The organism is Isoptericola aurantiacus, assembly GCF_044769875.1.
Lineage (GTDB): Bacteria > Actinomycetota > Actinomycetes > Actinomycetales > Cellulomonadaceae > Isoptericola > Isoptericola aurantiacus.
The window spans coordinates 608,695-655,974 of the sequence record NZ_JBJBAE010000002.1 but is presented as its reverse complement, the minus strand read 5'-3'; the positions used below and the strand labels follow the sequence as shown (position 1 = coordinate 655,974).

47 protein-coding genes (1 of these 47 only partly in view) are annotated in these 47,280 nt (G+C 73.5%); 35 read left to right on the top strand and 12 right to left on the bottom strand.

Annotation, left to right across the window (positions count from 1 at the left end):
- The first annotated feature begins 421 nt into the window (after positions 1-421).
- The 12 genes from ACIQLL_RS10055 to ACIQLL_RS10000 all read left to right on the top strand — a co-directional run bounded on the left by ACIQLL_RS10055 (position 422) and on the right by ACIQLL_RS10000 (position 13,342).
- The gene (locus ACIQLL_RS10055; protein ID WP_402466240.1) at positions 422-1,225 is read left to right on the top strand and encodes a tetratricopeptide repeat protein; all 804 of its coding nucleotides are present in this window, start codon (positions 422-424) and stop codon (positions 1,223-1,225) included.
- Complete coding sequence (locus ACIQLL_RS10050) at positions 1,222-2,235, top strand: HAD-IIA family hydrolase (RefSeq protein WP_402466237.1); 1,014 nt, start codon at positions 1,222-1,224, stop codon at positions 2,233-2,235. Before ACIQLL_RS10055 ends, ACIQLL_RS10050 begins: the two co-directional genes overlap by 4 nt.
- An 80-nt stretch (positions 2,236-2,315) precedes the next feature.
- Positions 2,316-2,492: a hypothetical protein gene (locus ACIQLL_RS10045; RefSeq protein WP_402466235.1), complete on the top strand. Its 177-nt coding sequence runs from the start codon at positions 2,316-2,318 to the stop codon at positions 2,490-2,492.
- A complete protein-coding gene (locus ACIQLL_RS10040; protein WP_402466232.1) occupies positions 2,489-3,382 on the top strand; it encodes a TlyA family RNA methyltransferase in 894 nt (297 codons plus the stop codon). The genes ACIQLL_RS10045 and ACIQLL_RS10040 overlap by 4 nt, the downstream gene beginning before the upstream one ends.
- Complete coding sequence (locus tag ACIQLL_RS10035) at positions 3,379-4,326, top strand: NAD kinase (protein ID WP_402466231.1); 948 nt, start codon at positions 3,379-3,381, stop codon at positions 4,324-4,326. Before ACIQLL_RS10040 ends, ACIQLL_RS10035 begins: the two co-directional genes overlap by 4 nt.
- Before the next feature lie 2 nt (positions 4,327-4,328).
- Positions 4,329-6,047: a DNA repair protein RecN gene (recN, locus tag ACIQLL_RS10030; RefSeq protein ID WP_402466228.1), complete on the top strand. Its 1,719-nt coding sequence runs from the start codon at positions 4,329-4,331 to the stop codon at positions 6,045-6,047.
- A gap of 6 nt (positions 6,048-6,053) precedes the next feature.
- Positions 6,054-7,247, top strand: a complete 1,194-nt coding sequence (gene steA, locus ACIQLL_RS10025) for a putative cytokinetic ring protein SteA (RefSeq protein WP_402466226.1) — start codon at positions 6,054-6,056, stop codon at positions 7,245-7,247.
- A 39-nt stretch (positions 7,248-7,286) separates the two neighbouring features.
- Positions 7,287-8,306, top strand: a complete 1,020-nt coding sequence (locus tag ACIQLL_RS10020) for a copper transporter (RefSeq protein ID WP_402466224.1) — start codon at positions 7,287-7,289, stop codon at positions 8,304-8,306.
- On the top strand, positions 8,306-9,211 hold the full coding sequence (locus tag ACIQLL_RS10015; RefSeq protein ID WP_402466221.1) for a hypothetical protein: 906 nt from the start codon (positions 8,306-8,308) through the stop codon (positions 9,209-9,211). The genes ACIQLL_RS10020 and ACIQLL_RS10015 overlap by 1 nt, the downstream gene beginning before the upstream one ends.
- Positions 9,208-10,884 carry a murein biosynthesis integral membrane protein MurJ gene (murJ, locus tag ACIQLL_RS10010; RefSeq protein ID WP_402466218.1) on the top strand — a complete coding sequence of 559 codons (1,677 nt, stop codon included), beginning with the start codon at positions 9,208-9,210 and terminating at the stop codon, positions 10,882-10,884. Before ACIQLL_RS10015 ends, murJ begins: the two co-directional genes overlap by 4 nt.
- A gap of 113 nt (positions 10,885-10,997) precedes the next feature.
- Positions 10,998-12,686 carry a CTP synthase gene (locus ACIQLL_RS10005; RefSeq protein ID WP_402466215.1) on the top strand — a complete coding sequence of 563 codons (1,689 nt, stop codon included), beginning with the start codon at positions 10,998-11,000 and terminating at the stop codon, positions 12,684-12,686.
- Positions 12,683-13,342, top strand: coding sequence for an NUDIX domain-containing protein (locus ACIQLL_RS10000; RefSeq protein WP_402466213.1), 660 nt, complete (start codon positions 12,683-12,685; stop codon positions 13,340-13,342). Before ACIQLL_RS10005 ends, ACIQLL_RS10000 begins: the two co-directional genes overlap by 4 nt.
- A 42-nt stretch (positions 13,343-13,384) precedes the next feature.
- On the opposite strand, the gene ACIQLL_RS09995 is transcribed toward ACIQLL_RS10000, so the two are convergent.
- From ACIQLL_RS09995 to ACIQLL_RS09985, 3 genes are all read right to left on the bottom strand, one after another.
- The gene (locus tag ACIQLL_RS09995; protein WP_402466211.1) at positions 13,385-14,329 is read right to left on the bottom strand and encodes a COX15/CtaA family protein; all 945 of its coding nucleotides are present in this window, start codon (positions 14,327-14,329) and stop codon (positions 13,385-13,387) included.
- Between the two features lie 88 nt (positions 14,330-14,417).
- On the bottom strand, positions 14,418-15,209 hold the full coding sequence (locus tag ACIQLL_RS09990; protein WP_402466208.1) for an ABC transporter permease: 792 nt from the start codon (positions 15,207-15,209) through the stop codon (positions 14,418-14,420).
- Positions 15,206-16,168 carry an ABC transporter ATP-binding protein gene (locus ACIQLL_RS09985; protein ID WP_402466205.1) on the bottom strand — a complete coding sequence of 321 codons (963 nt, stop codon included), beginning with the start codon at positions 16,166-16,168 and terminating at the stop codon, positions 15,206-15,208. The genes ACIQLL_RS09990 and ACIQLL_RS09985 overlap by 4 nt, the downstream gene beginning before the upstream one ends.
- A gap of 53 nt (positions 16,169-16,221) precedes the next feature.
- Between ACIQLL_RS09985 and ACIQLL_RS09980 the strand changes: the two genes are divergently transcribed.
- The 9 genes from ACIQLL_RS09980 to ACIQLL_RS09940 all read left to right on the top strand — a co-directional run bounded on the left by ACIQLL_RS09980 (position 16,222) and on the right by ACIQLL_RS09940 (position 23,804).
- Positions 16,222-16,842, top strand: a complete 621-nt coding sequence (locus ACIQLL_RS09980; protein WP_402466202.1) for an HdeD family acid-resistance protein — start codon at positions 16,222-16,224, stop codon at positions 16,840-16,842.
- 186 nt (positions 16,843-17,028) lie between these two features.
- Positions 17,029-17,766 (top strand): helix-turn-helix transcriptional regulator, encoded by a 738-nt coding sequence (locus tag ACIQLL_RS09975; protein ID WP_402466199.1) that lies wholly within the window; start codon positions 17,029-17,031, stop codon positions 17,764-17,766.
- Complete coding sequence (gene sufB, locus ACIQLL_RS09970) at positions 17,763-19,229, top strand: Fe-S cluster assembly protein SufB (protein WP_402466197.1); 1,467 nt, start codon at positions 17,763-17,765, stop codon at positions 19,227-19,229. Before ACIQLL_RS09975 ends, sufB begins: the two co-directional genes overlap by 4 nt.
- Before the next feature lies 1 nt (position 19,230).
- Positions 19,231-20,451 (top strand): Fe-S cluster assembly protein SufD, encoded by a 1,221-nt coding sequence (gene sufD / locus ACIQLL_RS09965; RefSeq protein WP_402466194.1) that lies wholly within the window; start codon positions 19,231-19,233, stop codon positions 20,449-20,451.
- 7 nt (positions 20,452-20,458) lie between these two features.
- A complete protein-coding gene (locus tag ACIQLL_RS09960) occupies positions 20,459-20,806 on the top strand; it encodes a non-heme iron oxygenase ferredoxin subunit (protein WP_402466192.1) in 348 nt (115 codons plus the stop codon).
- A gap of 40 nt (positions 20,807-20,846) precedes the next feature.
- Positions 20,847-21,617: a Fe-S cluster assembly ATPase SufC gene (gene sufC / locus ACIQLL_RS09955; RefSeq protein ID WP_402466189.1), complete on the top strand. Its 771-nt coding sequence runs from the start codon at positions 20,847-20,849 to the stop codon at positions 21,615-21,617.
- Positions 21,618-21,627: 10 nt separating this feature from the next.
- Positions 21,628-22,938, top strand: a complete 1,311-nt coding sequence (locus ACIQLL_RS09950; RefSeq protein ID WP_402466186.1) for a cysteine desulfurase — start codon at positions 21,628-21,630, stop codon at positions 22,936-22,938.
- 10 nt (positions 22,939-22,948) lie between these two features.
- Positions 22,949-23,455 (top strand): Fe-S cluster assembly sulfur transfer protein SufU, encoded by a 507-nt coding sequence (gene sufU / locus ACIQLL_RS09945; RefSeq protein ID WP_402466183.1) that lies wholly within the window; start codon positions 22,949-22,951, stop codon positions 23,453-23,455.
- The gene (locus ACIQLL_RS09940; protein ID WP_402466181.1) at positions 23,445-23,804 is read left to right on the top strand and encodes a metal-sulfur cluster assembly factor; all 360 of its coding nucleotides are present in this window, start codon (positions 23,445-23,447) and stop codon (positions 23,802-23,804) included. Before sufU ends, ACIQLL_RS09940 begins: the two co-directional genes overlap by 11 nt.
- A gap of 14 nt (positions 23,805-23,818) precedes the next feature.
- On the opposite strand, the gene ACIQLL_RS09935 is transcribed toward ACIQLL_RS09940, so the two are convergent.
- The 3 genes from ACIQLL_RS09935 to ACIQLL_RS09925 are packed head-to-tail and all read right to left on the bottom strand — an operon-like array spanning position 23,819 to position 27,535.
- Positions 23,819-25,312: a DUF2809 domain-containing protein gene (locus ACIQLL_RS09935; protein ID WP_402466179.1), complete on the bottom strand. Its 1,494-nt coding sequence runs from the start codon at positions 25,310-25,312 to the stop codon at positions 23,819-23,821.
- 2 nt (positions 25,313-25,314) lie between these two features.
- Positions 25,315-26,130 carry an alpha/beta fold hydrolase gene (locus ACIQLL_RS09930; RefSeq protein ID WP_402466176.1) on the bottom strand — a complete coding sequence of 272 codons (816 nt, stop codon included), beginning with the start codon at positions 26,128-26,130 and terminating at the stop codon, positions 25,315-25,317.
- Between the two features lie 4 nt (positions 26,131-26,134).
- The gene (locus ACIQLL_RS09925) at positions 26,135-27,535 is read right to left on the bottom strand and encodes an FAD-binding oxidoreductase (RefSeq protein ID WP_402466173.1); all 1,401 of its coding nucleotides are present in this window, start codon (positions 27,533-27,535) and stop codon (positions 26,135-26,137) included.
- A gap of 144 nt (positions 27,536-27,679) precedes the next feature.
- Here ACIQLL_RS09925 and ACIQLL_RS09920 point away from each other — a divergent pair, with 144 nt between their 5' ends.
- Entirely contained in the window at positions 27,680-29,278 is a 1,599-nt protein-coding gene (locus ACIQLL_RS09920) for an ABC-F family ATP-binding cassette domain-containing protein (RefSeq protein ID WP_402466172.1), read from the top strand.
- On the opposite strand, the gene ACIQLL_RS09915 is transcribed toward ACIQLL_RS09920, so the two are convergent.
- The 3 genes from ACIQLL_RS09915 to ACIQLL_RS09905 are packed head-to-tail and all read right to left on the bottom strand — an operon-like array spanning position 29,251 to position 30,790.
- On the bottom strand, positions 29,251-30,144 hold the full coding sequence (locus ACIQLL_RS09915; protein WP_402466170.1) for an SURF1 family cytochrome oxidase biogenesis protein: 894 nt from the start codon (positions 30,142-30,144) through the stop codon (positions 29,251-29,253). The two genes, ACIQLL_RS09920 and ACIQLL_RS09915, sit on opposite strands and share 28 nt — an antisense overlap.
- On the bottom strand, positions 30,141-30,380 hold the full coding sequence (locus ACIQLL_RS09910) for a hypothetical protein (protein WP_402466167.1): 240 nt from the start codon (positions 30,378-30,380) through the stop codon (positions 30,141-30,143). Before ACIQLL_RS09910 ends, ACIQLL_RS09915 begins: the two co-directional genes overlap by 4 nt.
- Positions 30,380-30,790, bottom strand: a complete 411-nt coding sequence (locus tag ACIQLL_RS09905) for a DUF3099 domain-containing protein (protein ID WP_402466165.1) — start codon at positions 30,788-30,790, stop codon at positions 30,380-30,382. The genes ACIQLL_RS09910 and ACIQLL_RS09905 overlap by 1 nt, the downstream gene beginning before the upstream one ends.
- A gap of 180 nt (positions 30,791-30,970) precedes the next feature.
- Between ACIQLL_RS09905 and fabG the strand changes: the two genes are divergently transcribed.
- From fabG to ACIQLL_RS09890, 3 genes are read left to right on the top strand one after another with little or no spacing between them, the layout of a single operon-like run.
- A complete protein-coding gene (fabG, locus tag ACIQLL_RS09900; RefSeq protein WP_402466162.1) occupies positions 30,971-31,696 on the top strand; it encodes a 3-oxoacyl-ACP reductase FabG in 726 nt (241 codons plus the stop codon).
- A 60-nt stretch (positions 31,697-31,756) separates the two neighbouring features.
- Positions 31,757-32,524, top strand: a complete 768-nt coding sequence (gene fabI / locus ACIQLL_RS09895) for an enoyl-ACP reductase FabI (RefSeq protein ID WP_402466160.1) — start codon at positions 31,757-31,759, stop codon at positions 32,522-32,524.
- A gap of 10 nt (positions 32,525-32,534) precedes the next feature.
- Positions 32,535-33,089, top strand: a complete 555-nt coding sequence (locus tag ACIQLL_RS09890) for a SixA phosphatase family protein (protein WP_402466158.1) — start codon at positions 32,535-32,537, stop codon at positions 33,087-33,089.
- A 24-nt stretch (positions 33,090-33,113) separates the two neighbouring features.
- Here ACIQLL_RS09890 and serB read toward each other — a convergent pair whose 3' ends face one another.
- Both serB and ACIQLL_RS09880 read right to left on the bottom strand, forming a co-directional pair.
- Positions 33,114-33,809, bottom strand: coding sequence for a phosphoserine phosphatase SerB (serB, locus tag ACIQLL_RS09885; RefSeq protein ID WP_402466155.1), 696 nt, complete (start codon positions 33,807-33,809; stop codon positions 33,114-33,116).
- Entirely contained in the window at positions 33,802-35,046 is a 1,245-nt protein-coding gene (locus ACIQLL_RS09880; RefSeq protein ID WP_402466152.1) for a glucose-1-phosphate adenylyltransferase, read from the bottom strand. The genes serB and ACIQLL_RS09880 overlap by 8 nt, the downstream gene beginning before the upstream one ends.
- 67 nt (positions 35,047-35,113) lie before the next feature.
- Here ACIQLL_RS09880 and glgA point away from each other — a divergent pair, with 67 nt between their 5' ends.
- The 3 genes from glgA to ACIQLL_RS09865 all read left to right on the top strand — a co-directional run bounded on the left by glgA (position 35,114) and on the right by ACIQLL_RS09865 (position 38,320).
- Entirely contained in the window at positions 35,114-36,340 is a 1,227-nt protein-coding gene (glgA, locus tag ACIQLL_RS09875; RefSeq protein ID WP_402466150.1) for a glycogen synthase, read from the top strand.
- A 50-nt stretch (positions 36,341-36,390) separates the two neighbouring features.
- Positions 36,391-36,945 (top strand): hypothetical protein, encoded by a 555-nt coding sequence (locus ACIQLL_RS09870; protein ID WP_402466148.1) that lies wholly within the window; start codon positions 36,391-36,393, stop codon positions 36,943-36,945.
- 94 nt (positions 36,946-37,039) lie between these two features.
- On the top strand, positions 37,040-38,320 hold the full coding sequence (locus ACIQLL_RS09865) for a fibronectin type III domain-containing protein (RefSeq protein ID WP_402466146.1): 1,281 nt from the start codon (positions 37,040-37,042) through the stop codon (positions 38,318-38,320).
- Between the two features lie 29 nt (positions 38,321-38,349).
- On the opposite strand, the gene ACIQLL_RS09860 is transcribed toward ACIQLL_RS09865, so the two are convergent.
- Positions 38,350-39,114 (bottom strand): hypothetical protein, encoded by a 765-nt coding sequence (locus tag ACIQLL_RS09860; RefSeq protein WP_402466143.1) that lies wholly within the window; start codon positions 39,112-39,114, stop codon positions 38,350-38,352.
- Positions 39,115-39,228: 114 nt separating this feature from the next.
- Here ACIQLL_RS09860 and ACIQLL_RS09855 point away from each other — a divergent pair, with 114 nt between their 5' ends.
- The 7 genes from ACIQLL_RS09855 to ACIQLL_RS09825 all read left to right on the top strand — a co-directional run.
- Positions 39,229-40,026, top strand: a complete 798-nt coding sequence (locus tag ACIQLL_RS09855; protein WP_402466140.1) for an ABC transporter ATP-binding protein — start codon at positions 39,229-39,231, stop codon at positions 40,024-40,026.
- 91 nt (positions 40,027-40,117) lie between these two features.
- Positions 40,118-40,609 (top strand): NfeD family protein, encoded by a 492-nt coding sequence (locus ACIQLL_RS09850; RefSeq protein WP_402466138.1) that lies wholly within the window; start codon positions 40,118-40,120, stop codon positions 40,607-40,609.
- A 41-nt stretch (positions 40,610-40,650) separates the two neighbouring features.
- Positions 40,651-41,844 carry an SPFH domain-containing protein gene (locus ACIQLL_RS09845; RefSeq protein WP_402466135.1) on the top strand — a complete coding sequence of 398 codons (1,194 nt, stop codon included), beginning with the start codon at positions 40,651-40,653 and terminating at the stop codon, positions 41,842-41,844.
- Positions 41,845-41,963: 119 nt separating this feature from the next.
- Positions 41,964-42,623, top strand: a complete 660-nt coding sequence (locus ACIQLL_RS09840) for a TetR/AcrR family transcriptional regulator (protein WP_402466132.1) — start codon at positions 41,964-41,966, stop codon at positions 42,621-42,623.
- Entirely contained in the window at positions 42,623-44,374 is a 1,752-nt protein-coding gene (locus ACIQLL_RS09835) for an ABC transporter ATP-binding protein (protein WP_402466130.1), read from the top strand. The genes ACIQLL_RS09840 and ACIQLL_RS09835 overlap by 1 nt, the downstream gene beginning before the upstream one ends.
- Positions 44,371-46,416: an ABC transporter ATP-binding protein gene (locus ACIQLL_RS09830; RefSeq protein ID WP_402466127.1), complete on the top strand. Its 2,046-nt coding sequence runs from the start codon at positions 44,371-44,373 to the stop codon at positions 46,414-46,416. Before ACIQLL_RS09835 ends, ACIQLL_RS09830 begins: the two co-directional genes overlap by 4 nt.
- A 78-nt stretch (positions 46,417-46,494) precedes the next feature.
- Positions 46,495-47,280, top strand: the beginning of a protein-coding gene (locus ACIQLL_RS09825; RefSeq protein ID WP_402466124.1) for a hypothetical protein. It continues 2,277 nt past the right edge of the window; 786 of the gene's 3,063 nt are visible here — the first part of the coding sequence; the start codon lies at positions 46,495-46,497; its stop codon lies beyond the right edge, outside the window.

Here is a 47,280-nt window from a genome sequence, read left to right as displayed (position 1 = left end):
TAGGACGCCGCCGGACACCCTTCACAACAGGCCCCCCAACCACCGGTTGGGGGGCCTGTTGCACACCCCCACCCACCACCTCGCCGGCGCACCGCCGATCCCCGACCACCACGGCACCCGTTCGCGGCGGCCGCGCCGGTCGTGGGAGAATCGTGCGTCGATCCGCAGCGAGAGGACCACAGTGAACGACAGCCCGCGTCAGGACCGTCCGTCTTCGGGAGGTGGCCGTCCCCGCCGGTCACAGCGACCCGGCGGAGGCGGGAGCTCCTCCCGTGGTGGGGCCGGCCGGTCGTCAGGCTCGTCCTCCGGAGGGGGACGCGGCGGGGGCGAGGGCCGCCGTGAGACGGGCCGTCCGCACGGTGGTGACCGGGGGCGTCGTGACGAGCGGCACTCCGGAGAGCGTGGCGGTCCCGGCCGCCCGGTGCGGAGCCCGCGCCCTGCGCGTCCCGAGCGTCCGCGGGAGCCGGAGCTCGCCGAGGACGCCCACATCCGTGATCTGAGCAAGGACGCCCGGGGACGGCTGCGGGGCCTGAGCAAGGACAACGCCGAGCGGGTCGGTGCCCACCTCGTGATGGTGGGCCGCCTGCTCGACGACGATCCCGAGCTCGCCTACGAGCACGCGCAGGCAGCGGTGCGGCGCGCCGGGCGGATCGACATCGTGCGGGAGGCCGCCGGGCTGGCCGCCTACCGGACGGGCCGCTACGCCGAGGCCTTGCGGGAGCTGCGCACCGTACGCCGGCTCAACGGGTCCTCGGAGCACCTGCCGCTCATGGCGGACGCCGAACGAGGGTTGGGGCGTCCCGAACGGGCCGTCGCGCTGGGCCAGTCCGCGGAGGTGGAGACGTTGGACGCGGACGCCCGCACCGAGCTGGCCATCGTCGTCAGCGGAGCCCGCAGCGATCTCGGCGAGCACGAGGCGGCCCTCACCGTGCTGGACCGCATTCCGGCCTCGCAGCAGCGGGGGGACCAAGGGCTGCGCGTCCTGCAGGCCCGCGCGGTCGCCCTCGAGGCGGCCGGTCGTGCGCAGGAGGCGGCCGACCTGTTGGCCGGCGTGGACGCAGCGGCGCTCGCCCGGGCCACCGGCGCGGCCGACGCCGACGAGGACGTCGTCGTGTTCGACACGTTCGACGAGGACGCCACGGACGACGACGACGAGGACGGCGTGGGCGAGGCACCGACGGGTCCCGCACCGGACTCGGGGTCCCGCGCGGAAGGCACTGCGTGAGCGCGGGCCTTCTCGCCAGCGACGTCCCGCTCGCACAGGCCTACGACCTGGCGCTCGTCGATCTCGACGGGGTCGCCTACACCGGGCACCTGCCGATCGAGCACGCCGCGTCGAGCCTCGAGGCGGCGCGCGCCCGGGGCATGCGGCTGCTGTTCGTGACGAACAACGCCTCCCGGGAGCCGGAGGACGTGGCGGCACAGCTGTCCGGGCTGGACATCCCGGCGGGAGCCGAGGACGTCATGACCGCGGCGCAGGCCTGTGCCGCGTTGCTGCGGACGCGGCTGGCGGCGGGTGCCACGGTCCTGGTCATCGGGGGACACGGGCTGGTGACGGCGGTCGAGCAGGCCGGTCTCACCGTGGTGCCGTCTGCCGACGACGCCCCGGACGCGGTCGCCCAGGGCTACTCGCCCGACCTCGGCTGGAAGGATCTCGCCGAGGCCGCCTACGCCGTCGCCGGTGGAGCCTGGCACGTGGCGAGCAACCGTGACCTGTCGCTGCCGACGGCCCGGGGATTCGCCCCGGGCAACGGGGCGCTGGTCGCGGCGGTCGTCGCCGCCACGGGCGTGGAACCGGACAGCGCCGGCAAGCCGGAGCCGACGATGTACCGGCTCGCGGTCGAGCGGCACGGCGGAGAACGTCCTCTGGTGGTCGGGGACCGGCTCGACACCGATCTGGCGGGCGCGCGGTCCGGGGGGTATGCGGGCCTGCACGTCCTGACCGGGGTCTCCTCGGCACGCGACGCGGTGCTGGCCGGGCCGGGGCTGCGCCCGCACTTCCTCGGGGCGGACCTGCGGTCGCTGCTGGTGCCCCATCCGGCGCCCGTGGCCGCTGCCGAGGGGTGGTGGGAGTGCGGTGACCGGGCGGCGCGTGTCGTCGACGGCACGCTCGAGCTGGACCGCGAGGGCCCGGCAGGCATCGACGTGATCCGCGCCGCGTGTGCGGCGGCCTGGGACGCGGCCGACGGTGGCGCCGGCCCGGCCGCCTCGACGGTGCCCGAGCTGACGGCCTGAGGCACGTCCGTGCGGCGTCGGCGTCGTGGCGGACCCAGCAGGTAGCGTGGTGCCCGCCGTACCGGGAACGAGGAGGGGACATGTCGCAGGACTCCGTCGAGGCGGGTACCGCGTCGTCCCCGGACGACCCCCTGGCGCCGCTCGCCGGTCTGGACGAGCTGCCGGTCGCGGAGCACGTGGGCCGGTTCGAGGCGGTGCACGACCGGCTGCGTGCGCGGCTCGACCAGGACGACACCGACGGGGCGGGGGCCCGATGAGCGACCGCGCCGACGTCGAGCTGGTGCGGCGTGGCCTGGCCCGGTCCCGCAAGCACGCCGCGGCGCTCGTCGCTGCGGGCCGGGTCCGCACGGACGACGACGTCGTGGCCAAGCCCTCGCTCGCCGTCGCCCCGGGTGCCGTCCTGACGGTGGCGCCGGACCCCGACGACCCGGGTTACGCCTCCCGTGCGGGAGGCAAGCTGGCCGGCGCGCTGGACGCGTTGGCGGCCCATGCCCAGGGTCACGTCGTGACCGACGGTGTCCCGGGCGCGCGGTGCCTGGACCTGGGGGCCTCCACGGGCGGGTTCACGGACGTGCTCCTGCGCCGGGGTGCCGCGCGCGTCACGGCCCTCGACGTGGGGCACGGCCAGCTCACCGAGGAGCTGCGGGCCGACGCCCGCGTCCACGTCGTCGAGGGGTTCAACGTGCGGGCGCTGACGGCGGGTGACCTGCCGTGGCCGCCGGACCTCGTGGTCGGCGACCTGTCCTTCATCTCGTTGCGTCTCGTGGTGCCGCCGGTGGCCGCGGTCGTCGCGCCCGGTACCCCCGTGCTGCTCCTGGTCAAGCCGCAGTTCGAGGTCGGGCGCGAACGGCTCGGCAGCGGTGGCGTGGTGCGCGACCGGGCGCTGCACGTGCGGTCCGTGGTCGACGTCGCGACCGCCGCCGCCGCCGTCGGGCTCCGCGTGCGGGCCGTGGTGCCCAGCCCGCTGCCGGGCCCCAGCGGGAACCGCGAGTACTTCTGCTGGTTCGTCCGGGAGTCCCCGACCGGCGGTGAGCGGGTCGCCGACGGCGCGGTGGAGGACGCCGCACGGGCTGCGGCGACGTGGGAGCCGGACGGCTCGTCGCCCCCCGTGGTCGTCCCCGGGGTGTCGGGGGGTGGTGCCGCATGACGCGCCGGGTGCTGATCGTGACGCACGGCGGCCGGCCGGAGGCCGTCGCGGCGATGGCGGAGGCCGTGGCCGAGCTGGAGAGCGCAGGCTTCGAGGTGGCGCTGCACGACGACGACCTCGCGGAGTCCTTCGGCGACCAGATGTCCTCGGCCCGTCTGCGCGAGGGGGTGGCGGAGTCCGAGGTCGTGATGGTCCTCGGCGGTGACGGCACGATCCTGCGGGCGGCCGAGCTGACCCACGGGACCGAGGTGCCGCTGCTCGGCGTCAACCTCGGGCACGTCGGCTTCCTGGCCGAGTCCGAACGGGAGAACCTGCACGACGCCGTCCGGCGGGTCGCCGCACGCGACTACGTGGTCGAGGAGCGCGGCGTCGTGGACGTCGTGGTCGAGCGTCCGGGGGAGTCCGAGCCGGTGACCGGCTGGGCCGTCAACGAGGCCACGGTCGAGAAGTCCCGGCGTGAACGCATGATGGAGGTCGGGATCGAGGTCGACGGCCGTCCGCTGAGCTCCTTCGGGTGCGACGGCGTCGTGGTGTCGACCGCGACGGGCTCGACGGCGCACGCGTTCTCCGCGGGCGGGCCGGTCATGTGGCCCGACGTGGACGCGGTGCTCCTGGTACCGCTGTCCGCCCACGCCCTGTTCGCCCGGCCGCTCGTCATCGGGCCCGGCTCGCAGTACACCGTGGAGGTCCTCGAGCGCAGCCCGGTGCCGGGTGTGCTCGCCTGCGACGGCCGGCGCAGCATCGACCTGCCCGTCGGGTCCCGCGTGCACGTGCGCCGCGGTGCCGTCCCGCTACGCTTCGCCCGGTTGGCGTACGCACCGTTCACGGACCGGTTGGTGTCCAAGTTCAACCTGCCGGTGATCGGCTGGCGCGAGGCCGCCGCCGCCGGCGGTGCACGACGGCGTCCGGCCGGCTGGGCCGGCCACGACGAGAAGGAGGACTGAGGGTGCTCGAGGAGATCGCGATCGAGGACCTCGGGGTGATCCGTGCGGCTCGGGTGCCGCTCTCGGCGGGGCTGACGGTCATCACCGGTGAGACCGGCGCCGGCAAGACGATGGTGCTCACCGGACTCGGCCTGCTCATGGGCGGGAAGGCGGACCCGGCCGGGGTCCGGGTGGGTGCCGAACGTGCGGTCGTCGAGGGTCGACTCGACCTCACGAGGCACCCCGCTGCCGCCCGACGCGTCGACGACGCCGGGGGCACCGTCGACGACGACGGCACGGTCGTGGTGGTGCGCACCGTCGCAGGCGGACGGTCGCGTGCGCATCTCGGAGGCCGCGGCGTGCCCCAGGGGGTACTGGCGGAGATCGCCGACGAGCTGGTGACGGTGCACGGCCAGTCGGACCAGCTGCGGCTGCGGACCCCGGCCAAGCAGCGTGAGGCGCTGGACCGGTTCGCGGGCTCGAGCCACGCGGGGATCCTCGCGGAGCATCGCGCGGCGTGGTCGGAACGAGCCGGCCTGCAGGCCGAGATCGAGGACCTCACGGCCCGGGCCGCCGAGCGGGCCCGGGAGGCGGAGCTGCTGCGGCTCGGGATCGCCGAGGTCGAACGGGTCGACCCGCAGCCCGGGGAGGACACCGAGCTCAGCACGCTGGTGGGTCGGCTCGGCAACGCCGAACAGCTGCGCCAGGGCGCCCAGCGGGCGCACGACGCCATCGCCGGCGAGGACATGGAGGTCGAGGGTTCGGCCGTCCAGGCACTGGAGTCGGCACGGCGTGCGCTGGAGGCCGTGGCGGGCGACGACCCGGCGCTCGCCGAGCAGGAGACGCGGCTGAAGGAGGCCGGTTACGTCCTGGCCGACGTCGCCACCGAGCTGTCGTCCTACGTGGCGGACCTGCAGGCCGATCCCGCCGCACTGGAGACGGCGCACTCCCGGCTGGCCGACCTGGGGTCGCTGACCCGGAGCTACGGCGACACCATCGACGACGTGCTGCAGTGGGCCTCGGACGCCGGCCTGCGGCTGCTGGACCTGGACGACGGCGGTGAGCGCGTGGAGTCGATGCGCGCCCGGGTCGTCGAGCTCGACGACCGGGTCGCCGGTCTCGCGGAGCGGATCACGGCCGGGCGGACCGACGCGGCCGGACGCCTCGCGGAGGCGGTCACCGCCGAGCTGGCCGGGCTCGCGATGTCCGGCGCCCGGCTCGAGGTCGAGGTCGCGCCCGGCGAACCCGGTCCCACCGGGGCCGACCAGGTCACGTTCCTCCTGGTGCCCCACCCCGGGGCGCCGGCGCGGCCGCTCGGCAAGGGCGCCTCCGGCGGCGAGCTCTCGCGGGTCATGCTCGCGGTCGAGGTCGCCCTGGCGACCGCCGCGGACGGCACTGCCGGCACCGTGCTGCCGACGTTCGTCTTCGACGAGGTGGACGCCGGCGTCGGCGGACGCGCCGCGGTCGAGGTGGGTCGACGGCTCGCGGCGCTGGCCCGCAGCACCCAGGTGGTGGTGGTGACGCACCTGGCGCAGGTGGCCGCGTTCGCGGACACGCACCTGGTGGTGACCAAGTCGGCGGGCGAGCCGGAGGACGTCGGGGTGACGGTCACGGGGGTGCACGCGGTGGCGGCGGACGACCGGGTGCGCGAGCTCGCTCGCATGCTCTCGGGCCAGGACGACTCGGAGACGGCACGTCAGCACGCGCTCGAACTTCTCGAGTCGTCCACCGTGGGACGATAGGGCACGATGAGACTGAGCCTCCGCCGGGCCGACCGTGACCCGGACACCAGCGACGACGCCACCGACCTCGGCGGTCCGGCACGCGTCGGTGCGCGGACCAAGGATCTGACCAAGCGACTCAAGCCCGGCGACGTGGCGGTCATCGACCACGCCGACATCGACCGGGTCGCGGCCGAGGCGCTGGTCGCCGCAGGACCCGCGGTGGTGCTGAACGCGTCGGCGTCGACGACGGGCCGTTACCCGAACGCCGGGCCGGACATCCTGCTGCGCGCGGGCATCGTCCTGGTCGACGGCGTCGGTACGGAGATCATGTCCGTCCCCGAGGGGGCGCGGGTGCGGGTCGACGGCGGCGTCGTCCTGGTCGACGGGGAGACGTTCGCCACCGGGACGCGCCAGACCCCGGAGACGGTCGCCACGGCGCAGGCCGAGGCGCGCGAGGGTCTCTCCGACGAGATCGAGCGCTTCGCCGAGAACACCCTCACCTACCTGCGCCGCGAGCGCGACCTCCTGCTCGACGGCGTGGGCGTGCCCGACGTGCGCACGCGGTTCGCCGGCCGGCACGTGCTCATCGTCGTGCGCGGCTACCACTACCGCGAGGACCTGGCGATGCTGCGGTCCTACATCACGGAGAACCGTCCGGTGCTGGTCGGGGTCGACGGCGGCGCGGACGCCATCCTCGACGCCGGGTGGCGGCCGGACATGATCGTCGGCGACATGGACTCCGTGTCGGACAAGGCGTTGTCCGGCGGCGCCGAGATCGTGGTGCACGCCTATCGGGACGGCAGCGCGCCGGGACTGGAACGCTGCCAGGAGCTCGGCGTCGAACCGGTGCTCTTCCCGGCGACGGGCACCAGCGAGGACATCGCGATGCTGCTCGCCGACGACAAGGACGCCGAGCTCATCGTCGCGGTGGGCACCCACGCGACCCTGGTCGAGTTCCTGGACAAGGGTCGCGCCGGGATGGCGAGCACGTTCCTGACCCGGCTGCGCGTGGGGGGCAAGCTCGTCGACGCCAAGGGCGTCTCCCGGCTCTACCGCACGCGGATCTCCAACCTCCAGCTCACGCTGCTCTCGCTGGCGGGTGTGGCGGCGGTGCTCGTCGCGCTGTGGTCGACGGCGGCCGGCCAGACCGCCTTCGGGTTGGTGGGCGCGCAGATCGACGACATCGTCTCGTGGTTCGGTAGCCTCTTCGGCGGCTGACCGGCCCACGACCCCTGACCAAGGAGCCCCCAGAACCCCGTGATCGACTTCCGATACCACCTCGTCTCGCTGATCTCCGTCTTCCTGGCGCTCGCGGTCGGCATCATCCTCGGCGCCGGTCCGCTGCAGAACGCCATCGGCGACCAGCTCAACGAGCAGGTGGCCGCACTGCGCACCGAGCGCACCGACCTGCGCGACTCCCTCGGCCGGACCGAGGCGGAGCTGGCCGACCAGCACGCCTACGCCCTGGCCGCCGGCGCCGAGCTGGCGGCAGGGTCCCTGGAGGGTATGCAGGTGGCCGTCGTCGACGTCGACGGCCTCCCCGACACGGTCGAGATCGAGGTCGTCAACCAGCTCGAGGACGCGGGCGCCCGGGTGGTGGCGCAGTCGTCGCTCACGCCGGCATGGACCTCGGCGGAGGAGTCCGTGCTGCGCAGCACCGTCGCCGACGGGCAGCGCGGGAACCTGGGGGAGTCCGTCGCCGACGACGCCACGACGGCCCAGGTCCTGGGGACGGTGCTCGGTACGGCCCTGACGGAGTCGGACCCGCAGGTACCCGGCGTCCCGAGCCAGCGGTCGACGGACCTGTACGAGCTGCTCACCACCGTGGGGCTCGTCGAGTCCCGGTTCGCTCCGTCCGCGCCGGCGGACGCGGTGCTGCTGCTGGCCGACGGCGGCGAGGAGGCCGCGGCGTCGGAGTCGGCCGAGGCCTCCGAGACGCCCGAGGACGTGGACATGGTCAGCACGTCGATCGCCCTGGAGTCGGTGGCGGGAACCGTGGTGGTCGCCGCCCCGACCGTCGTGGACGGCGACCTGGTCGCCGAGATCCGCGCGGACGAGGACGCCGTGACCGTGCTGAGCACCGTCAGCGGGATCGAGCAGGACGTCATGCGCTTCGACGTGCCGCTGGCGATCGCCGCCCACTCCGCCGGTGAGATCGGCCAGTACGGGTTCGAGGAGGGGGCCACCGTGGTGCCGCCCGTGGTCGACCGGTCGGACGGTGGCGAGGACGAGGGCTCGGCGGCCGACGGCGGCGCGGCCGACGACGGGGATTCCTGATGGGTGCGGGCCGGTTCCTCGTCGCCGCGGGCGTGGCCGCGGGCGCGGTGGCCGGATCGCGTCGTGTCCTGGACGCCGTGTCGCCGGGCGGGGTCGAGCGGTGGACGCGGACCAACCATCGCGGTGAGCCGGTCTCCATGCTGGAGGGGCCGGCGCTCGCCGCCGGCCTGGTCGCCGGGACCGCGGTGTCGGGTGGGGACGCCCGGGTGCGTGTCGCGACGATGCTCGCCACCGCGGGGGCGGGTGCCTTCGGCGTCGTGGACGACCTCGCCGAGGACACCTCCACACGCACCAAGGGCCTGCGTGGCCATCTCGGTGCCCTGGCCCACGGCCGCGTCACCACCGGTGGCCTCAAGGTGCTGGGTATCGGGGCGACGTCGGTGCTCGCCGCCGCGCTCGGCACGACCCGGCGCAGCGGGCTCGTCCCGCACCTGGCCGACGTCGCCGTCAACGGCGCGCTGGTGGCCGGGTCGGCGAACCTCGTCAACCTCCTGGACCTGAGGCCCGGTCGCGCGCTGAAGGCCGGAGCCGCGCTGTCCGCACCGGTCGCGGGTGCGTGCGGCGGGGCCGGCACCGGTGTGCTGCTCGGAGCATCCGCGGCCGCGGCCCCGGGTGACCTCGCCGAGCGGGACATGCTCGGCGACGGCGGCGCCAACGCCCTGGGTGCCTTCGTGGGTGCGCGGTGGGCCTTCGGCGCCCCGCGTGCCGTCCGTGTCGCGGCGCTGGCCGGGGTCGTCGGGCTCACGCTGGCCTCGGAGCGGGTCAGCTTCTCCGCGGTCATCGACCGCACCCCGTGGTTGCGATCGGTGGACCGCCTCGGCCGCCGGCCCGCCGACGCACCGGCGGAGGAGGACGTGCGGTCCCGGAGGTCCGGCGACGGGTCGGGCGAGGACCCGACGGCGTGAGCACGCCCGGTGGCCGTCGCGCCGCCACGACCGTCGCGGGTGCCGCGGTACTGATCACCGTGGTCACCCTGGCCAGCCGTGTCGTCGGGTTCGGCCGCTGGCTCGCCCAGGCGCACTTCGTGGGTACCGGGGGCGTCGACGGGCCGCTGAACGCCGCGAACTTCCTGCCCAACGTCCTGTTCGAGGTGGCAGCCGGGGGCGCGCTCGCCGGAGCCGTCGTCCCGCTCCTGTCCGGCTTCCTGGTGCGGGGGGATGCGCAGAAGGCCTCCCGGACAGCGTCGGCGCTGCTCGGCTGGACGCTCGTGGTCCTGGTGCCGCTGGGAGGGCTCGTGGCCGTGCTGGCGGACCCGCTGGTCCGCCTGACCGGTCTGAGCGACCCCGCGAACGTCGCGGTCGCCGCCGACTTCCTGCGCGTCTTCGCCGTCCAGGTGCCGTTGTACGGGATCGCGGTGGTGCTGGGCGGCATGCTGCAGGCGCACAACCGGTTCTTCTGGCCGGCGTTCTCCCCGCTGGTCTCGAGCGTGGTCGTCATCGGTGTCTACTGGCGGTTCGGCGCGCTGGCCGACGGCAACCAGCAGGACGTCGCCGAGCTGTCCTCCCAGGCGCTGGGTTGGCTGGCCTGGGGGATGACGGCGGGCGTCGCCTTCCTCGCGCTGCCGCTCGTGGTGCCCGTGCTGCGCACCGGCCTGCGGCTGCGGCCGACCTTGCGCTTCCCCGCCGGCGAGGGCCGCCGGGCGGCGCGGCTGGCGTTCGCGGGGATCGGTGCGCTGGTCGCGCAGCAGCTCGCCCTGCTCGCCACCATGACGGCGGGCAACCGGGCCGGCGGCGACAGCACCTGGACCGTCTTCCTGTACGCCCAGAACGTGTACTTCCTGCCCTACGCCGTCCTCGCCTTCCCCATCGCCACCAGCGCCTTCCCGCGGTTCGCGGAGCTGGCCTCGCAGGCGCGCCGGGGCGACCTGGCGCGCCTGGTGTCGTCCACGACGCGCGTGCTGGTCGTCGTCTCCGTGGCCGGCGCGGCCGCGCTCGTCGCTGCGGCGCCGCTCGTGGAGAACGTGTTCGACGGCGTGGCCGACGGTGACGCCCACGGGCTCGCCGGCGCGCTGGCCTGGATGGCACCCGGCCTCCTGGGCTACGCCCTGATCCTGCAGCTCTCCCGTCTGCTGTACGCGGTCGGTGCCGCGCGTGCCGCCGTCGTGGCCACGGCCGCGGGCTGGTTGGTGGTGGCCGGCGGGGTGGCGCTGGCCGTCCCGGTGTTCGCCGGTGCTGCTGCGGACGACGTGACCCGGGCTCACGTGCTCGCCTGGCTGGGGGGAGCCACCACCGTCGGGATGACCGTGGCCGCCGTCGCCCTGCTGACGGCCGTGCGTCGCGCGGTCGGGGCGTCGGCGCTGGCAGGGGTGGTGCGCACCGCGGCGGTCGCGGTGCTCGCCGGCGCGGCGGGTGCGGCGCTCGGCCGCTGGTCGGTACCGGTCGCCGACCGTGCGGTGGTCGCGGCCGACGGCAAGCTCGCGGACACGCCCCTGGAGGCGACGGCGTTCGCGACGGACGTCGGGCTCGGACTCGTCGCGGGCCTGGTCGCGATGGCGGTCGTGATCGTCGTCGCCGGGCTCACCGACACGGCCGTGCGCACGCGGCTCACCGCCGTCGGACGGCGCATGCTGCGGCGCTGACCGCCGTCGGCGGGCGTGCCGCCCGACGGACCGGAAGGTCTGTGCGGCATCCCACCACCCGACGGGCGCGTCCCGCACGCCGCACCGTGCAGTCTCGGATAGCATGGAGTTCCGTGGCTGACACCGTGAACCGTACGTCCTCCCGCTCCTTCAGCCGCGCCGGTGCGACGCACCAGACGCGGCACATCTTCGTGACGGGAGGCGTGGCCTCCTCACTCGGCAAGGGGCTCACGGCCTCCTCCCTCGGCCGGTTGCTCCGCTCGCGCGGGCTGCGGGTCACGATGCAGAAGCTCGACCCGTACCTCAATGTGGACCCGGGCACGATGAACCCGTTCCAGCACGGCGAGGTCTTCGTCACCGAGGACGGCGCCGAGACCGACCTGGACATCGGTCACTACGAACGCTTCCTCGACGTCGAGTTGCCGGCCTCGTCCAACGTCACCACCGGGCAGGTGTACTCGCGGGTGATCGCCAAGGAGCGCCGCGGGGAGTACCTCGGTGACACCGTGCAGGTCATCCCGCACATCACCGACGAGATCAAGCTGCGGATGCGGGACCAGGCGGGCCCCGACGTCGACGTCATCATCACCGAGATCGGCGGCACCGTCGGCGACATCGAGTCGCAGCCGTTCCTCGAGGCGGCCCGCCAGGTGCGCCACGAGCTCGGCCGCGACGACTGCTTCTTCCTGCACGTCTCTCTCGTGCCCTACATCGGGCCGTCGGGCGAGCTGAAGACGAAGCCCACGCAGCACTCGGTCGCCGCGCTGCGGTCGATCGGCATCCAGCCCGACGCGATCGTGCTCCGTTCCGACCGGACCGTCCCGACCAGCATCAAGCACAAGATCGCGATGTCCTGCGACGTCGACGACGAGGCCGTCGTGAACGCCGCCGACGCCCCGAGCATCTACGACATCCCGCGGGTCGTGCACGCCGAGGGACTGGACGCCTACGTGGTGCGCCGCCTCGACCTGCCGTTCCACGACGTCGAGTGGGGCGGCTGGAAGCGGGTCCTGGAGCGGGTGCACGAGCCGGAGCACAACGTCGAGATCGCCCTGGTGGGCAAGTACATCGACCTGCCGGACGCCTACCTGTCGGTCACCGAGGCCCTGCGTGCCGGCGGCTTCGACAACGACACCCGGGTCGCGATCCGGTGGGTCGCCGCGGACGACTGCAGCACGCCGTCCGGGGCGCAGGAGGCGCTCGCCGGGGTCGACGCGATCCTGGTGCCCGGAGGCTTCGGCGTGCGCGGGATCGACGGCAAGGTGGGTGCGCTGCGCTGGGCCCGCGAGAACCTCGTGCCGACGCTGGGCATCTGCCTCGGCCTGCAGTCGATGGTCATCGAGTACGCACGCAACGTGCTCGGGCTGACGCACGCGTCCTCGACGGAGTTCGACCCCGACTCGGTGGACCCGGTCATCGCGACCATGGCCGAGCAGCTCGCCATCGTCGGCGGCGACGGCGACCTGGGTGGCACGATGCGGCTCGGCGCCTACCCGGCGCGGCTCGCCGAGGACTCGGTGGTGGCCGAGACCTACGGGAGCACCGAGGTCTCCGAGCGGCACCGGCACCGGTACGAGGTCAACAACCTCTACCGCGAGCGCCTGAACGAGGCGGGGTTGCGAATCAGCGGCACGTCCCCGGACGGGGACCTGGTGGAGTTCGTCGAGCTGCCGGCCGACGTGCACCCGTACTACGTCAGCACGCAGGCGCACCCGGAGTTCAAGTCGCGGCCCACCGGGTCCCACCCGCTGTTCTCCGGCCTGGTCTCGGCGGCCCTCGTGCGTCAGGGCGTCTCCGCGTGAGCGCCGGGGCCGCGCCCGCGGTGGCCGACGAGATCGCGCCCCGCCCCGTCGTCGGACGCGAGGTCCTGCACGCCGGTGCGATCTCGGACATGGTGCGCGACGAGGTCGACCTCGGCGACGCCGGTGTGGTCTCGCGCGAGTACCTGGACCACCCCGGTGCGGTCGCGATCGTCACGCTGGACCCGCAGGACCGGGTCCTGCTCCTGCGCCAGTACCGGCACCCGGTGCGCGCCGCGATGTGGGAGGTCCCCGCCGGGCTGCTCGACGTCGTCGACGAGCCGGCCGTCGACGCGGCGGCCCGCGAGCTCGCCGAGGAGGCCGACCTCGTGGCCGAGCGCTGGGACGTGCTGGTCGACTACGCCACCACCCCGGGCTCCAGCAACGAGGCGGTGCGGGTGTTCCTCGCCCGTGACGTGCGGCCCGTCCCCGAGGCGGACCGGCACGAACGGCACGGCGAGGAGGCCGAGATCGTCACCCGGTGGGTGGCGCTGGACGACGCGGTGGGCCTGACGCTGACGGGGGAGCTGCACAACCCCTCGGCCGTGGTCGGCATCCTCGCCGCCGCCGCGAGTCGCGCGGGAGGCTGGACGTCGCTCCGTCCGGTCGCCTCGGGGTGGCCCTACCGCCGCACCGGACGCCTCGCCGACGGGACGTGACACCCGGGCGCGGCGGCGGCGTCGCGACTGCGGGGGCCGGGCTCAGGCGCGGGTGCGCAGCCTGAGCACGGTCCGGGCCGTGGCCCAGACGAGGAGCGCGGCCCCCAGCATGTGCAGGCCGACGAGCAGCTCGGGCAGCCCGGTGAAGTACTGCGTGTAGCCGATGGCGCCCTGGGCGAGCGTTACGGCCAGCAGCACCCAGGCTCCGCGGCGCGCGTGCGTGACGAGCCCGCCGTCGCCGGCGCGGTGCAGCAGCACGAGCAGTCCGGCGAGCACGGCGACGAACAGCCACACCGACGCGGAGTGTGCCCGGGTCATCAGCAGCGGGTCGACGGCGAACCGGTAGCCGACCTCGGCGTCGCCCGAGTGGGGTCCGGCGCCGGTGACGACCACGCCGAGGCACACGACCGGGATCACGAGGTAGCCGAGCGTCCGGCCGGCCAGGGTGGCGGCGCGGCCGACGACCGGCTCCGGGGCGCCGTCGCCCTCGCGCTGGCGGTGCAGGAGGTAGGTGGACAACCACACGAGGGCTGCCGAGGCCACGAAGTGCAGCGAGACGAGGGCCGGGTTGAGGTCGAGCAGCACGACGACCCCCCCGAGGACGGCCTGGAAGACGACCCCGGCGAGGGGCACGACGCCGAGCCACCGGTAGGAGCGTGACCGGCTGCGGTCGGTCAGCACCAGCAGCAGCACGGCGAGCGCGATGACCGCCAGCACACCCGTCATGGTGCGGTTCCCGAACTCGACGAACGGGTGGTAGCTGGTCGCCTCGTGGAAGACGGGGGTGAACTCGCCCGGCTCGCACAGCGGCCAGGTGGAGCAGCCGAGGCCGGAGCCCGTGAGGCGGACCGCGCCGCCGGTGACGATGATGCCGATCTGGGCGACGACGTTGGCGATCAGCACGCCACGGGTCCACCCCCGGAACCGGGCGAGCCGGTCGGGGCGGGCTGGGGTGCTCGGGGCCTCGGCGGGGGCGGGCGTGCTCACGGATCTACGGTAGTGCCTGGCGGCGGGCAGCCGGTCCGACGGCGCCCGCCACCGGGTGTGAGATCGGCCCCGCGCCGCAGCGCGGGCGTCAGTGCCAGCGGAACAGCCGGCCCGCTCCCGCCCCGAACGCCGCCGTCCAGCCGAGCAGCACCGCGATGCTCAGCGGGGGGACGCCGGTGCCGAGCAGCGCACCGCGCAGCCCTTCGCCGAGCGCCCCGGAGGGCAGGAACGCCGCGACGTGCGCGAGCGCGCCCGGCAGCTCCGCGGGTGGGACGATCAGGCCGCCGCCGACCACGAGCAGGACGAGCACGAGGTTGGCCACGGCGAGCACGCCCTCGGCCCGGAGCGTGCCCGCCAGCAGCAGGGCGAGCGCGGTGAAGGCGGCCGTCCCGAGCAGGCCCAGGAGCAGCGCGGGCACGATCCCGGCGAGCACCGGGTCCCAGCCCAGCGCCAGCGCCACGGCCCCGATCACCACGACCTGGACGGCCTCGACGGCCAGCACGCCGAGGATCTTCCCGGCCAGCAGGCCGCCGCGGCCGAGCGGGGTGGTGGCCAGCAACCGCAGCACGCCGTTGCGGCGGTCGAAGGCGGTGGCGATGGACTGCGAGGTGAACGCGGTGGTCACGCAGGCCAGGGCGAGGACGCCCGGGGTGACGAAGTCGACGCGCGTCGCGCCCGCGGTCTCCAGCTCGAGGACGGAGGTGCGCACGAGCCCGACCAGGAGCAGCACCGGGACCACGAGCGTGACCAACAGCTGTTCGCCGTTGCGCAGGATGGCGCGTGTCTCGAAGGAGGCCTGGGCGGCGATCCGTCGCGCCAGGGGTGCGGCGCCGAGGTTCGCGGCCGGGTCGGCGGGGTTCGGGGCGAGGGTCTCGGTCATCGCAGCTGCCGTCCGGTCAGGTCGAGGAAGACGTCTTCGAGAGTACGGCGGCCGACGGTGATGCCGCCGACGAGCGCGTCCTGGTCGGCGAGCCAGCCCGTCAGGGTGGCCAGGGCGGTGGGCTCCACGGTGCCGGTGACGGCGTACTCCCCGGGTGCGGTCTCCGTGGCCGACCAGGCGCCGTCGGGCGCGCCGCGGCGCAGGCGTGCGGTGAGCGCGGCCACGTCCAGGCCGCGCCGTGCGGTGAACCGGATGCTCGGCCCCCCGTGGCCGCTGCCGTCGGCCAGGAGGTCGGGCACGCTGCCCGAGGCGATGACCCGGCCGTGGTCGACCACGTGGACGACGTCGGCGAGGTCCTCGGCCTCGTCCATGAGGTGCGTGGTGAGCACGACGGCGACGCCCGCGTCGCGCAGCTCGCGCACCAGGTCCCACACGGCGTGCCGCGACTGGGGGTCCATGCCGGCGCTGGGCTCGTCGAGGAAGACGACCTCGGGACGGCCCACGACGGCGGCGGCGAGCGCGAGCCGCTGGCGCTGGCCGCCGGAGAGCCGGCGGACGGTGGTGCGGGCGAACGAGTGCAGGCCCAGCCGCTCGGCGAGCCCGTCGACGTCGCGCGGTGCGGCGTACATGGCGGCGACGTGCCGGAGCATCTCCATCGCCCGCACGCCGGTGGGCAGCCCGCCGTCCTGCAGCATGACGCCCACCCGGGGGCGCAGCGCGACGGCGTCGGCGACGGGGTCGAGCCCCAGGACGCGCACGGTGCCGCCGTCGGGGGAGCGCAGGCCCTCGCAGCTCTCGATCGTGGTGGTCTTGCCCGCCCCGTTGGGTCCGAGCACCGCGGTGACGGCCCCGGCGGTAGCCTGCAGGTCGAGGCCGTCGACGACGGCTCGGCCGCCGTAGGTCTTGCGCAGTCCGCGCACGTCGACGGCGCCGCCGGGTGGCGTATCGGTGGTGGGCACCAGAGGATTCTACGAGCGCGTCGAGACCGAGACACCCAGGACCAGGAGTGACGATGACCTTCTACACGTTCGCCCAGCCCGCCGATCTCGCACAGCTCGCGCGGCGCATCTGGTACTGGCCGGTGATCCGCGGCGTGCTGGCCGTGGTCTTCGGGCTGCTGGCGATCTTCCTGCCCGACAAGACGCCGGGCCTGCTGGTGCAGGTGTTCGGGGTCTTCGTGATCGTGGACGGCATCGCCTCGCTCGTCGACGGGCTGCGTCGGCGTGGCTCGCAGGCCGGCTCCGTGAACCTCGGCATCGGTGTGGTGGCCGTCGTGTTCGGTGCCGTGCTGCTGTTCCTGCCGGGGCTGGCGCTCGGGCTCGTCCTCGCTCTCATCGCGGTCTGGGCGCTGGTGTTCGGGCTGCTGCAGATCTTCGGCGCGTTCGCCGTGCGGACCCGCGGCGGTGCCTCCTGGGTCTGGACGCTCGTCTCCGGACTGCTGTTCGTGGCCCTGGCGATCGTCTGCTTCACGAACCCGGGCGGGACGATCGAGGTGATGTCGGTGATCGTCGGCATCTTCGCCGTGGTCATCGGCGCCGCGCTCGTGGCCCTGGGGGTCAAGCTGCGCACCCTGGGTGCTCAGGGTCCGGCCGGGGGCGGCGACGTGGTGGACGGCGAGGTCATCGAGGGGTGAGCCGACGCGGTGGTCGCCCCCGGCGGGATGAACACCGTGTGAAACCTCTGTGACGTATGTCGCAGCCGCGTGCCACGACCTGCGGTTCCGCGCCGTCGGTGAGGCATGCCTTGCTTGACATCCGCCATTACGCAACAAGGATGTTCTGTATATCGGCAGGCATCCGGACGGCGGGGAGGTGAGCACATGACGACGACGCAGGCTGCGGTCGCTCCGGCCCCTCCGGCTGTGGGTGACACCGACGGCACCCGCCGCCGCGTGCTCGAGCTCGTCGCCGCGCAGGGCCCCGTCACCGCGGGCGAGCTCGCCCGCACGCTGGACCTCACCCCGGCCGCCGTCCGTCGGCACCTGGGCTGCCTGGAGCAGGACGGGACCATCACCGTGCACGACGCCGGTCCGGCCGCCGGGCAGGCGCGGCGCGGTCGTCCGGCGCGTCACTACGTGGTCAGCACCGCCGGCCAGGCCGAGCTCGGCGGCGGCTACACCGAGCTGGCCACCCAGGCGATGCGCTTCCTGCGGCACGCCGCGGGCGACTCCGCCGTCGCCGACTTCGCCGCCGAGCGCAACGCCGCCGTCGTGCGGCGCTACGCTCCCCGGCTGACGGCGTCGGACCCGCACGAGCGGGCGAACCAGCTCGCCGAGCTGCTCACCGCCGACGGGTACGCCGCCTCCGTGCGGCCCGTCGCCGGGCCGCGGGTGCCCACCGTCCAGCTGTGCCAGGGCCACTGCCCGGTGCAGCACGCGGCCGAGGAGTTCTCCGAGCTGTGCGAGGCCGAGGCCCGCGGCTTCTCCGAGCTGCTCGGCACGCACGTCCAACGGCTCGCGACCCTGGCAGGCGGCGCGCACGCCTGCGTCACGAACATCCCGCTGTCTCCCCCCACCACCGCCGGGCGCACCGGCGGCACGCAGGAAGGATCACGATGAGCGCTCCGACCCAGGACACCGCCGCCCAGGCGGAAGCCCAGCAGGGTGCCGACACCCGGACCGACGAGGAGATCATCGCCTCGATCGGCGCCTACGAGTACGGCTGGCGTGACTCCGACGCCGCCGGCGAGGTCGCCGAGCGCGGCCTCAACGAGGGGGTCGTCCGCAACATCTCCGCGCTCAAGAAGGAGCCGGAGTGGATGCTGAAGGCGCGCCTCAAGGCGCTGCGGCTCTTCGACAAGAAGCCCATGCCGAGCTGGGGCGCCGACCTCACCGGGATCGACTTCGACCGCATCAAGTACTTCGTCCGCTCCACGGAGAAGCAGGCCACCAGCTGGGAGGACCTGCCCGAGGACATCAAGGCCACCTACGACAAGCTCGGCATCCCCGAGGCGGAGAAGCAGCGCCTCGTCGCCGGCGTGGCCGCGCAGTACGAGTCCGAGGTCGTCTACCACCAGATCCGTGAGGACCTGGAGGCCCAGGGCGTCATCTTCGTCGACACCGACACCGGCCTGCGCGACTACCCCGAGCTGTTCGAGGAGTACTTCGGCACGGTGATCCCGGCCGGGGACAACAAGTTCTCGGCGCTGAACTCCGCCGTCTGGTCGGGTGGCTCGTTCGTCTACGTCCCCCCGGGCGTGCACGTCGAGATCCCGCTGCAGGCCTACTTCCGGATCAACACCGAGAACATGGGCCAGTTCGAGCGGACGCTGATCATCGCGGACGAGGGCTCCTACGTGCACTACGTCGAGGGCTGCACCGCGCCGATCTACACCTCGGACTCGCTGCACAGCGCCGTCGTGGAGATCGTCGTCAAGAAGAACGCCCGCGTGCGCTACACGACCATCCAGAACTGGTCGAACAACGTCTACAACCTGGTCACCAAGCGCGCCACGGCCGAGGCCGGCGCCACCATGGAGTGGGTCGACGGCAACATCGGCTCCAAGGTCACCATGAAGTACCCGGCGATCTACCTGCTGGGCGAGCACGCCCGCGGCGAGACGCTGTCCATCGCCTTCGCCGGCGAGGGCCAGCACCAGGACGCCGGCGCCAAGATGGTGCACGCGGCGCCCCGGACGTCGTCGTCGATCGTGTCGAAGTCCGTCGCCCGCGGTGGCGGACGCACGTCCTACCGCGGTCTGGTCCAGGTGCTCGAGGGCGCCGAGGCCTCCGCGTCGAACGTGCTGTGCGACGCGCTGCTCGTCGACCAGATCTCCCGGTCCGACACCTACCCGTACGTCGACGTCCGCGAGGACGACGTGTCCATGGGGCACGAGGCGACGGTGTCCAAGGTGAGCGAGGACCAGCTGTTCTACCTCATGTCCCGAGGACTGGACGAGACCGAGGCCATGGCCATGATCGTGCGCGGGTTCATCGAGCCCATCGCGCGCGAGCTGCCCATGGAGTACGCGCTCGAGCTCAACCGCCTCATCGAGCTGCAGATGGAAGGGTCCGTCGGCTGAAATGACTGCCACCACCGATCTCACGACAGATCACTCGCGCGCCGTGGCCGACGGCGCCCACTCCCACGCGGCCGGCGCCGTCCCGGCCGGGTCGCGCGCGGAGCGCGTCACCTCCTTCGACCTGGCGGACATCCCGGTGCCGTCCGGTCGCGAAGAGGAGTGGCGCTTCTCTCCCGTCGCCCGGCTCCAGCCGCTCTTCGCCGACGACCTCGCCTCCGACGGCGTCGCGGTGAGCGTCGAGGCCGCGCCGGAGGTCAAGGTCGAGACGGTCGCCCGCGACGACGCCCGCCTGGGCACGGCCGGCAAGCCCGGCGACCGCACCGCCGTCACCGCGTGGAACGCCGTGACCGAGGCCACCGTCGTCACGGTCCCCGCCGAGGCGGTCGCGTCCGACGTCACCTCGGTACGGCTCGACGCCACCTCGAAGGACGCGACGGCGCAGCACCTGCTGGTGCACGCCGAGCGGCACTCCGAGGCCGTCGTCGTCATCGACCACCGCGGTGACGCACTGCTCAACCAGACGGTCGAGATCGTCGTCGACGACGGCGCGCACCTGACCGTCGTGTCGGTCCAGGACTGGGCCGACGGCGCCGTGCACGCGTCCAGCCACCGGGCGGCGATCGGTCGCGACGCCAAGCTCAAGCACGTGGTGGTGACGTTCGGCGGCGATGTCGTGCGCATCACCCCGGACGCGACGTTCACCGCCACCGGCGGCGAGGTCGAGATGGTCGGGCTGTACTTCGCCGACGCGGACCAGCACCAGGAGCACCGGTTGTTCGTCGACCACGCCGTGCCGAGCTGCAAGTCTCGCGTGACGTACAAGGGCGCGCTGCAGGGTGCGGCGGCGCACACGGTGTGGGTCGGCGACGTGCTGATCCAGGCGGAGGCCGAGAACACCGACACCTACGAGCTCAACCGCAACCTGGTCCTGACCGACGGTGCGCGGGCGGACTCGGTGCCGAACCTGGAGATCGAGACCGGCGAGATCGCCGGGGCGGGTCACGCCTCGGCGACCGGACGGTTCGACGACGAGCAGCTCTTCTACCTCATGGCGCGCGGCATCCCCGAGATCGACGCCCGGCGTCTGGTGGTGCGCGGCTTCTTCGCCGAGCTCATCCAGGACATCGGCGTCGAGGCCGTCGAGGCACGCCTGCTCGCCTCGATCGAGGCCGAGCTGGAGAAGTCGATGAGCGTCATCACGGGCGCCCCGGCCGCGGAGTGAGCACGTCGTGACCGAACAGATCGCCTGCGCGACCGACGACCTGGCTCCCGAGGAGACGCTGCTCGTCGAGCTCTCCGCCGCCGACGGCGCCACCGTCCCGGTCGCCGTCGTGCGGGACGCCGACGGCACCTTCCACGCCATCAGCGACATCTGCTCCCACGGGGCCGTGTCGCTGTCCGACGGCGAGGTCGAGGGCTGCCGCGTGGAGTGCTGGCTGCACGGGTCGCAGTTCGACCTGCGCACCGGCCGGCCCCTGCAGCTGCCCGCGACCCAGCCCGTCCCCGTCTACCCGGTCACCGTGGACGGCGACAAGGTGCTCGTCGACATCGACGCACCGCTCGCCGCCGCGTCCTGACCGCCCAGCCTTTTCGAGAACAGACCTGGAGAACCATCTGATGTCCACCCTGGAGATCCGCGACCTGCACGTCAGCGTCCAGACGAAGGAAGGCGCCAAGCCGATCCTGCGCGGCGTCGACCTGACCATCGCCTCCGGCGAGACGCACGCCATCATGGGGCCGAACGGCTCCGGCAAGTCGACCCTGGCCTCGGCGCTGGCCGGCCACCCCAAGTACGAGGTCACGTCCGGCACCGTCACCCTCGACGGTGAGGACGTCCTGGCCATGACGGTGGACGAGCGGGCCCGTGCGGGCCTGTTCCTGGCCATGCAGTACCCGGTCGAGGTGCCGGGCGTGTCGGTGGCCAACTTCCTGCGCACCGCCAAGACCGCCATCGACGGCGAGGCCCCCGCCCTGCGCACGTGGGGCAAGGAGGTCAAGGGCGCGATGGAGAACCTGCGCATCGACTCCGCGTTCGCCGAGCGCTCGGTCAACGAGGGCTTCTCCGGCGGCGAGAAGAAGCGCCACGAGATCCTGCAGATGGAGCTCTTCAAGCCCCGCTTCGCGATCCTCGACGAGACCGACTCCGGTCTGGACGTCGACGCGCTGCGCGTGGTGTCCGAGGGCGTCAACCGCGCCAAGGACGCCACCGACGTCGGCGTGCTGCTCATCACGCACTACACGCGCATCCTGCGCTACATCAAGCCCGACTTCGTGCACGTGTTCGTCGACGGCCGGATCGCCGAGGAGGGCGGCCCCGAGCTCGCCGAGCGGCTCGAGGACGAGGGCTACGACCGCTTCCTGACCACGGGCGCCACGGCGACCGCCTGAGGCAGCGATCATGTCCGCCACCGACACCGTGCGTCCGGCACCGGCCGAGTCCTTCACCCCCGGTGAGCTCGCCGCGGTGCGGGCCGACTTCCCGCTGCTCGGACGCACGGTGCGGGGCGGCCGTCCGCTGGTCTACCTCGACTCGGCGGCCACGTCGCAGAAGCCGAACGTGGTGCTGGAGGCCGAGGTCGAGTTCTACGAGCAGCGCAACGCGGCCGTGCACCGTGGGGCGCACCAGCTGGCCGAGGAGGCCACCGAGGCCTTCGAGGGGGCCCGGTCGGCCGTGGCGGGGTTCGTGGGGGCCGACGCCGACGAGATCGTCTGGACACCCGGCGCGACGGCGGCGATCAACCTCGTCACCTACGCCCTGTCGAACGCCACCCTGGGGCGCGGGGGAGCGGCCGCCGAACGGTTCCGCCTGGCACCGGGCGACGAGATCGTGGTCACCGAGGCCGAGCACCACGCCAACCTCGTGCCGTGGCAGGAGCTCTGCGCCCGCACCGGGGCCGTCCTGCGCTGGTTCGGCGTGGACGACGACGGTCGGCTCGACCTGTCGGACGTCGGCTCGGTGATCACCGACCGCACCCGCGTCGTGGCGTTCGGGCACGTGTCCAACGTGACCGGCGCCGTCGCCCCGGTGGCCGAGATCGTCGCGGCCGCGCGCCGCGTCGGGGCGCTGACCGTGCTGGACGCCTGCCAGTCGGTCCCGCACCTGCCGGTGGACCTGCACGCCCTCGGCGTCGATCTCGCGGCCTTCAGCGCCCACAAGATGCTCGGCCCCACCGGCGTCGGCGCGCTCTACGGCCGGCGTGAGGTGCTCGAGGCGATGCCTCCCGTCAGCACGGGCGGGTCGATGGTCGAGGTCGTCACCATGACCGAGACCACCTTCCTGCCGCCGCCGCAGCGCTTCGAGGCCGGCACGCAGATGGTGGCCCAGGCCGTCGGCATGGGCGTGGCCGCGCAGTGGCTGGACGAGCTCGGCATGGACCGGGTCGCCGCGCACGAGCGGGAGATCGCCGCCGAGCTGCTGCGGATCACCGAGATCCCCGGCGTCCGCGTGGTCGGCCCGACCGACACGCGCGACCGCGTCGGCGTGGTGTCGTTCGTCGTCGACGGCGTGCACGCTCACGACGTCAACCAGGTGCTGGACGACCAGGGCATCGCGATCCGGGTCGGCCACCACTGCGCCCAGCCGCTGCACCGCCGGTTCGGGCTCGCTGCCACGGCGAGAGCGTCCGCGTCGGTGTACACCGGTGTGGAGGACGTCGCCGCGTTCCGGGAATCCCTGTCCGGGGTGCGTGCGTTCTTCGGGGCGGAGTGAGGAGACCGGCATGAGCTCGCTGCAGGACCTGTACCAGCAGGTCATCCTGGACCACGCCAAGCATCCGCACGGCCGCGGGCTCGTCGAACCGACGGCCGGGCACCTGACCGGCGAGTCGCACCAGGTCAACACGACGTGCGGCGACGAGATCACCCTGCGGGTGGACGTGCGGACCTCCGGGGCCGACGACTCGACGCTCGAGCAGGTGTCGTGGGAGGGGCAGGGATGCTCCATCTCGCAGGCCTCCGCCTCGGTCATGACCGAGCTGGTCACCGGCCGCACCCTCGGAGAGGTCGCGGACCTCGACGCCGCGTTCCACGCGCTGATGGCCTCGCGCGGCAAGGGCCTGGACGACGAGGAGACCCTCGACGCGCTGGGCGACGGCGAGGCCTTCACCGGCGTCTCGCAGTACCCCGCCCGTATCAAGTGCGCGCTGCTCGGCTGGGCGGCGCTGAAGGACTCGCTGGTGCGCAGCGGCGCACCGGCCGACGGATCCGGAGGATCTGATGACCGATAACACGACCGACACCGCCGCCGCGGCCACGCCGGCGCCGGGCGCGACGACCGCGGCCGACGTCGAGGAGGCGCTGCGCGACGTCATCGACCCCGAGCTGGGGATCAACGTCGTCGACCTCGGGCTGATCTACGGCGTCGAGGTGGACCAGAACAACCACGCCACCATCGACATGACGCTGACGTCCGCGGCCTGCCCGCTGACGGACGTCATCGAGGACCAGGCCGCGCAGGCTCTCGAAGGCATCGTGACCGGCCAGCGCATCAACTGGGTGTGGATGCCGCCCTGGGGTCCGGAGAAGATCACGGACGACGGCCGCGAGCAGCTGCGGATGCTCGGCTTCAACGTCTGAGGACGCCCGCGGCGTCAGTAACCGACGGGGGTCTCGACCGACTGCCAGTGCCACGGCTCGGGGAGCCGTCCGTCCGGCTCGGCCCAGGCCGGGTGCGTCCAGCCGTACTCCTCGGCGTGCTCCGTCATCCAGGCGTAGGGCGCACCGTCGAAGCTCCCCGGTCCCATGCTGAGGTCGACGGCGGTGCCCAGCCCGTGGTTCGAGCAGCCCGGGGGAGCCGCGAGCGGGTTCGGGTTCTCGGGGTCGTACACCGCGACCTGCTGGGCATAGCTCCGGTAGGCCGAGTTCACCGTGAGGTGCTCGCCGAACTCCGCCCGGTACGCCTCGTCGAGCGCGACCAGCCCGTCCAGGAGGTCGGCCCGGACGGACAGCCCGGGCGCGAAGGGGATCGGCGCGAGCCGCTCCGCGCGGAGCTTGCCGCCCTGCGGGAACCAGACCTGGTCGGGCTCGGGGCAGGCGACGGCGTCCTGGGCCGACATGAGCTCGGTGGTGGCGAGGTCGACGTCGTCCCGGCGCGTGCCGAGGTCGGCGGCCACGCCCTCCAGGTCGGCGAGCGGCATCGCGTCGAGGCGGTCCGGCGTCGTCCGGGCGAGCGCGTCGTGGCTGCCGGCCAGGGCGTCGCGCAGTGCCGTGCGTGCGGCCCGGCCCGCGCCCCTGCCCTCGTCGGCGAGCTCGTCGGTGGCGGTGACGATGCGTTCGGCCCGGCGCTGCACCGGTGCGATCGTCGTGCGGACCTCGACGGCCTGCTCGGTCGCGAGGACCCGGCGGGAGCCGTGCACCGCCGCGACCGCCCGGACGACGCGGTCACCGGCCTCGACGGCGTCACCCGGGCCGCGGTCCAGGACCGGTCGGCCCGCCAGGACGGTCGCAGCGTCGTCGATCGCGGACGACAGGTCCGAACGCACCTGGTCGTCGGCGACCTTGTCGACCGAGTCGTCGAGCTCGTCCTGCGCGGCGTCGACCTGAGCTGTCAGCGCGTCGGCCTCCACCTCCAGGACGCGTCCGACGCCGTACCCCGTGGCGGCGAGCACCCCGACCACCGTGAGCGTGAGGAGGGTCCGCGCGACACGGGTGCCGGACCGGCCGACCCGTCGGGCCCGGACGTGCCGCAACGCCTCGTCGACGTGCTCCGCTCGCGGGGCGACGACGGCCAGCAGCCCGCCGGCCAGGAACGCCCCGGCGGCGTAGCAGACCAGGTCCGCCGTCCCGAAGGTGGTGCCCAGCACCCACCGCGCGGCGGGCAGACGCTCGAGCAGCTCGGCGGGCGGGGCGGTCAGGTGCGACAGCTCGATCGCGGTGCACACCGCCAGGGCGGTCGCGGCGGCGGCGGCCCGGTGCGCGCGCGGGAACGCCAGCACCACGAGCCAGACGATCAGCATCGCGTAGAGCAGGTCACCGAGCGGTCCGGCGACGGCGTCGGGCAGCCACTGCCGTGCGGCGAGCCCGGCCAGGACCGTGGCGACGGCCAGGGTGAACGTCGTCACCCGGGGGATGCGGGGAGCGGCCATGATCACCCCGCCGCGGGCGCGGTGCGCGCGAGGAAGGCCAGCAGCGCGCGGTTGAACGCGCGCGGCTGCTCGATGTTGGCGGCGTGGCCGTCGCGGGGCAGGACCACCGACTCGCCCCGGGCGGCGAGGTCCGCGGCCGCGGCCGCGTGGCTCGCGGGCCAGAACTCGCTGGCGGCACCGGCGACGAACAGCACGGGCAGGGACGTGGCGGCGACGACGGGTCGCCAGTCCCGCCGGGCGTGGTCGTCCAGGAGGGCGAGCTCGCCCGGGGACAGCGCCGTCCCGGCGCCGCGCATCGCGCGCAGGAGACGCACGAGCCGCAGGCCGCGGCGCAGGAGGGGCGTCCCGTGCCCGGTGTCGGGGATGCGTTCGGCGAACAGGGTGTCCGCCGTGGTCGCGTCGTACCCGTAGAAGCCGTGCGGCCATCCCGCCCCGTTCAGCATTCGCGGGGTCTGGTCGACCGAGACGACGGCGGCGGCGCGGGGTGCGCCGGTCTGCGCGACGTGCGACCAGACGGTGCTGGCGCCCATCGACGCGCCGACCAGCACCGCGCCGTGCAGGTCCAGGGCGTCGAGCACGACGCCGACGTCGCGACCCCGCCGGTCCATGTCGACCTGCGCGGGGCGGTCCGCCCGGCCGTGACCGCGCAGGTCGACCGCCAGGACGCGGTACCCCGCGGCGACCAGGGGGCCGACCTGGTACCGCCACGAGGTGGCGGGTGCCGTGAAGCCCGCCAGCAGCACGACGGGACGGCCGGCAGGGTCACCGTGGTCGGTGAGGTCGAGCCGGACGCCGTCGTCGGCGACGAGGGTGCTCATCGGGTCATCCTGGGGTGGGGAACGCCTTGCCGGGGTTGAGCAGGCCGTGCGGGTCGAGCGCGTCCTTGATCGCCCGGTGCATCGCGAGGGTGGCCCGATCGAGCTCGGCCGCCGCACCGGGGAGCTTGAGCAGGCCGACGCCGTGCTCGCCGGTGACCGTGCCGCCGAGCGCGCGGCACTCGTCGACGATGCGGTCGAAAGCCGCCTTGGCGCGGGCCTTCGCGGCGTCGTCGCCGTCGGGCGCGATGATCAGCGGGTGTAGGTTGCCGTCGCCGGCGTGCGCGATGTTGGCGATGACGACGTCGGCCTCCGCGGCGATCGCCTCGATGCGTGCGAGCATCCGGGGCACCGCGGTGCGGGGGACGCAGACGTCCTCGGTGAGCACGGGGCCGAGCCGCTCGAGGGCGGGATAGGCGAGGCGGCGGGCGAGGAAGAGTCGGTCGACGTCCTCCGCCGCGACGGCGCGCTCCACCGGGGTGCCGCCCGCGTCCTCGAAGAGCGTGGCGACCTGCTGTGCCAGGGACTCGCCCACCGCGCCCGGCTCGTCGACCGAGGCCAGCAGCAGGGCGGCCGCGCCCTCGGGCAGCGTCCAGCCCTGCCAGTCGGCGACGGCGCGCAGGCACGTGCTGTCGACGAGCTCCAGGGCGGCGGGCACGATCCCCGCGGCGGAGACCGCGGCCACCGCCTCTCCGGCGTCGGTCAGGGACGAGAACCAGCCGACGACGGCGCGGTCCTCGCGCCCGCCGAGCGGCCGCAGCCTCAGCGTCACGTCCACGACGACCCCGAGGGTGCCCTCGGAGCCGACGAGCAGCCCGGTGAGGTCGTACCCGGTGACGCCCTTGGCCGTGGTGCGGCCGAGCCTTGCGACGGTGCCGTCGGCCAGCACGACCGTCATCCCGAGGACGTAGTCGCGGGTGACGCCGTACTTGACGCAGCAGATCCCGCCCGCGTTGGTGGCGACGTTGCCGCCGATCGTCGAGATCGCCCGGCTCGCCGGGTCCGGCGGGTACCAGAGCCCGTCCTGGGCGACCCGCCGGCGCAGGTCGTCGTTGAGCACCCCGGCCTCCACGACGGCGAAGCGTTCGTCGGTGTCGACGGCGAGGATCCGGGTCATGCGCTCCAGCGACAGCACGACCGAGCCCGCCGTCGCGTTGGCCCCGCCCGACAGGCCCGTGCCGGCCCCCCGCGGGACGACGGGCGCACCGTGGGCGGCCGCGATCCGGACCGTTGCGACGACGTCGTCCAGGCTCGTGGCGAGGACGACGGCGCCGGGCGTCGCGTGGTCCGCCCACTCGGCGTCGTCGTGGCTGTAGCGGTCGGTCTCCACCGCGTCGGTGAGCACGGCGCCCTCGGGCAGTGCGCTTCTCAGGGCCGCGACCAGCGCGGGTGACTCGTCGTCGATCATGACGTCCGGATCGTACCGTCTCGTCCGGTGGCGGGCCGAGACGTCCGGCGCCGGGACGTCGTGACGCAGGTCGCTGCACCGGCCGCACCCCGGCCCGTAGACTGGCGGCGGATCCCCTGCACTCTTTCGAAGGACACCCCTGCCTTGATCACCGCCCACGGCGTCGAGCTGCGCTTCGGCGCCCGCGTCCTGCTGCACGAGGCCACGTTCCGCGTGGCTCCGGGCGACCGCGTCGGCCTCGTCGGCCGCAACGGGGCCGGCAAGACCACGCTCACCAAGACCCTCGCGGGCGAGACCCTGCCGGCGGGGGGCACCATCTCCCGCGGCAACGAGATCGGCTACCTGCCGCAGGACCCGCGTACCGGCGACCTCGACGTCATCGCGATGGACCGGGTGCTCAGCGCTCGCGGCCTCGACAAGATCGTCGCGAAGATGCGGGCGGCGGAGAAGGAGATGGCCAGCGAGGACGCCGACGTCCAGGCGGCCGCCCTGGAGCGGTACCCGAAGCTGGAGACGCGGTTCCTCGCGGCCGGCGGCTACTCGGCGGAGTCCGAGGCGCACCGGATCACGAGCAACCTCGCGCTGGACGACCGCATCCTCGCCCAGCCGCTGCACACGCTCTCCGGCGGGCAGCGCCGTCGCATCGAGCTGGCGCGGATCCTGTTCTCCGGCGTCGACACCCTGCTGCTGGACGAGCCCACCAACCACCTCGACGCCGACTCCATCGTCTGGCTGCGCGACTACCTCAAGTCGTACTCCGGTGGCTTCATCGTCATCTCCCACGACGTCGAGCTGCTGCGCGCGACGGTCAACAAGGTGTTCCACCTGGACGCCAACCGTGGCGAGCTCGACCAGTACAGCCTCGGCTGGGACGGCTACGTCGCCCAGCGCGAGCAGGACGAGCGGCGTCGTCGGCGTGAGCGCGCCAACGCCGAGAAGAAGGCCGGCACCCTGATGGCCCAGGCCAACAAGATGCGGGCGAAGGCGTCCAAGGCGACCGCCGCGCAGAACATGATCAAGCGGGCCGAGCGCATGCTGGCCGGCACCGAGGGGGAGCGCCAGACGGACAAGGTGGCCGCCCTGCGGTTCCCGAAGCCGGCGCCCTGCGGCAAGACGCCGCTCACGGCGCGCGAGCTGTCCAAGAGCTACGGCTCGCTCGAGGTCTTCGCCGGGGTCGACCTGGCGATCGACCGCGGTTCCCGTGTGGTCATCCTCGGTCTGAACGGTGCGGGCAAGACGACGATGCTGCGCCTGCTGGCAGGCGTGGAGACGCCGGACACGGGTGAGGTGCTGCCGGGCCACGGGCTCAAGATGGGCTACTACGCCCAGGAGCACGACATGCTCGACATGGACGCCACCGTGGTGGAGAACCTGCGGCACAGCGCCCCGGACCTCACCGACACCCAGGTCCGTACCACGCTCGGGTCGTTCCTCTTCTCCGGCGACGACGCCGAGAAGCCGGCGCACGTGCTGTCCGGTGGCGAGAAGACGCGCCTGGCGCTCGCCACGCTCGTGGTCTCCAGCGCGAACGTGCTGCTGCTGGACGAGCCGACGAACAACCTGGACCCGGCCTCGCGCCGCGAGATCCTCGGTGCGCTGAACACCTACGAGGGCGCGGTCATCATGGTGACGCACGACGACGGCGCGGTCGAGGCGCTCAACCCGGAGCGCGTGCTGCTGCTGCCGGACGGCGACGAGGACCTGTGGTCGGACGACTACGCGGAGCTCGTGTCCCTGGCCTGAGCGGCGTCGACGAGGGCGTCCTCGTGCTCCTCATCCACGTGCCGGCGCCGGGTGCGCTCCCGCCGCGGCCGTGAGGCCCCCTTCGGGTCCTCGGCCGCCAGGAGCTCGCCGGCGGTGACGGTCACGCCGCGCGTCTCGCGCCGCCACAGCGCGACGTACCCCCCGACGGCGCCGAGGGCGAAGATCGCCCACTGGAACGTGTAGCTCAGGTGCGACCCGGGGTCGGTGTCGGGGCGGGGCGTCGGCACGAGCCGCTCGGCGGCGGCCGGGTCCTCGGCGCGCATCTGCCCGTACGCACCGACGGCCGCGCCGTCGGCCCACGCGCCGCCGTCGGGCAGGGTGGCCAGGACCTGGGCGGTGTTGATGCGCTGCACCTGCCCCGCGGGGGCCCCGCGGTCGGAGGCCGGCTCGTCGGGGCGGAGCGTGACGGTGACCGCCACCTCGCCCGCGGGCGGGTCCGGCACGGCCGCGGGCCCGCTGGCGTCCTGGCCGAGCGGCACGAACCCACGGTCCACGACCAGCACGGCCGCCTCGCCGTCGAGCACCGTGCGCAGGGGGACGAGCACGTGGAACCCCGGTGTGCCGTTCACCGGACGGTTGCGCAGCAGCACCGTGTCGTCCGGGACGTAGGTGCCGACGACGACGGCGGGACGCCACTCGTCGTCGGCGTCCAGGACGTCGCCGGGCCCGGACAGCACCTCGTCCAGGGGGACGGGCTCGGACGTGTAGTTGGATTCGACGAGGTGGATCTGGGCCTCCCGGTCGGTGTACCGGTGCCACTGCCAGAACGCGGCCAGCACGCACAGGGCGGCCAGGAGCACGGCGGCCAGTCCGAGGGTGACCCACTGCCGGCGGGTGCGCCTCACACGCGCTCCAGGTCGTCGACCCCCACGGTCTGCTTCCAGAACCCGCGCGCGCCGAGGAACTGCTCGAGGTGCTCGCGGTGCTCGTCGCAGGCGAGCCACACCTTGCGCCGCTCGGGCGTGTGCAGCTTCGGGTTGTTCCACAGCAGGCCCCAGCGCGCCTCGGCCCGGCAGCCCTTGGCGGAGCACACGAGGGCGTCGTCGGCGACGGGGTCGGCGCCCAGGCCGAGTACGTCCATCAGGCGTCCTTCCGGTCGGTGTCGTCGTCGTCCGGCTGCTCCGCGCCGGCCCTCGGCGTGCCGGGGGAGGGATCGGCGACGTGGTCCACCACCCGGTGGTGGTCCTCGGCGCGGGGCGTCGGGCTCGCGGGGAGCTCGGCGGGCGGCGTCGGCGGGACGGCGGAGACCTCGTGGGTGGACCGGTCGCGGCCCGCGTTGGCGAAGATCACGGCCGTGTACGGCAGCAGGACGGCACCGGCGATGCAGACCCAGAACAGCCAGCTGTCGCGCACGAAGACGGCCGCGACGATGAGCACCAGCCGTACCCCCATCTGCCACAGATACTGGCGCAGGCGGCGTCCCTGGTCCTCGGCCATGCTCGCCGGGACCGCCGTGATCGAGGTGGCCTCGGGCGGGCGGGACGTGCTCACCCGTCCAGTCTACGGCCGCCGGGGGAGGCCGCCGACGCCTCGGCCTTGGAGGAATCCCACAAAGGCTGGGGGCGACGTAGGACGCGTCGGCAGCGCGGGACTGGTGACCCGGCGGGGTACGGTCGCACCGGTGCACGCCGGGTGCGCCCGGGCCTGGCCCGTCGTCGAGAGGAGCCCCTCGTGGCAGAGCAGCAGTCGGACGCAGGCCGGGTCGTGGTCGTGACCGGGGCGGCCCGGGGGATCGGCCGCGCCATCGCCGAGCGCTTCGTGGCCGCCGGCGACACGGTCGCCACGCTGTACCGCGGCGGCGACCTGCCCGACGGCGTGCACGGGTTCGTGGCCGACGTCACCGACAGCGCCGCCGTCGACGCGGCGTTCGCCGAGATCGAGCAGCGGCTGGGCGTGCCGGCGGTGCTGGTGGCCAACGCCGGCGTGACCCGCGACCAGCTCCTGATGCGCATGAGCGACGAGGAGTTCGACCAGGTGGTCGACGTGAACCTCACGGGCACCTTCCGCTGCGTGCGGCGTGCCTCGAAGGGCATGATCCGGGCGCGGTCGGGGCGCATCGTCCTCATCGGGTCGGTCGTGGGCCTGTACGGAGGCCCGGGCCAGGTCAACTACTCGGCCACCAAGGCCGCGCTGGTCGGCATGGCCCGTTCCGTGACGCGGGAGCTGGGCGGACGCGGGATCACCGCGAACGTCGTGGCACCCGGCTTCGTCGAGACGGACATGACCGCGGCGCTGCCCGAGGACACCCGGAAGAAGTACCAGGCCTCGATCCCGGCCGGCCGCTTCGCCTCCACCACCGAGGTGGCGGGCGTCGTGGAGTTCCTCGCCTCCGACGCCGCGGCCTACGTCTCGGGTGCCGTGATCCCCGTCGACGGCGGCCTGGGCATGGGTCACTGAACTGTCCAAACGGGCGCTGCGCCCGATACGCTCCCCACAGAACTTCACCGAAAGGTCATCATGGCTCTGCTCGACGGCAAGAAGCTGCTCATCACCGGCGTCCTCACGGACAGCTCGATCGCCTTCCACGCCGCGCGTCTCGCCCAGTCCGAGGGTGCCGAGGTGGTGCTCACCTCCTTCGGGCGCCAGATGAAGCTCACCCAGGCGTTCGCCAAGCGTCTGCCGGTCACGGCGCCCGTCGTCCAGCTCGACGTGACCAGCGCCGACGACCTGGCGACCCTGGCCGACCAGGTCGGTGAGCACACCGACCGCCTCGACGGCGTCGTGCACTCGATCGGTTTCGCACCCCAGTCCGTGATGGGCGGCAACTTCCTGTCGGCGCAGTGGGACGACGTCGCCACGGCCATGCAGATCTCCACCTACTCCTACACCTCGCTCATCACCGCGGCGCAGCCGCTGATGACCGGCGGCGGTGCCTACGTCGGCCTGACGTTCGACGCCCAGTTCGCCTGGCCCGTCTACGACTGGATGGGGGTGGCCAAGGCCGGTCTGGAGTCCGCGAACCGCTACGTCGCCCGGGACCTGGGTCCGCACGGGATCCGGGCGAACCTGGTCTCGGCGGGACCGATCCGCACCACGGCGGCGAAGTCCATCCCGGGCTTCGAGACCATGGAGGAGAACTGGCCGCAGCGCGCCCCGCTCGGCTGGGACCAGACGACGGCGGAGCCCGCGGCTCGCGCGGTCGTGGCGCTGCTGTCCGACTGGTTCCCCGCCACGACGGGCGAGATCGTCCACGTCGACGGCGGCGTCCACGCGATGGGACAGTGACGGCAGCACCATGAAGCAGCCGAAGCACGCGCACGACGCACCCGTGCCGGGGCGTCGTCTCGTGCTGCTGCGGCATGCCAAGGCCGAGCCCGGCAAGGGGTCGGTCCCCGACGCGGAGCGGTCGTTGGCGCCGAACGGGCGCAAGCAGGCGAGCCGGGTGGGCATGGCGCTCACCGCGGCGGGCCTCGTACCGGACCGCACCCTGGTCTCCACCGCCCTGCGCACCCGGCAGACGTGGGAGCTGGCCCGCCGCCACCTCGGCGGGTCGCAGGACCTGCCCTTCGAGCTGTGCCCCCAGCTCTACGCCGCGAGCGTGTCCGACGTCCTGGACCTGGTGCGCACCGTCGACCCGGCGGTGCGCACGCTCCTGGTGATCGGGCACGAGCCGACGATGGCCGCCACGGCAGCCCATCTCGCGGACAAGGCGTCGGACGACGCCGCGCTGGCGCAGGTGCGCGTGGGCGTCCCGACCGCGACGTTCTCGGTGCTGAGCGCGGTCGACGTGCCGTGGCGCAAGTGGGGCAAGAAGTCGGCGACGCTGGTGCGGGTCGGCCGGCCCTCCTGAGGCCCCGCCGGGCCCACGGTGCCGTCAGGCGCCGTCCACCTCGTCGATGACCCGCAGCACCTCGTCCAGACGGGGGCCGTCGATGCTGTACGGCGCCTGCTCCCGCACGAGCGGCTTGGCGGCGAACGCGATCCCGATGCCCGCCGCACCGATCATGTCCAGGTCGTTGGCGCCGTCGCCGACGGCGACGGTGTCGGCCGTGCCGAGCCCGAGCTCGGCCGCCCACGCGCGCAGCGTGGCCTCCTTGTCGGCGCGGTCCACCACCGGGCCGACCGTCCGGCCGGTCAGCACGCCGTCGACGGACTCCAGCCGGTTGGCACGCCACCGGGTGATGCCGAGCGAGCTCGCGAGCGGGGCGAGGATCTCCGCGAACCCGCCGGAGACGAGCCCGAACTCCCACCCGCGGCGCTGCACCTCGGCGACGAGCTCGGCAGCGCCGGGCGTGAGCACGACGGCGTCCCGCACGGCGTCGAGGGCGCTGACGGGGAGGCCGGCGAGGGTGGCGACCCGCTCGCGCAGCGACGCGGCGAAGTCCAGCTCGCCCCGCATCGCCCGCTCGGTGACGGCGGCGACCTGCTCGCGGGTCCCGGCGTGGTCGGCGATGAGCTCGATGACCTCCTGCGTCAGGAAGGTCGAGTCGACGTCGGTGACGACCAGCCGCCGACGGCGGGGAGTGCGGGAGGACTGCGGGGTGGGGGCGCTGGAGGCGCTCTCAGGCAACGTGGGAACCCTTCGGGACGACGGTGATCCCCGAGTCCGTGACGGTGAATCCCCGGGCCCGGTCCTCCTCGTGGTCGACGCCGATCCGGGCCCGTTCGTCCACCATCACGAACTTGTCGAGGATGGCGCGGTGCACCTGGGCGTGCCGGTGCACCTGGACGCCGTCCATCAGCACGGAGTCCGTGACCGTCGCCCAGGAGTGCAGGTGCACGCCCGGGGACAGGATGGACCCTGCGACGGTCGCACCGGAGACGAGGACACCAGGTGAGACGATCGAGTCGGCGGCGTGGCCCAGCCGGCCGGGGCCGGCGTGCACGAACTTCGCCGGGGGCAGCCCCGTGTAGCCCGTGAACAGCGGCCAGTCCTCGTTGTACAGGTTGAAGACGGGCTGGACGGCGATGAGGTCCTTGTTGGCGTCGAAGTAGGCGTCGATGGTGCCGACGTCACGCCAGTAGTCGCGGTCTCGGTCGGTGGACCCGGGCACGTCGTTGCGGATGAAGTCGTAGACGCCCGCGGTGCCGTCGGCCACGAACGCGGGGACGATGTCACCGCCCATGTCGTGCCGGGAGTCGGGGTCCGTGGAGTCCTTCGTGACGGCCTCGACCAGGGCGTCGGTGTCGAAGACGTAGTTGCCCATCGAGGCCAGGACCTCGGTGGGGGAGTCGGGAAGCCCGACGGGGTCGACCGGCTTCTCGAGGAACTCGCGGATGCGGGTCGGGTCGGCCGGGTCGACGTCGATGACGCCGAACTGGTCGGCCAGCGCGATGGGCTGGCGGATCGCGGCGACCGTGGCCCGCGCCCCGGAGGCCACGTGCGCCTCGACCATCTGGGAGAAGTCCATCCGGTACACGTGGTCCGCGCCGACCACGACCACGATGTCGGGCCGTTCGTCGTCGATGATGTTCAGGCACTGGTAGATCGCGTCCGCCGACCCGAGGTACCAGTGCTTGCCGACACGCTGCTGGGCGGGCACGGACGCCACGAAGTTGCCCAGCAGGGACGACATGCGCCACGTCTTGGTGATGTGCCGGTCCAGGGAGTGCGACTTGTACTGCGTCAGCACCACGACGTGCAGGTAGTGGGAGTTGATGATGTTCGACAGGGCGAAGTCCACGAGCCGGTAGATGCCGCCGAACGGCACCGCGGGCTTGGCGCGCTGGGCCGTCAGGGGCATGAGTCTTTTGCCCTCGCCGCCGGCGAGGACGATGGCCAGGACCCGCGGGTGTGACGACGCCATGCCCCGACCCTAGGGCGTCCGGGACGCCGTTGCCGCACGACGCGTCGAGGAGCGCTACGTTGGCGGCGTGAGCACCCAGCCGAGGGTCGACCTGCTGACCCGTGAGTTCCCGCCCCACGTCTACGGAGGTGCCGGCGTCCACGTCGCCGAGCTCTCCGCCGTCCTGCGCCGCCACGCCGACGTCCGGGTCCGCTGCTTCGACGGTCCGCGACCTGACGCCGACGCCGTCACCGGGTACGACGTGCCGGCCACCCTGGCCGGCGCGAACGCGTCGCTGGCGACCCTCGGCGTCGACCTGGCCATGGCCGACGACGTGGCGGGCGCCGACGTCGTGCACTCGCACACCTGGTACGCGAACATGGCCGGGCACCTGGGCGGCCTGCTGCACGGCGTGCCACACGTGGTCACCGCGCACTCCCTCGAACCGCTGCGCCCCTGGAAGGCCGAGCAGCTCGGAGGCGGGTACGCCGTCTCGAGCTGGGCGGAGCGCACCGCCTACCTGGGTGCTGCCGGGATCATCGCGGTCTCCGCGGGCATGCGTGCGGACATCCTGCGCTGCTACCCCGCGCTGGATCCCGCACGGGTGCACGTGGTGCACAACGGCATCGACCTGGACGCCTGGGTGCGGCCGGGGCCGGACGAGACCGCCCGGGTCGCCGCGGCGCACGGGATCGACCCGGCGCGCCCGGCCGTCGTCTTCGTCGGCCGCATCACCCGGCAGAAGGGCCTGCCGCACTTCCTGCGCGCAGCCGCGCTGCTGCCGCCGGAGGTCCAGGTGATCGTCTGCGCCGGTGCGCCCGACACCCCGGAGATCATGGCCGAGGTGCGGGGGCTGGTCGACGAGCTGCGCGCGGCGCGCGGCGGTGGCGCGGGCGCGGGCGTCGTCTGGATCGAGGAGATGCTGCCCCGGCCGGAGCTGTGCGCGGTGCTGGCCTCCGCCACGGTCTTCGCGTGCCCGTCGGTGTACGAACCCCTCGGGATCGTCAACCTCGAGGCGATGGCGGTCGGCCTGCCGGTGGTCGGCACCGCGACCGGGGGGATCCCGGAGGTCGTCGACGACGGCGTCACGGGTCGGCTGGTGCCGATCGAGCAGGCCGACGACGGCACGGGGACGCCGCTGGACCCGGACCGGTTCGTGGGGGACCTGGCGCGGGCCCTGACCGACGTCGTCGCGGACCCGGAGGGTGCCCGGCGGATGGGGGCGGCGGGCCGGCGCCGTGCGGCGCAGGAGTTCGCGTGGGCCTCCATCGCCGAGCGGACGATGGACGTCTACCGGGCCGTGCTCGACGCGTGAGGGCAGCACGGCGGCACCGGGGTTCGCAGGGCCTCTGCGAGGATGTGCGGGTGCGCGCCTATCCCTTCAGCCCCGAGGAGCAGGTCCGTCCCGCCGCGTTCCTGCGCCCCGGGTCGGTGGACGCGGCGACCCTCCTGGTGCTGCGCGTCGTGCGCCGCGCCGTCTGGCCGATCATCACGATCGGTGCCGCCGTGGCCTGGGTCAACGGGGAGTTCAACGCCGAGTCCATCGAGCGGCTGACCAGCCCGGCGCAGTTCTTCGCCCTCGTCCTGTCCCCGCTGGCGCTCCTGGCGCTGGGCTGGGCGCTGCGGATCCTGGTCAACCTCACCGGTCTGGCGCTCGCCGCGCCGCTGGCACAGGGGGCGTGGGTCGCGGGGACCGAGGCGACCTCGCGCGGGCGCCGGCTCATCGACCTGGCCTACCTCTCGGCGGGCTACCGCTCGGTCCGCTGGTCGTACGCCGTGCAGCACGAGGCCGTGCGCCGCTGCGGCGTCCTCGGCCGCCAGCTCGCCCTGCTGGAGACGGTCGGCCGCATCCTGCTGCCCGTGGCGATCGCGGCCTTCGTGTGGCTCGTGTTCCAGGACGTGCGCTCGGCCGGCGCCTGACCGGAGGTTCTGCCGCTGTTCCGGCCGGGTTCACCCGGCCGACGCCCGCGGTCGGGAGGCTGGAGGAGCCGATCACCCGACCGAGGAGGCTCCCGTGACCCCGTCCCGCCACCGCCCGTCCACCCGCCGCGCCCGGACCGCCGCCACCGTCGTGCTCGCTGCAGCGCTCGCCGTCGGCGCCACCGACGTCGCAGCCGGGGCAGCCACGCCCACCGACCCGCAGCGCGTCACCCTGACCCCGACGACCACCCCGGCGACGTCACAGACGATCACCTGGCGCACGGCGGAGGACACCCCCGCCGTCGTGCAGCACGCTCCCGCGGCCGGCGGCACGGTCACCACGACGCCGGGGACCGGGACCGGCCGCGCGGGAGGCGGGTCCTACCACCGGGCCACGCTGACCGGGCTCGAGCCGGGGGAGACGTACCGCTACCGGGTCGGCGACGGCGTGACGTGGAGCGACTGGTACGAGCTGACCACGGCGGACGCCGCCGGCGAGCCGTTCGAGTTCCTGTACTTCGGCGACGTGCAGAACGACATCACGGCCGGGGCGGCACCCGTGGTGCGTGCCGCGTACGCGGCCGTGCCCGACGCCAAGGTCGCCGTCCACGCCGGTGACCTGATCAACCACGCGGACGACGACGACGAGTGGGACGAGTGGTTCGCCGCCCAGGGCGACGGCGCCTCGACCGTCAACCACGTCACCGCGATCGGCAACCACGAGTACGACGACTGGGACGTCTCGACGGTGTGGGACAAGCAGTTCCCCGGCACCGGGAACGGGCCGGGCGACGACGACCTGGACGACACCGTCTGGTACACCGACTACCAGGGGGTGCGGTTCGTCGCGCTGAACTCGAACTACACGAACGCCCCCTGGTTCGACGTCACCGACTGGATGGAGGACCAGGAGGCCTGGCTCGACGGTGTGCTGGCCGACAACCCGAACGAGTGGACCGTGGTCGCGTTCCACCAGCCCGTCTTCGCCAACTCCGAGGGCCGCAGCGGCGCCATCGTCCGGCGGTTCTGGCTCGACGTCCTCGAGGAGCACGACGTCGACCTCGTGCTGCAGGGCCACGACCACTCCTACGGGCGCGGGGGTCTGCGGGCCCACGAGACCAGCCGGGCGGGCGTCACGACCGGTCCGGTGTACGTCGTCTCGGTGACGGGCCCCAAGATGTACGAGCCGACCCCGTTCGACTGGAACCTGGGTCGCGCCCGCGTGCGCACCCAGCTGGGCGACACGCAGACCTACCAGGTGGTCTCCGTGGACGGTGACCAGCTCACCTACGAGGCGCGCACGGTGGACGGCGACGTGGTCGACGCGTTCGAGATCGACCGGTCCGGTGGGCAGAAGGTCGTTCGCGACCGCTGACCGGAGTGGCCCGTCGGTCGCTCGTCCCGTCAGCCCACCGAGGCGTAGGTGGCGGCCCCGAGCGCCCGACGGGCCGTGCGCTCCACCTCGCGCAACGCCGTCGAGCGCTGGTCGGCCTGCCAGAGGTTGACCGCGCCGCCGTCGTCGGCGCGCGCGAGGTCGATGATGGCCAGCAGCTTCCAGGCGAGCTGCAGCACCCGGGCGCGTCGGCCGTCGAGCTCCGGCACGGGCCAGCCGGCCGTCGTCGAGCTGCGCACCCGGTCGATCGCGTCCGCGGCGTCGTCGCGCCACTGCGCCACGTCCAGGGCGTCCAGCGCCTCGGTGGCGACCACCAGGCTGCTGCGCAGATCGCGCTCGGCCTCGGCCAGCGAGCCCAGCGTGCCCGCCACCAGGGCGGACCACGGCGGCACCTCGACGACCTCCCAGGACACGAGATGACCGGGCTCCAGGTCGCTGCCGAAGAACGTCACACGCGGCACCACGGCCCACGAGCCGTCGGGTGTGGACAGCAGCACGCACTCGCCGGCCTCCGTCGCCCCGGCGCTCGCCGCTGCGGGGACCCCCGAGGGATCGCCGGGCGCGGGCAGCACGGCGCAGACCTCGCGCGGCCCGGCGGAGAACACCGCGACCAGCTCGGCCAGCGACGACTCGTCCGCGCTGCCGGGCAGCCCGACGACGGTGTGCGGTTCGTCGTCGTCGGTCACCGACCGCACGGCGAGACCGTGCGAGGCGCCGGCGGACTGCAGCCACAGGGCCAGCACGACGCTGCGCGGCAGGGCGGTGGACTCGCTCATCCACCGCACGATAGACGCCCGGCGCCCCGGGGCGCGCGCGACGACGCCTGACGGACCCGAGGCCGGTCCGCGGGCGGTCCGGCCCGGGCCTCCGCTCCGGTAGGGTCGGGCACCATGAGCGCGGTACTCGACCTGCAGGGTGTCACCGTCCGCCGGGGCACCTCGACCATCGTCGACTCGATCGACTGGACCGTGTCCGAGGGGGAGCGCTGGATCGTGCTCGGCCCCAACGGGGCCGGCAAGACGACGCTGCTGCAGATCCTCGCCGCGCGTTCCTTCCCCACGGCCGGCACCGTGGACCTGCTGGGCGAGCGCCTGGGCCGGGTGGACGTCTTCGAGCTGCGGCCGCGGATCGGCTTCTCGTCGGCGGCGCTCGCCGACCGGATCCCCGCGGGGGAGACGGTGCGCGACGTCGTCCTGACGGCCGCGTACGGCGTGACCGGTCGATGGCGCGAGGAGTACGAGGAGCCCGACACCGAGCAGGCGGCCGCGCTGCTGGCGGCGTTCGACGTCGCGCACCTCGTCGACCGGCGCTACGGCACGCTGAGCGAGGGCGAGCGCAAGCGGGTGCAGATCGCCCGCGCGCTGATGACCGACCCGGAGGTGCTGCTCCTGGACGAGCCGGCCGCCGGCCTGGACCTCGCCGGGCGCGAGGAGCTGGTCGGCGCCCTGTCGGAGCTGGCGTCCGATCCCGCGTCGCCCGTCCTGGTCGTCGTGACCCACCACGTCGAGGAGATCCCGCCGGGGTTCACGCACCTGCTGCTGCTCGGCGACGGGCACGTCGAGGCGGCCGGACCCCTCGAGGAGGTCCTCACGGCGGAGAACCTGTCGAAGGCGTTCGGGATGGACCTGCTCGTGGCGCACGGCGGAGGCCGCTGGCTCGCCCGTGCCGCGCGGTCGAACCAGCGCTGACGGTTCGCCACCCCGGCCCGCCGGTGCTATCGGGGGGCGATGGTTCTTTGGTATTTTTTGACCAAAGCAGACGATGTGGTCGGAGGAAATCATGGACGGCTGGCTGTGGTGGATCGGCGGGGCGCTCGTCCTGGCCGTGATCGAGATGCTCTCGCTCGACCTCGTCTTCATCATGCTGGCCGGCGGCGCGGTGGCCGGCGGCATCACGGGTGCCGCGGGTGGGCCGATCTGGCTGCAGATCGTCGTGGCCTGCGTGGTCGCGGTGCTGCTGCTGGTCACACTGCGCCCCTGGCTCCTGCAGAACCTGCGTCGGCGCACACCGGTGGTCGAGACCAACGTGGCCGCCCAGGTCGGACGGCTCGCCGTGGCGCTGTCCGAGGTCACCGAGACCGGGGGCCGGGTCAAGCTCTCCGGTGAGGTCTGGTCGGCACGCCTCCCGGACGACGGCCTCCCCAACAGCTCGGGCCGGGTCCCCGAGGGCACCGAGGTGCGGGTGGTCGCGATCGACGGCGCCACCGCCGTCGTGCAGCCGGCGTCGGCACCCAGCGCACCGACCGACGGTGCGGGCGACCGGGCCGTGTGAGCGCACCTCCTTCTCCCCACCACCAACGGAAAGAGTCCTTCGTGGATCCACAGACCATCATCGGCTGGGTCGTCCTGCTCGCGCTCGTGATCTTCGTGGTCACGGCGCTGTTCAAGATGGTCCGCGTCGTGCCCCAGGCCACCGCGCTCATCATCGAGCGTCTCGGCCGCTACCAGAAGACCTTCGAGCCCGGTCTGCACTGGCTCGTGCCCTTCATCGACAAGGTGCGCGCCGGCGTCGACCTGCGCGAGCAGGTGGTCTCCTTCCCCCCGCAGCCGGTCATCACGTCCGACAACCTCGTGGTGAGCATCGACACCGTCATCTACTTCCAGGTCACCGAGCCGCGCGCCGCGGTCTACGAGATCTCGAACTACATCACCGGTATCGAGCAGCTCACGGTCACCACGCTGCGTAACGTCGTCGGGTCCATGGACCTCGAGCAGACGCTGACGAGCCGCGACCAGATCAACGGTCAGCTCCGCGGCGTGCTGGACGAGGCCACCGGGCGGTGGGGTGTGCGCGTCAACCGCGTCGAGCTCAAGTCCATCGAGCCGCCGGCCTCCGTGCAGGGCGCGATGGAGCAGCAGATGCGCGCCGAGCGCGACCGCCGGGCCGCGATCCTCACGGCCGAGGGCGTCAAGCAGTCCCAGATCCTCACGGCCGAGGGTGAGAAGCAGTCCCAGATCCTGCGGGCCGAGGGTGACGCGCAGTCGCAGATCCTCTCCGCCGAAGGTGAGGCCCGGGCCATCCTGCAGGTCTTCGGGGCCATCCACGAGGGCAACCCGGACCCGAAGCTGCTGGCCTACCAGTACCTGCAGATGCTGCCGGAGATCGCCAACGGCAGCTCGTCCAAGCTGTGGGTCGTGCCCACCGAGTTCACCGCCGCGCTGGGCTCCATCGCCAAGGGCTTCGGCGGTACGCCCGGCACGCCCGGCATCCCGGCCGAGCCCTCCGACGACGACGACTCGAGCGACAGCGGCGCCGGCGCGGCGCTCCGTGCCGCGCTGGGCGGGTCCGGGCTCCAGGACCCGGGCGAGGCCCTCGCCGAGGCGCGGCGTCAGGCAGAAGCCGCCACGGCCGACGCCACCAGCTCGGGCACGCGGTCGGGCGCACCGTTCGAGCGCGGCGTCGAGCGCGGACAGCGCCCGGCAGGGGAGGAGCCGCCGGCACCGCCGGCGCCCGCTCGCCCGCGCACGCTCGGTGAGGAGGAGCCGCCGGCACCGCCGACGCCGTAGGTCGACGAGATCGACCGATCCGGTCCGACGGGGCCCCGCGACGACTCGCGGGGCCCCGTCGTCGTGCGTGCCCGGGCGGACACTTGCTGAGTGAGTGCTCACTCACTTACGCTGTCCGCATGCCGACGCACCCGACGAACCGCGCGGCGCCGATGGCGCCCGACGATCGCCGGGCGGCGATCGTCGAGGCAGTGCTGCCCCTGGTGGCGGAGCGCGGCACGGACGTCACGTCCCGGGAGCTCGCCGATGCCGCCGGCGTCGCGGAGGGGACGCTCTTCCGCGCGTTCGGAGACAAGAGCACCCTGGTCGCGACCGTCGCGTCCGAGGGCCTGTCCCGCGCGGCGAGCCCGGCACGGACCCGCGCGGAGATCGCCGCGATCGACCTGGAGCTTCCCCTGGCCGACCGCCTGGCACGGGTCGTCGAGGCGGGCCGCTCACGGGCGGGCGACGTCATGCGCTGGTTGGCTGTGCTGCGCCGGCTGGCGATGGCGATGCCCACCTCGCCCGAGGGGCACGAGGGTGTTCGGACGATGCGGCGCCGACTCATGGAGCAGCGAGCGGCGCAGCGGGCTGCGATGATCGCGGGGGTGGAGTCGCTCCTGGCCCCCGACACCGACCGCCTCCGCGTCCCCGTCGACGTCGCCGTCGCCCTGCTCGAGGCGGCGATCTCCGGAACCCACGGTCACGTCGATCCCTCGCTGCCCGTCCCGTCGGCCGCCGTGGTGGCCGACGCCCTCGTCCACGGCATCGTCACCACGCCCGAGACCCCGGAGGTCTGATGCTCGTCGCCCTGGCCCGCCGCTACCTGCGGCCCTACTACGGCGCGGTCGGCGTGCTGCTCCTGCTGCAGCTCGCCCAGACCCTGGCCACCCTGTACCTGCCGTCGCTGAACGCGGACATCGTCGACGACGGCGTCACGACGGGCGACACCGCGTACATCATGCGGGTCGGCGGATGGATGCTGCTGGTCAGCCTCGCGCAGGTCGTCTGCGCGATCGGCGCGGTGTTCCTGGGCGCGCGGGCCGCCACCGCCTTCGGGCGCGACCTGCGCCGCGACATCTTCGACGCGGTGCAGGGGTTCTCGGCCCGCGAGCTCGGGCACTTCGGCGCGCCGTCCCTGATCACCCGGACCACCAACGACGTCCAGCAGGTGATGATGGTCGTGCTCATGACCTTCACGGTCATGGTGATGGCACCGATCATGATGGTGGGCGGCATCGTCATGGCGCTGCGCGAGGACGGGTCCCTCTCGTTGCTGCTCGTGGTGATCGTGCCGGTGCTGGGCATCGCCGTCGGGCTGCTCATGTGGCGCATGGTCCCGTACTTCCGCGGCATGCAGGCCCGCATCGACGTCATCAACGGCGTCCTGCGCGAGCAGATCACGGGGCTGCGGGTGGTGCGCGCGTTCGTGCGCGAGCGCCGCGAGGTCGAACGCTTCGCGGGGGCCAACACCAGCCTCTACGACGTCTCCCTGGCCGCGGGCAAGCTCATGGCGCTGGCCTTCCCGATGGTCATGCTGATCATGAGCCTGTCGCAGGTCGCGGTGCTCTGGTTCGGCGCCGGCGAGGTCGACGCCGGCGAGCTCCAGGTGGGCTCGCTGATGGCGTTCCTGTCCTACATCATGTTCATCCTCATGGCCGTGATGATGTCCACGATGATGGTCATGATGATCCCCCGCGCCGCGGTCGCCGCGGGGCGGATCAGCGACGTCCTGGGCACCCGCACCTCCGTCGTCGAACCCGACCGGCCCGTGCCGCTGGGGGAGCTGTCCGAGGGTGCCGGCCCCCGGGGTCACGTGCGCTTCGAGAACGTGGAGTTCGGCTACCCGGGTGCGGACGCCCCGGTCCTGTCCGAGCTCACCTTCTCCGCCGGACCGGGCCGGATGACCGCGATCATCGGGTCCACCGGATCGGGCAAGACGACGCTGCTCAACCTCGTGCCGCGACTCTTCGACGCCACGGGTGGCCGGGTGACCGTCGACGGCGTCGACGTCCGTGACCTGGCCACCGACGACCTGGGCTCCCTGCTCGGGCTCGTGCCGCAGAAGGCCTACCTCTTCTCCGGGACGGTCGCCGACAACCTGCGGTACGGCAAGGCGGACGCCACGGAGGAGGAGATGTGGGCCGCGCTCGAGGTCGCGCAGGCGAGGGACTTCGTCGAGGCGCTGCCGGAGAAGCTCCAGGCGCCCGTCGCGCAGGGCGGGACGACGTTCTCCGGCGGCCAGCGGCAGCGGCTCGCGATCGCGCGGGCCGTCGTCCGCCGGCCCCGCGTGTACCTCTTCGACGACTCGTTCTCAGCGCTCGACTACGCCACCGACGCCCGGCTGCGCGCGGCCCTGAGACCGCTGACGTCGGACGCCACGGTGCTGGTGGTGGCCCAGCGTGTCGCCACGATCCGCGACGCCGACCAGATCCTCGTGCTCGACCACGGCCGGATCGTCGGGCGCGGGACCCACACCGAGCTGCTCGAGTCCAACGAGACGTACGCCGAGATCGTCACGTCGCAGATGTCCCTCGAGGAGGCATCATGACCACCCAGCAGACGTCCCGCGGCGCCGCGGACCGGCCCGCCGGCCCCCGTCCGGGCGGCCCCCGCCCCGGCGGGGGACCGATGGGCGGCGGTGCGGGCATGCCGGCGGCCAAGGCCATGGACTTCACCGGCTCCCTGCGCCGGTTCGCCGGCACCATGCGCCCCGAACGGGCGCGCGTCGTGCTGCTGACGCTCAGCGGGATCGTGTCGGTCGCGCTGACGGTGCTGGGCCCCAAGATCCTCGGCGACGCCACGAACGTCATCTTCGCCGGGGTCGTCGGCCAGATGCTGGGCCGGACGCTGCCGGCCGGCACCACCACCGACGAGGCCGTGGCGGCCCTGCGCGCGACCGGCGACGACACCCAGGCCGACATGCTCGCCTCGATGGGCGACGTCGTCCCCGGTCAGGGGGTGGACTTCGACCGCCTTGCGCAGATCCTCGCCGGCGTGGTGGTGATCTACCTCGGGGCGTTCCTCTTCGGCTGGCTGCAGTCGCGGCTCATGACCGTCGCGGTGCAGAACACCGTGCGGCGCCTGCGCGACGACGTCGAGGCCAAGCTGCACCGCATCCCGCTGAGCTACGTCGACAAGCAGGCCAAGGGCGACATCCTGTCCCGGGTCACCAACGACATCGACAACGTCGCCCAGTCCACGACCCAGACGCTGGCGCAGCTCGTCACGTCGCTGCTCACCGTGGTCGGCGTGCTGGCGATGATGTTCTGGATCTCCTGGGTGCTGGCCCTGGTCGCCCTCGTGACCGTGCCGCTGTCGGTGTTCCTGACGATGGCGATCGCCAAGCGCTCCCAGCCGCAGTTCGTCGCCCAGTGGGCGGCCACCGGGCGGCTCAACGCCCACGTCGAGGAGATGTTCACCGGGCACGCGCTGGTCAAGGTCTACGGTCGCCAGGCCGACGCCGCCGCGACGTTCGCCCGGGAGAACGAGGCCGTCTACGACGCGACCCGGCGCTCGCAGTTCATCTCGGGCACGATCCAGCCGTCGATGGGGTTCCTGTCGAACCTCAACTACGTGCTGGTGGCGGTGATCGGGGGGCTGCGGGTCGCCTCCGGCCAGCTGTCCATCGGTGACGTCCAGGCGTTCATCCAGTACTCGCGCCAGTTCACGCAGCCGCTGACGCAGATCGCCTCGATGATGAACCTCCTGCAGTCGGGCGTCGCGTCCGCCGAGCGGGTGTTCGAGCTGCTCGACGCTCCCGAGCAGGACCCGGACCCGGAGCCGGCCGAGGTCCCCGCGGAGCCTCGCGGGCGGGTGGAGTTCGACGACGTGTCGTTCTCCTACGTGCCGGACGAGTCGCTGATCGAGCACCTGGACCTCGTGGCCGAGCCCGGGCAGACCATCGCGATCGTTGGCCCGACCGGCGCGGGCAAGACCACCCTGGTCAACCTGCTCATGCGGTTCTACGAGATCGACGGCGGGCAGATCCGTCTCGACGGCGTCGACACGCGGCGCATGACCCGGGACGGCCTCCGGTCCCGCGTCGGCATGGTGCTGCAGGACACCTGGCTGTTCGAGGGCACCATCGAGGAGAACCTGCGCTACGGCGTGCGCGACGGAGCCGACGTGGACGAGGAGAGGTTCCTCGAGGCCACCAGGGCCACCTCCGTCGACCCCTTCGTGCGGACCTTGCCCGACGGGTACGGCACGAGGCTCGACGGCGACGCCGGCGCGCTGTCGGCGGGGGAGAAGCAGCTGCTGACCATCGCGCGGGCCTTCCTGGCCGACCCCGACATCCTCGTCCTGGACGAGGCGACGAGCTCGGTCGACACCCGTACCGAGGTGCTCGTCCAGGAGGCGATGAACGCGTTGCGGGCAGGGCGAACCTCGTTCGTCATCGCTCACCGGCTCTCGACGATCCGTGAGGCCGACCTGATCGTGGTCATGGAGCACGGTCGGATCGTGGAGCAGGGTGACCACGACGGGTTGCTCGCGGCCGGTGGGGCCTACGCCCGGCTGTACGCCAGCCAGTTCGCCGCCCCGCTGGTGGACGAGTCCGGGGTGGCACCGGGAGCTCGACCCGCCGGGTGATCTTCGGCGTCGCGCTGTCCCGTCCGGCCGTCCGGTCGCTCCCTCCCTGTGGAGCCCTCCCAGGGATGGAGGCAGGCGATGAGCAGCCGACCGAAGGACTCGCGCCGCGACGGTGCGCCTGACCCGCCGCAGGCACCCGAGGTGCTGGAGCTGCGCGTCCACGGCGTCAGCAACACGCCGCCGGCCGAGTTCCTCGGCCTTGCCCCGGACGAGGTCGAGCCCGCGGAGATCGACGGGCGCGGCGTGCACGGCGACGACCTGGGCTCGTTCTGGCAGCCCTCGGCAGCGGCCCGTGAGCGCGACGCCGAGCCCGGCCGGCCGACGTCGAGGCCCCGGTCCGTGCCGCGGGACGGTACACACGACCCGCGTCGGATCCCGCCCGGGGTGCGACGTGAGGTGTACTCGTGGGGGACGATGGCGCGGATGTCGTGGTCGGTGCCGGGTGGCTGGTCCGCGGCCGCCGTCGTGTCGGGGGTGGTCCGCCTGGCCTGGGTGGCCCTCGTCCCGCTCGGCATGGTCAACGTCGCCTACTGGGCGCGCCGCATCCCCACGGGCCAGGCAGGGCACCACGGCGGGCCCGACGGCCGGCGTGCCCGTGCCTACGCGTGCGGCGGGGCGGCCGCGGTGCGCCTCGTGGGCCTCGTGCTCACCCTGCTGCTCACGGTGACGGCGTTGACGGTGACGCTGGACCTGGTCGGCACCCAGTGCATGCCCGACGCCGCGCCGGCGGACGGGGGCGACACCGTGCGCAACGTGTGCACCGCGCTGCCGGAGGTGGTGCAGGGCCTGGCCTTCGGTCCGACGGCGGTCCGCGTGGCCTGGTTGACGGCGGTCCCGGTCGCCGGCCTGGTGGGTCTGTGGGCG

What these genes read in the sequence shown, in the direction of transcription:
- ACIQLL_RS09890 (WP_402466158.1), top strand. Translation starts at nt 32,535, where the DNA reads ATGAAGCAGCCGAAGCACGCGCACGACGCACCCGTGCCGGGGCGTCGT.
- ACIQLL_RS09830 (WP_402466127.1), top strand. Translation starts at nt 44,371, where the DNA reads ATGACCACCCAGCAGACGTCCCGCGGCGCCGCGGACCGGCCCGCCGGC.
- ACIQLL_RS09880 (WP_402466152.1), bottom strand. Translation starts at nt 35,046, where the DNA reads ATGGCGTCGTCACACCCGCGGGTCCTGGCCATCGTCCTCGCCGGCGGC.
- fabI (WP_402466160.1), top strand. Translation starts at nt 31,757, where the DNA reads ATGGCTCTGCTCGACGGCAAGAAGCTGCTCATCACCGGCGTCCTCACG.
- ACIQLL_RS09930 (WP_402466176.1), bottom strand. Translation starts at nt 26,130, where the DNA reads ATGAGCACCCTCGTCGCCGACGACGGCGTCCGGCTCGACCTCACCGAC.
- ACIQLL_RS09855 (WP_402466140.1), top strand. Translation starts at nt 39,229, where the DNA reads ATGAGCGCGGTACTCGACCTGCAGGGTGTCACCGTCCGCCGGGGCACC.
- sufC (WP_402466189.1), top strand. Translation starts at nt 20,847, where the DNA reads ATGTCCACCCTGGAGATCCGCGACCTGCACGTCAGCGTCCAGACGAAG.
- steA (WP_402466226.1), top strand. Translation starts at nt 6,054, where the DNA reads ATGAGACTGAGCCTCCGCCGGGCCGACCGTGACCCGGACACCAGCGAC.
- sufB (WP_402466197.1), top strand. Translation starts at nt 17,763, where the DNA reads ATGAGCGCTCCGACCCAGGACACCGCCGCCCAGGCGGAAGCCCAGCAG.
- ACIQLL_RS10015 (WP_402466221.1), top strand. Translation starts at nt 8,306, where the DNA reads ATGGGTGCGGGCCGGTTCCTCGTCGCCGCGGGCGTGGCCGCGGGCGCG.
- ACIQLL_RS10040 (WP_402466232.1), top strand. Translation starts at nt 2,489, where the DNA reads ATGAGCGACCGCGCCGACGTCGAGCTGGTGCGGCGTGGCCTGGCCCGG.
- ACIQLL_RS09910 (WP_402466167.1), bottom strand. Translation starts at nt 30,380, where the DNA reads ATGGACGTACTCGGCCTGGGCGCCGACCCCGTCGCCGACGACGCCCTC.
- ACIQLL_RS09950 (WP_402466186.1), top strand. Translation starts at nt 21,628, where the DNA reads ATGTCCGCCACCGACACCGTGCGTCCGGCACCGGCCGAGTCCTTCACC.
- ACIQLL_RS10045 (WP_402466235.1), top strand. Translation starts at nt 2,316, where the DNA reads ATGTCGCAGGACTCCGTCGAGGCGGGTACCGCGTCGTCCCCGGACGAC.
- ACIQLL_RS09840 (WP_402466132.1), top strand. Translation starts at nt 41,964, where the DNA reads ATGCCGACGCACCCGACGAACCGCGCGGCGCCGATGGCGCCCGACGAT.
- ACIQLL_RS09860 (WP_402466143.1), bottom strand. Translation starts at nt 39,114, where the DNA reads ATGAGCGAGTCCACCGCCCTGCCGCGCAGCGTCGTGCTGGCCCTGTGG.
- ACIQLL_RS09850 (WP_402466138.1), top strand. Translation starts at nt 40,118, where the DNA reads ATGGACGGCTGGCTGTGGTGGATCGGCGGGGCGCTCGTCCTGGCCGTG.
- ACIQLL_RS09980 (WP_402466202.1), top strand. Translation starts at nt 16,222, where the DNA reads ATGACCTTCTACACGTTCGCCCAGCCCGCCGATCTCGCACAGCTCGCG.
- ACIQLL_RS10035 (WP_402466231.1), top strand. Translation starts at nt 3,379, where the DNA reads ATGACGCGCCGGGTGCTGATCGTGACGCACGGCGGCCGGCCGGAGGCC.
- ACIQLL_RS09935 (WP_402466179.1), bottom strand. Translation starts at nt 25,312, where the DNA reads ATGGCCGCTCCCCGCATCCCCCGGGTGACGACGTTCACCCTGGCCGTC.
- sufD (WP_402466194.1), top strand. Translation starts at nt 19,231, where the DNA reads ATGACTGCCACCACCGATCTCACGACAGATCACTCGCGCGCCGTGGCC.
- ACIQLL_RS09940 (WP_402466181.1), top strand. Translation starts at nt 23,445, where the DNA reads ATGACCGATAACACGACCGACACCGCCGCCGCGGCCACGCCGGCGCCG.
- ACIQLL_RS09925 (WP_402466173.1), bottom strand. Translation starts at nt 27,535, where the DNA reads ATGATCGACGACGAGTCACCCGCGCTGGTCGCGGCCCTGAGAAGCGCA.
- sufU (WP_402466183.1), top strand. Translation starts at nt 22,949, where the DNA reads ATGAGCTCGCTGCAGGACCTGTACCAGCAGGTCATCCTGGACCACGCC.
- ACIQLL_RS09835 (WP_402466130.1), top strand. Translation starts at nt 42,623, where the DNA reads ATGCTCGTCGCCCTGGCCCGCCGCTACCTGCGGCCCTACTACGGCGCG.
- ACIQLL_RS09990 (WP_402466208.1), bottom strand. Translation starts at nt 15,209, where the DNA reads ATGACCGAGACCCTCGCCCCGAACCCCGCCGACCCGGCCGCGAACCTC.
- ACIQLL_RS09975 (WP_402466199.1), top strand. Translation starts at nt 17,029, where the DNA reads ATGACGACGACGCAGGCTGCGGTCGCTCCGGCCCCTCCGGCTGTGGGT.